This is a genomic window from Kastovskya adunca, assembly GCF_059505785.1.
The window spans coordinates 1-57671 of the sequence record NZ_JCACLG010000004.1; the positions used below are offsets into that span (position 1 = coordinate 1).

At 48.0% G+C, this 57671-nt stretch carries 46 protein-coding genes; 20 read left to right on the top strand and 26 right to left on the bottom strand.

Annotated elements, in window-relative coordinates:
* Positions 1-204 precede the first annotated feature (204 nt).
* On the bottom strand, positions 205-573 hold the full coding sequence (locus tag AC5JR3_RS01085) for a four-helix bundle copper-binding protein (protein ID WP_495842178.1): 369 nt from the start codon (positions 571-573) through the stop codon (positions 205-207).
* Positions 574-880: 307 nt separating this feature from the next.
* Between AC5JR3_RS01085 and AC5JR3_RS01090 the strand changes: the two genes are divergently transcribed.
* The 5 genes from AC5JR3_RS01090 (at position 881) to AC5JR3_RS01110 (ending at position 6521) form a co-directional block, all read left to right on the top strand.
* A complete protein-coding gene (locus AC5JR3_RS01090; RefSeq protein ID WP_495842180.1) occupies positions 881-1567 on the top strand; it encodes a DUF305 domain-containing protein in 687 nt (228 codons plus the stop codon).
* Between the two features lie 193 nt (positions 1568-1760).
* Positions 1761-2453 carry a two-component system response regulator RppA gene (rppA, locus tag AC5JR3_RS01095; RefSeq protein WP_495842182.1) on the top strand — a complete coding sequence of 231 codons (693 nt, stop codon included), beginning with the start codon at positions 1761-1763 and terminating at the stop codon, positions 2451-2453.
* Between the two features lie 134 nt (positions 2454-2587).
* Positions 2588-3940, top strand: coding sequence for a two-component system sensor histidine kinase RppB (gene rppB, locus AC5JR3_RS01100; protein WP_495842184.1), 1353 nt, complete (start codon positions 2588-2590; stop codon positions 3938-3940).
* 24 nt (positions 3941-3964) lie between these two features.
* Positions 3965-5716, top strand: coding sequence for an efflux RND transporter periplasmic adaptor subunit (locus tag AC5JR3_RS01105; protein WP_495842186.1), 1752 nt, complete (start codon positions 3965-3967; stop codon positions 5714-5716).
* A 106-nt stretch (positions 5717-5822) separates the two neighbouring features.
* Positions 5823-6521: a Uma2 family endonuclease gene (locus tag AC5JR3_RS01110; protein ID WP_495842188.1), complete on the top strand. Its 699-nt coding sequence runs from the start codon at positions 5823-5825 to the stop codon at positions 6519-6521.
* A 557-nt stretch (positions 6522-7078) separates the two neighbouring features.
* On the opposite strand, the gene AC5JR3_RS01115 is transcribed toward AC5JR3_RS01110, so the two are convergent.
* Complete coding sequence (locus AC5JR3_RS01115; RefSeq protein ID WP_495842190.1) at positions 7079-7243, bottom strand: hypothetical protein; 165 nt, start codon at positions 7241-7243, stop codon at positions 7079-7081.
* Positions 7244-8037: 794 nt separating this feature from the next.
* On the opposite strand from AC5JR3_RS01115, the gene AC5JR3_RS01120 reads away from it, so the two are divergent.
* Both AC5JR3_RS01120 and AC5JR3_RS01125 read left to right on the top strand, forming a co-directional pair.
* The gene (locus AC5JR3_RS01120) at positions 8038-11208 is read left to right on the top strand and encodes an efflux RND transporter permease subunit (RefSeq protein WP_495842192.1); all 3171 of its coding nucleotides are present in this window, start codon (positions 8038-8040) and stop codon (positions 11206-11208) included.
* 117 nt (positions 11209-11325) lie between these two features.
* On the top strand, positions 11326-11814 hold the full coding sequence (locus tag AC5JR3_RS01125; protein WP_495842194.1) for a hypothetical protein: 489 nt from the start codon (positions 11326-11328) through the stop codon (positions 11812-11814).
* Positions 11815-11840: 26 nt separating this feature from the next.
* Here AC5JR3_RS01125 and AC5JR3_RS01130 read toward each other — a convergent pair whose 3' ends face one another.
* Positions 11841-13685 carry a hypothetical protein gene (locus tag AC5JR3_RS01130; RefSeq protein ID WP_495842196.1) on the bottom strand — a complete coding sequence of 615 codons (1845 nt, stop codon included), beginning with the start codon at positions 13683-13685 and terminating at the stop codon, positions 11841-11843.
* A 192-nt stretch (positions 13686-13877) separates the two neighbouring features.
* On the opposite strand from AC5JR3_RS01130, the gene AC5JR3_RS01135 reads away from it, so the two are divergent.
* Complete coding sequence (locus tag AC5JR3_RS01135; protein ID WP_495842198.1) at positions 13878-17060, top strand: pentapeptide repeat-containing protein; 3183 nt, start codon at positions 13878-13880, stop codon at positions 17058-17060.
* Between the two features lie 52 nt (positions 17061-17112).
* On the opposite strand, the gene AC5JR3_RS01140 is transcribed toward AC5JR3_RS01135, so the two are convergent.
* From AC5JR3_RS01140 to AC5JR3_RS01155, 4 genes are all read right to left on the bottom strand, one after another.
* A complete protein-coding gene (locus tag AC5JR3_RS01140; protein ID WP_495842200.1) occupies positions 17113-17559 on the bottom strand; it encodes a Fur family transcriptional regulator in 447 nt (148 codons plus the stop codon).
* 670 nt (positions 17560-18229) lie between these two features.
* Positions 18230-19213, bottom strand: coding sequence for an alpha/beta hydrolase family protein (locus AC5JR3_RS01145; RefSeq protein ID WP_495842202.1), 984 nt, complete (start codon positions 19211-19213; stop codon positions 18230-18232).
* A gap of 7 nt (positions 19214-19220) precedes the next feature.
* A complete protein-coding gene (locus AC5JR3_RS01150; protein WP_495842204.1) occupies positions 19221-19949 on the bottom strand; it encodes a phosphatase PAP2 family protein in 729 nt (242 codons plus the stop codon).
* A 20-nt stretch (positions 19950-19969) separates the two neighbouring features.
* Positions 19970-20203, bottom strand: coding sequence for a hypothetical protein (locus tag AC5JR3_RS01155; protein WP_495842206.1), 234 nt, complete (start codon positions 20201-20203; stop codon positions 19970-19972).
* A 159-nt stretch (positions 20204-20362) separates the two neighbouring features.
* On the opposite strand from AC5JR3_RS01155, the gene AC5JR3_RS01160 reads away from it, so the two are divergent.
* Positions 20363-22504, top strand: coding sequence for an NAD(P)/FAD-dependent oxidoreductase (locus AC5JR3_RS01160; RefSeq protein ID WP_495842208.1), 2142 nt, complete (start codon positions 20363-20365; stop codon positions 22502-22504).
* A 171-nt stretch (positions 22505-22675) separates the two neighbouring features.
* On the opposite strand, the gene AC5JR3_RS01165 is transcribed toward AC5JR3_RS01160, so the two are convergent.
* The 6 genes from AC5JR3_RS01165 to sufB form a co-directional block, all read right to left on the bottom strand.
* Entirely contained in the window at positions 22676-23320 is a 645-nt protein-coding gene (locus AC5JR3_RS01165; RefSeq protein ID WP_495842210.1) for a Uma2 family endonuclease, read from the bottom strand.
* Positions 23321-23555: 235 nt separating this feature from the next.
* Complete coding sequence (locus tag AC5JR3_RS01170; protein WP_495842212.1) at positions 23556-24161, bottom strand: class I SAM-dependent methyltransferase; 606 nt, start codon at positions 24159-24161, stop codon at positions 23556-23558.
* Positions 24162-24167: 6 nt separating this feature from the next.
* Positions 24168-25430: a cysteine desulfurase gene (locus AC5JR3_RS01175; protein ID WP_495842214.1), complete on the bottom strand. Its 1263-nt coding sequence runs from the start codon at positions 25428-25430 to the stop codon at positions 24168-24170.
* Between the two features lie 92 nt (positions 25431-25522).
* Positions 25523-26893 (bottom strand): Fe-S cluster assembly protein SufD, encoded by a 1371-nt coding sequence (gene sufD, locus AC5JR3_RS01180; RefSeq protein ID WP_495842216.1) that lies wholly within the window; start codon positions 26891-26893, stop codon positions 25523-25525.
* On the bottom strand, positions 26890-27681 hold the full coding sequence (gene sufC / locus AC5JR3_RS01185; protein WP_495842218.1) for a Fe-S cluster assembly ATPase SufC: 792 nt from the start codon (positions 27679-27681) through the stop codon (positions 26890-26892). Before sufC ends, sufD begins: the two co-directional genes overlap by 4 nt.
* Positions 27682-27789: 108 nt before the next feature.
* A complete protein-coding gene (gene sufB, locus AC5JR3_RS01190) occupies positions 27790-29229 on the bottom strand; it encodes a Fe-S cluster assembly protein SufB (RefSeq protein ID WP_495842219.1) in 1440 nt (479 codons plus the stop codon).
* A gap of 211 nt (positions 29230-29440) precedes the next feature.
* Here sufB and sufR point away from each other — a divergent pair, with 211 nt between their 5' ends.
* From sufR to AC5JR3_RS01210, 4 genes are all read left to right on the top strand, one after another.
* Positions 29441-30121 carry an iron-sulfur cluster biosynthesis transcriptional regulator SufR gene (gene sufR / locus AC5JR3_RS01195; RefSeq protein WP_495842339.1) on the top strand — a complete coding sequence of 227 codons (681 nt, stop codon included), beginning with the start codon at positions 29441-29443 and terminating at the stop codon, positions 30119-30121.
* 49 nt (positions 30122-30170) lie between these two features.
* Positions 30171-30428, top strand: coding sequence for an NDH complex assembly factor CRR9 (locus tag AC5JR3_RS01200; RefSeq protein ID WP_495842221.1), 258 nt, complete (start codon positions 30171-30173; stop codon positions 30426-30428).
* 204 nt (positions 30429-30632) lie between these two features.
* The gene (locus AC5JR3_RS01205; RefSeq protein ID WP_495842223.1) at positions 30633-30902 is read left to right on the top strand and encodes a hypothetical protein; all 270 of its coding nucleotides are present in this window, start codon (positions 30633-30635) and stop codon (positions 30900-30902) included.
* Positions 30880-31320: a PIN domain-containing protein gene (locus AC5JR3_RS01210; protein ID WP_495842225.1), complete on the top strand. Its 441-nt coding sequence runs from the start codon at positions 30880-30882 to the stop codon at positions 31318-31320. The genes AC5JR3_RS01205 and AC5JR3_RS01210 overlap by 23 nt, the downstream gene beginning before the upstream one ends.
* On the opposite strand, the gene AC5JR3_RS01215 is transcribed toward AC5JR3_RS01210, so the two are convergent.
* Positions 31317-32831, bottom strand: coding sequence for a tetratricopeptide repeat protein (locus tag AC5JR3_RS01215; protein WP_495842226.1), 1515 nt, complete (start codon positions 32829-32831; stop codon positions 31317-31319). The two genes, AC5JR3_RS01210 and AC5JR3_RS01215, sit on opposite strands and share 4 nt — an antisense overlap.
* 226 nt (positions 32832-33057) lie before the next feature.
* On the opposite strand from AC5JR3_RS01215, the gene AC5JR3_RS01220 reads away from it, so the two are divergent.
* Together AC5JR3_RS01220 and AC5JR3_RS01225 are read left to right on the top strand one after the other, a co-directional pair.
* The gene (locus AC5JR3_RS01220; RefSeq protein WP_495842228.1) at positions 33058-33696 is read left to right on the top strand and encodes a histidine phosphatase family protein; all 639 of its coding nucleotides are present in this window, start codon (positions 33058-33060) and stop codon (positions 33694-33696) included.
* Positions 33697-33926: 230 nt separating this feature from the next.
* Positions 33927-35054: a M14 family metallopeptidase gene (locus tag AC5JR3_RS01225; RefSeq protein WP_495842230.1), complete on the top strand. Its 1128-nt coding sequence runs from the start codon at positions 33927-33929 to the stop codon at positions 35052-35054.
* A gap of 51 nt (positions 35055-35105) precedes the next feature.
* Here the strand turns inward: AC5JR3_RS01225 and AC5JR3_RS01230 are convergent, their stop codons facing one another.
* From AC5JR3_RS01230 to AC5JR3_RS01240, 3 genes are all read right to left on the bottom strand, one after another.
* Positions 35106-36269 (bottom strand): tetratricopeptide repeat protein, encoded by a 1164-nt coding sequence (locus tag AC5JR3_RS01230; protein ID WP_495842231.1) that lies wholly within the window; start codon positions 36267-36269, stop codon positions 35106-35108.
* An 87-nt stretch (positions 36270-36356) separates the two neighbouring features.
* Positions 36357-37304, bottom strand: coding sequence for a tetratricopeptide repeat protein (locus AC5JR3_RS01235; protein ID WP_495842341.1), 948 nt, complete (start codon positions 37302-37304; stop codon positions 36357-36359).
* 451 nt (positions 37305-37755) lie between these two features.
* Complete coding sequence (locus AC5JR3_RS01240) at positions 37756-37893, bottom strand: hypothetical protein (protein WP_495842233.1); 138 nt, start codon at positions 37891-37893, stop codon at positions 37756-37758.
* Between the two features lie 46 nt (positions 37894-37939).
* Between AC5JR3_RS01240 and AC5JR3_RS01245 the strand changes: the two genes are divergently transcribed.
* Complete coding sequence (locus AC5JR3_RS01245; protein ID WP_495842234.1) at positions 37940-39154, top strand: DUF790 family protein; 1215 nt, start codon at positions 37940-37942, stop codon at positions 39152-39154.
* Positions 39155-39373: 219 nt separating this feature from the next.
* Here the strand turns inward: AC5JR3_RS01245 and AC5JR3_RS01250 are convergent, their stop codons facing one another.
* Positions 39374-40273: a glycosyltransferase family 2 protein gene (locus tag AC5JR3_RS01250; protein ID WP_495842236.1), complete on the bottom strand. Its 900-nt coding sequence runs from the start codon at positions 40271-40273 to the stop codon at positions 39374-39376.
* Between the two features lie 134 nt (positions 40274-40407).
* On the opposite strand from AC5JR3_RS01250, the gene AC5JR3_RS01255 reads away from it, so the two are divergent.
* Positions 40408-42129: a DUF8201 family protein gene (locus tag AC5JR3_RS01255; RefSeq protein WP_495842237.1), complete on the top strand. Its 1722-nt coding sequence runs from the start codon at positions 40408-40410 to the stop codon at positions 42127-42129.
* A 38-nt stretch (positions 42130-42167) separates the two neighbouring features.
* Here the strand turns inward: AC5JR3_RS01255 and AC5JR3_RS01260 are convergent, their stop codons facing one another.
* The 5 genes from AC5JR3_RS01260 to AC5JR3_RS01280 form a co-directional block, all read right to left on the bottom strand.
* A complete protein-coding gene (locus AC5JR3_RS01260) occupies positions 42168-43757 on the bottom strand; it encodes a glycosyltransferase family 39 protein (RefSeq protein WP_495842239.1) in 1590 nt (529 codons plus the stop codon).
* A gap of 51 nt (positions 43758-43808) precedes the next feature.
* The gene (locus AC5JR3_RS01265; RefSeq protein WP_495842241.1) at positions 43809-45104 is read right to left on the bottom strand and encodes an ABC transporter ATP-binding protein; all 1296 of its coding nucleotides are present in this window, start codon (positions 45102-45104) and stop codon (positions 43809-43811) included.
* Positions 45105-45905 carry an ABC transporter permease gene (locus tag AC5JR3_RS01270; RefSeq protein WP_495842243.1) on the bottom strand — a complete coding sequence of 267 codons (801 nt, stop codon included), beginning with the start codon at positions 45903-45905 and terminating at the stop codon, positions 45105-45107.
* 6 nt (positions 45906-45911) lie between these two features.
* Entirely contained in the window at positions 45912-48617 is a 2706-nt protein-coding gene (locus tag AC5JR3_RS01275) for a glycosyltransferase (protein ID WP_495842245.1), read from the bottom strand.
* A gap of 178 nt (positions 48618-48795) precedes the next feature.
* Positions 48796-49956, bottom strand: a complete 1161-nt coding sequence (locus tag AC5JR3_RS01280) for a glycosyltransferase family 2 protein (protein ID WP_495842247.1) — start codon at positions 49954-49956, stop codon at positions 48796-48798.
* Between the two features lie 352 nt (positions 49957-50308).
* Here AC5JR3_RS01280 and AC5JR3_RS01285 point away from each other — a divergent pair, with 352 nt between their 5' ends.
* A complete protein-coding gene (locus tag AC5JR3_RS01285; protein ID WP_495842249.1) occupies positions 50309-51370 on the top strand; it encodes a glycosyltransferase family 2 protein in 1062 nt (353 codons plus the stop codon).
* The gene (locus AC5JR3_RS01290) at positions 51371-52813 is read left to right on the top strand and encodes an NAD(P)/FAD-dependent oxidoreductase (RefSeq protein WP_495842251.1); all 1443 of its coding nucleotides are present in this window, start codon (positions 51371-51373) and stop codon (positions 52811-52813) included.
* Positions 52814-53219: 406 nt separating this feature from the next.
* On the opposite strand, the gene AC5JR3_RS01295 is transcribed toward AC5JR3_RS01290, so the two are convergent.
* Positions 53220-53513 (bottom strand): hypothetical protein, encoded by a 294-nt coding sequence (locus tag AC5JR3_RS01295; protein WP_495842253.1) that lies wholly within the window; start codon positions 53511-53513, stop codon positions 53220-53222.
* A gap of 154 nt (positions 53514-53667) precedes the next feature.
* Here AC5JR3_RS01295 and AC5JR3_RS01300 point away from each other — a divergent pair, with 154 nt between their 5' ends.
* Positions 53668-54678 (top strand): aromatic ring-hydroxylating dioxygenase subunit alpha, encoded by a 1011-nt coding sequence (locus AC5JR3_RS01300; protein WP_495842255.1) that lies wholly within the window; start codon positions 53668-53670, stop codon positions 54676-54678.
* A 181-nt stretch (positions 54679-54859) separates the two neighbouring features.
* On the opposite strand, the gene AC5JR3_RS01305 is transcribed toward AC5JR3_RS01300, so the two are convergent.
* Both AC5JR3_RS01305 and AC5JR3_RS01310 read right to left on the bottom strand, forming a co-directional pair.
* The gene (locus AC5JR3_RS01305) at positions 54860-56131 is read right to left on the bottom strand and encodes an ATP-grasp domain-containing protein (protein WP_495842257.1); all 1272 of its coding nucleotides are present in this window, start codon (positions 56129-56131) and stop codon (positions 54860-54862) included.
* Positions 56132-56553: 422 nt separating this feature from the next.
* Positions 56554-57477: an isoaspartyl peptidase/L-asparaginase family protein gene (locus AC5JR3_RS01310; RefSeq protein WP_495842259.1), complete on the bottom strand. Its 924-nt coding sequence runs from the start codon at positions 57475-57477 to the stop codon at positions 56554-56556.
* Positions 57478-57671: the final 194 nt, after the last annotated feature.

Consider the following 57671-nt stretch of genomic DNA (forward strand, 5'->3'; position numbering starts at 1 on the left):
AGTGAATAACACTTAGGTTACACCGGAAACCCGGAAAATACTCATAGGCTGTAGGCGGTTAAAACCGTGGTCGTTGAGCGTTCGACTGCCCTTCGGCAGGCTCAGGAACCGCGCTCACGCCGAAGTCCTAGCCGAAACGCGCACTCGCGTTCCTCCCTGCTCTCTCATAGACAAGGCTTCCCGCTTCGGAGGTGCCCTCGTGAATTATGACATTGCTGCCGCCATTTGTCGGCAAGACTCGGCGCAGCGACGGCACATTTCGGCACAGGCTTTCATTTGCTGATCATCGCCCATGCGATCGCAGTCAGCCGCACACCGCTCGCACACCTCAGAACAAGCGCCACAGGTACGTGCGTGGAGTTCGGAGCCACGGAGCATAAAGTTGGCACTTGTCTGACAAATTTCAGCGCAGTCGAGCATCAGCCGAATATGAGCAAGCTCCGCATGTTGTCCGCCTTTCTGGAGGCAATAGGTAGTTGTATTCAAGCAGATACTGTGGCAGTCTAAACAATTCTGAATACACTGCTGAAGCTCTTGATTAACTTGGTTCAGGGTGAGTTGTTGTATTGCCATTGTTTGAACCTCTTTGATTGCTTTGAATTCGTTGGAAGCCGTGAAGGTTTTGCCTCTTCAACTTCGCCTTAACCTTAAAAAGATAAAAGAGCGATCGCGTCTATCAGAAGAAGTAACAGATATTCCTTGCTATTGGAGTATAAGCATTTCATTCTGATTTCATCTTTGTGTGTAATGCTGAATCATTCATTGCAACTCTGCTGCTGTTAGAAATATGTTGAGAATTTTGCTTGACATTCCAGTAGGGTGGAGAGTTTATCATAGGTAAAAGAAAGAGTTAGGTAAGTATTAGATAGAGCTAAAGTTTATGCAACCAATTTCTTTCAAAAATAGCTTATTTGCAATTATTTTTGCGATCGCCTCCCTAGGGGGTGTAGCAGCCTGTTCTCCTCATGGACAGCACCAAGCAGAATCTCAAACTTCCCCAGCTACGGATACAGGTGCCATACCAGGTATGGATCATGGCAACATGGATCACAGCATGGCGATGGATTTAGGGCCAGCTGATGCCAATTACGATTTGCGGTTCGTTGATGCCATGATTCCTCACCATCAAGGAGCTATAGAAATGGCAAAAGAAGCGCAGCAAAAATCTCAACGTCCTGAAATTAAACAACTTGCTGAGGCGATTATTAAAGAGCAGGAAAGGGAAATTGGGCAACTTAGACAGTGGCGTCAAGCCTGGTATCCTCAAGCCGGAGATAGACCTATGGCGTATCACCCGCAAATGGGTCACATGATGGAGATGTCGCCAGAGCAAACAGAAAGTATGAAGATGAGCCAGGATTTAGGTGCGGCTGACGGCGAATTTGACCTGCGCCTGATCGATGCAATGACTCCTCATCATGAGGGTGCAGTTGTGATGGCTGAAGATGCCCTCTCAAAGTCCCAGCGCCCTGAAATTAAGGAACTGGCTCGAAATATTATCGCCTCACAACAGCGAGAAATTGAGCAAATGAAGCAGTGGCGGCAATCGTGGAAAATCACATCTTAAAAGGTTTTAATTGTCAAGTCTTATTGGCGAAAAGCACGTTTGGAAAGTTAAATTGTGTTACAGCTTTGCTTTCATTTTGATTGCATTTACTGACAAGCTAGAAAGGCGATAGGTAATAGTTGAGTGTATTTCTTACTCTTCTATTACGATATGTATGAGTTCTCAAAAAAAGGCGTGAAGACTCTCTAATTCTATGCGAGTACTGTTAGTTGAAGATGAGCCAGATTTAGGGGCGGCAATCAAGCGGACTTTGAATCAATCAGGTTATATTGTTGACTGGGTTCTAGATGGTGTCGATGCTTGGAACTACTTAGAAAATCAGTGGGCGCAATATACCTTGGGCATCTTCGATTGGCTTTTACCGGGGTTGTCAGGAATAGAGTTGCTGCGTCGTTTGCGGAGTCAAAATCGAACTCTACCCGTGTTGATGCTGACCGCAAAAGATACTCAAGCCGATAAAGTAACAGGTTTGGATGCGGGGGCGGATGATTATTTGGTCAAGCCGTTTGGGATGGCGGAACTGCTGGCGCGACTGAGGGCATTGCAAAGGCGATCGCCACAGCTACAACCCCAACAACTACAACTGGGCAATTTGTCTTTAGACTACAGCAGCAACACTGTTTGTACTAATACAGCCGGAGAAAAACAGGTCGTTCACCTAACAGCTAAAGAATTTCAATTGCTGGAATACTTCATGAGACATCCCCACCAAATTATCACCCGCGACCAAATTTTGGATCAGTTGTGGGAGTTAGGAACAGAACCAATGAGTAATGTAGTGGCGGCACAAATTCGGTTACTGCGACGCAAATTGGCAACCTATGGGTTTGAAGATTTAATTGAAACCGTCTACGGATTGGGTTATCGTTTCAATCCTGCTAAGTAGAAGTAAATAATTAAAGGTTTTTATTCATGTCTTTAGCCCTCAAAATATGGTCTAAGACCTGACTACAAGCCCATTAAAAAAATATATTGCAACGCAAAGTTTGATTTATTCTCACGTACTTAACTTATGTAGATGTGAATCAAAATAAACTATTTCAACTCACTCGCTGGCGTTTAGCTACTTGGTACGCCGGAGTGATGGGGGTAATTCTGGGTTTGTGTGGGTTAGGGGTTTACGAAGCGATCGCCCACGCCCATCGCATTACCATCGACAGAGAACTGGAATCCGTTGCCGGGACGCTGCATGACAGTCTCGAACCCGTTCTCAAACAGCCCGCAAGACTTGAACCCGAAGCAATACGCCTGCTACCTGATGTCTGTCAGGTGGGAACTGACTGTTCTAAGATCCCTAACTCCCAACGTCATGCAGCCGGAGCAATTCACCAAGGCAACTATTATATGCGCTTATTAGATCGTTCCGGACGATTGGTAGCCGTGGCAGGAGTGCAACCCGGTAATTTGCCCCTCACCCCCATCGAACAACAGTGGCAAAACCTAAGAAATGATGTCGGCATTAATTACCGTCAAATTACTTTCACACTGCATACCCAGGATTATCAAGATTGGGGTTATATCCAGGTAGGGCGAAGTCTGCAAGATGTTGAAAATTATGTTGCCACGGTGAGATGGTTTTTAATTTTGGGATTGCCAGGGATGATGCTGCTAGTTGCGGGTTCTAGCTGGTGGCTAGCAGGTTTGGCAATGCAGCCAATCTACAAGTCTTATCACCAAATTCAACAATTTACTGCTGATGCTGCCCATGAGTTGCGAACCCCTTTAGCGGCAATTCGCGCCACTGTGGAATCAACATTAATGATGCCAACCCTCAGTGAAGTAGAGGCAAGAGATACCCTACAAACGACTAGACGGCAAAATCAACGACTCTCTCAGCTTGTTGAGGATTTATTGATGTTGTGCCGTATGGATCAATTGACAGCAAGTAGCCCACCGAAACTGAAGGGGGAACGCGTTTGTCTTAATGATTTGGTGAGTGATGTGGCTGAGGAATTGGCGGCTTTAGCATTAACTGCCGATGTGATGTTGACTTCTCAGATGCAAGTGTCCTCTCCCCTTGAGGTGACAGGCGATGTCGAGCAACTGTATCGCTTACTTTCTAATTTAGTAAGCAACGCCATTCATTACACCCCAGCCGGGGGTAAGGTGATATTGGTTTTGGAACGTAGCCCCCATGACGCTTTAATTCACATTCAAGACACAGGTATTGGCATTTCAGTGCCGGAGCAAAAACGGATTTTTGACCGCTTCTATCGCGTTAATAGCGATCGCTCTCGTCATACCGGGGGTTCAGGATTGGGATTATCGATTGCCAATGCGATCGCTCTAGCGCACTACGGTAGCATTAGTGTAGAAAGCGAACCCGGTAAAGGTAGTCGGTTTACAGTTCGCTTGCCCCTCAAAGAGGTTTAGCTTCACTCGCCTTTTGGTTTCATTGTGATTTCATCTTTGTATGTCAATGTGCAAAGTGCGATCGCATCGCTTATAAAGACACAGCCGACGGTGTCTCTACAAGCCTGTCATTGGTATCACTCCCTCCCCTCAATCGGAAAAGGCACTCGCGAACTTATGAAAAACGCAAAAAAGCTCCTATTTTCTGCTTTTACCGTTTTACTTCTCACCACAGCCTTACCCGCCGCTGTTTTTGCTCACGCGGGACATGGGGATGAGTTCCATAGCGATACCGAAGCGACAACGAATCCTGAGGGAATCAACGTTGATGCTGGCACAGCCGAAACAATGGGCATTCAATCCCAACCTGCTCATCGGCAGTTTTTGGATGTGGGGATTAAAACCACCGGGCAAATTGAAACCCAAGCCAATAAACAGGTAGAAGTCACTGCCCCCATTGCCGGAACCGTTGTTGAATTATTAGTCCAACCGGGCGACAGCGTCAAAACAGGTCAAGCCGTCGCTGTTATTTCCAGTCCAGAACTCGTGCAACTGCGAGTTGAATCCCAAGGGAAGCGCACCGATGCCGACGCTGCACTGCGGGAAGCCGAAGCTAACCTAAATCTTGCCAGGGAAAACTCACAACGCTACTCGCAAATCGCCGCCGCTGAAATTGCCCAAGCCCGCACCCAGCTAGGCGTTGCCCAGGAACGGTACGACCGAGATAAAGATTTAGTCACCCAAGGTGCCTTACCCCGTCGCCAAATGCTGGAGTCAGAAGCCCAGCTAGCTGAAGTCAAAACCGCCTTGCAAAGGGCAACCAGTCGCCGGGAAGTCCTCGAAGCCGAAGCCGAACTCAAACGCGCCCAAGCGGCGGTTAATGCCGCGAAATCCCGCTTGCAACTGAGTGACGCTACCTACAAAACCCGGCTGCAACAACTCAGCAGTGTTGATAACACGAAAGGATTAGTCACAATACAGTCTCCCATTTCCGGTGTTGTTGCAGAGCGAGAAATTACCTCCGGCGAATCAATTGATGCTGCTGGTCAACCTTTAATGTCGATTGTTAATAGCACTCAAGTCTGGGCAACTGCCAATATTTATGAAAAAGACTTGGCGCAGGTGAAAACAGGTCAAAACGTCCGGGTTAAAGTCTCTGGCTTACCCAATCGCACCTTTACGGGTGTCATTGCTCAGATTGCCCCTGTAGTGGAAGGAGAGACGCGAGTAGTACCTGTAAAAGCGAGATTGGATAATGCTGATGGGCAACTAAAACCAGGGATGTTTGCCGAATTAGAAGTTTTAACCGATAAGACAGCCGTAGCGACTTTAGCGATTCCCAGTAGTGCTGTCGTCGAAGCCAATAGTCAGCCGCTGGTTTATGTGCAAAATGGTCAGAATAGCTATCAACCTGTAGAAGTAACCCTGGGTCAGACTTTTGGAGATTTGGTAGAGGTTAAAAGCGGTTTGTTTGAGGGGGATGAGATTGTTACATCTGGGGCAACGATGTTGTATGCCCAATCGCTACGGGGTGGTGGGAAAGCTAAGGTGGAGGAGAAGCCGAGTCAGGTGGAATCAACGCCATTGGCTAATTTGAGCGTGAATGATTTGCCTTGGTGGGTATTTTTACCTGTTGGAGGAGCGATCGGGATTGGTGCTTTCTGGATCGGTCGTCGCTCAACTGCTACCAGCCGTCAGTCCTCAGTTCCGCCCTCGGTCATCAACTTGGCTGAGTTTTCAGTTCCTCTTCAGGACGCTACAGAGTCTAATTCCCACCAACCGACATCAAAGCGGTAAGAGGGGATATTCTTCTGGATGATGGGTGAAGAAGGCGATCGCTTATCTCAACGCTTGAAAGCTGGAGCAAGCTAAAATCCAGACAGGAAGCTGCTGGAGAGTCATCATGGTAAATTACAATCCGCTGCAAAATCTGCCCTCTAGTGACGAACTACCAGATTCTGACGACACTCCAGTGGATCATGAATTGCAAATCCTCATCCCCACCTTGCTGAGGATAATTTTAAATGGGCTGTGGGCTAGTCGTAACGATTGGTTTTTCGGCGTCAATATGGGCATTTACCATACAACCGGGAGAAATCCTAGAATTGCCATAGTTCCCGATAGTTTCCTGAGTTTGGGAGTACCGCGCCTCAAAGATGGCAAGTTACGACCAAGTTACATAGTTTGGGAAGAAAATAACATTGTCCCAATTTGGGTGTTAGAAGTCGTTTCCAAAACCTACGGGGAAGAATACGGCGAGAAAATGACTGATTATGCCCGATTAGGGGTGTTGTACTATTGCGTTTACAACCCCGATTATTGGCGACGCCACAAACATGATCCATTGGAGGTTTATCGCTTGGTGGACGGGAAATATGTACGTCAACCGGGGGAACCTGTCTGGATGCCGGAGATTGGCTTAGGAATTGGAAGTGAAATCGGTACTCACGATCGCTGTCAGCGGGAATGGCTGTACTGGTATGGCGAGGAAGGTAACAGATTCCCGACGCCAGATGAACGGGAACAGAAAGAGCGGCAACGAGCGGATCGGTTGCTAGAGTTACTACGGGAAAGAGGGATTGACCCGGAAACTCTCAGTTAGAGAATTTAGCAAAAACTCGCAACCTACGATTTGGAAGGTCGGACGCTTATTTGCTACCCATCACAAATGTTTAATATAAAACCGCAGTGTCACAGAGCTAGTGAAGTATTCTCGAGTGCCTATGTATTCTGAGATGACCCGCGTACGCTCACCACAGCAAGTCGAAATATTTCCTGTAGACACTGATGTATGAGGATGACATGAGTATCAGACCTGCCAGTATAGGTATCAGACCTACCAGTACCATGTTTGCAGCGCTGTATGGCGAACTGACGTTGCACCCGTGGCGTGACCCTGTCACTGCTGAATCGGATGCCTACAGTCTCTTCTACGCGAGGTCGGCGGCACTTGGGTGGCTTGCTGATTCTAGGGAGAACGGAGTCGGCGGCACTTGGGGGATGAACGATGCTGGGCAAGACCTAGTCTCCGGGTCGCAGCCACCACGTGCGGCGTGGTTTCAGGTGTCAATTGACTCAATCCCCGTGGGTCGACCGTTGCCAGTGCAGGCATTCCTCGCCTGTGCGGACGATGTTGTGGAACGTATCGGTACGCTGCGCCTACAGGCAGTTCAGGTCTTGCTGCCTGTGGAGAGCCTCAATGCGTCGGCAGGCGCGCCATTGCACCCTGATGCTGTAGGAACCCTTGTCGGAGAGATCGGTTGGTTTGTTGACTGTAATCCGCACCTCAGCACTTCGGTGCGGGTAACGTTGGACAGCGGACAAGATTCGTCCATTCGTTCGGTAGCACCTGCAATGTTCCAGCGAATGCAAGAGATCAGACAGGATGTCTTCGTGTGCGACTCGTTTTCCTTGAAGGACGACGACGCTGTGGTACTGCAACCCGCCATCACTGACTCACCACTGTGGCTCGGATCTGCGCAACACCATGCCACTTTCCACGGCACCCTTGTCGAGTGGTCATTGGATGCTCTGGGTTGGCTGGCCGCGTTCCTGTCCAGTGTGAGTTCGGAGCACGGAGTCAGCACCCCGTTGGTGCTCTCAGTCAACCGCTCCGAGGGGTCAGTTTCGAGTGGGAACTGATCGGGGTATATTTTAATGAATATTTGTTTAGGGTAGTTTACTGGGAGAGGTATTGTGCGATCGCTACCACTTGTTAGTAACTCGCCTCTTTATAGTGTTTGTATAGCAACGGAGAAATTTTGGTCGGTAAGGTCAGGAATTAGGATGGAGTAAGTCTCTCAAGGGGTGTTTTTTCCTCAATCGTTTTTTATCAAAATGATACTGCCCGTAAACATGATATGTGCGTGACGAGTTGACCAGATATGCTTTAAATCTTCATCATCGACAGAATAACGTAGCTATTTCTAGCTGAGGTCTAATCAACAAGGGCGTTTATCACGCCCCGCTTCTATCCGTTAAGGATGAAGCATGGGTTGTTGACTGGGCATAAATCGTCAGAGAAGGATGGATCGGTAGAAAATTCATTTCATCCTCATTTCATTTTCTCGTGTCAATCTCTACTGAGAACGGGATTCTCAGCAGTGACATCCGAATAAATGCTCAATACCATCCTGAAGTGGTCAATTGCCCAACGCTGGCTAGTCGTCATCGGTGCCATCATCGTCACCGTTTGGGGATTCATTACCGTCTCCCGAATGCCCTTGGATGTCTTTCCCGAATTTGCCCCACCCCAAGTTGAGATTCAAACGGAAGCCCCTGGACTAGCCCCGGAAGAAGTCGAATCCTTAGTTACCTTACCCATCGAAAGCGCCATCAACGGCACCCCAGGATTAACAACGGTGCGCTCTGCTTCAGCGGTGGGATTGTCGGTAGTGAAAGTTGTCTTCGGATGGGATACCGATATTTATCAAGCGCGTCAGCTAGTCACTGAACGCTTACAGCAAGCAACATCCAGGTTGCCTGAAGGTGTGGAAACGCCGCAAATTTCTCCTATCTCTTCTCCCATCGGTACGATTATTCAGTACGCCTTCACGATTGAAGAACAAGGGAATAGGGGAAATTCAGGACTCAGCACTACCCTAATGGATGTGCGGCGCTTGGTTGACCGCGACATCACCAATCGCTTGCTAGCTGTACCCGGCGTGACGCAGGTAATTGCTTATGGGGGTGATGTTCGCCAGTACCAGGTACTCGTTGACCCTGCCCAGTTGAAAGCCTTTGATGTCTCTTTGGCAGAGGTTACAGAAGCCGCAGAAGGTGCCAATACCAACGCCGCCGGAGGCTTTTTGACGACGCCAGACAAAGAATTGTTAATTCGCGGTATTGGCAGAGTTGAGTCGATTGAGGAGTTAGAGCAATCAGTGGTGACGGCACGCCACGGCACGCCCGTGCTGTTGCGAGATGTGGCGGATGTGCGTATTGGTGCGGCGTTGAAGCGGGGAGATGCAAGTCTCGATGGTCAAAGAGCGATCGCGCTCATGGTCAATAAGCAGCCAATGGCGGATACTCCGACTGTTACTAAAGCCGTAGAAGCGGCGATGGAGGAACTACAAGCGGGTTTGCCTGCTGATGTAAAAGTGACCGTCAGCTTCCGCCAATCCGATTTTATCGATGCCTCGATTAAAAATGTCAGAGATTCTTTACGAGATGGCATCATCATCGTCTCGATTATTCTGCTGCTATTTTTGATGAACTGGCGCACCGCCGTTATCACCCTCAGTGCGATTCCCCTGTCGCTACTGATTGGCTTGATGTTGATGAATCTGTTTGGTCTGGGGATTAATACGATGACCTTGGGAGGGTTAGCCGTTGCCATTGGTTCGGTAGTGGATGACTCCATCGTAGATATGGAGAACTGTTACCGGGGTTTGCGGAAAAACCAGCTAGCCGGAAATCCGATATCGCCCTTGCAGGTTGTCTATGACACCTCGGTGGAAGTGCGGGTAAGTGTGTTGTTTTCCACCGTGATTATTGCTGTCATTTTCGCCCCAATTTTCACCCTAACTGGCGTAGAAGGGCGAATTTTTGCCCCCATGGGGGTAGCCTATCTGCTTTCAATTTTTGCTTCTACCTTTGTTGCCCTCACCCTCAGTCCAGCGTTATGTGCCTTTTTGTTAGCGTCTAGGCAGCTACCAGAGGAGGAAACTTGGGTGGCGCGGTTTTCTCAGAAGTTGTATCGACCGTTTATTCGGTTTTCTCTTCATGCTCCCAAGATGGTTTTAGTTATAGCGGTTGCGGCTTTTGTGGCGTCGCTGATTGTGTTTAGCTCATTGGGACGGGTGTTTTTACCAGAGTTTCAAGAGCGATCGCTTGTTAATGCCATCAACCTCTACCCTGGTGTTTCTCTGGAAATGACAAACCGCGCCGGGGCAGCTATTCAAGAAGCCCTCAAAGACGATCCCCGCTTTGAAACGGTGCAGTTACGTTCAGGACGTGCGCCAGGAGATGCGGATGCGGGGGATGTGACCTTGGGACACTTGGATATAGAGCTGAGTCAGGAGGGGATGGAAGACCGCAGCGGCAGTATTGAGAAGTTACGGGAAGAATTTGACAAATTACCAGGGGTAGCGCCGAATATTGGCGGATTCATCTCGCACCGGATGGATGAAGTGCTATCGGGAGTCAGAAGTGCGATCGCGGTTAAAATTTTTGGTTCCGACCTCTCAGAACTCCGCACCATCGGCGCTCAAGTCCGCGATGCCATGCAATCAATTCCCGGTGTCGTAGACTTGCAACTCGAACCGCAAGTCCCCGTCCAACAAGTCCAAATTCAACTAGATAGGGCGGCGGCGGCTCGTTACGGACTAACGGTTGGTCAACTTTCCACCCTAATCGAAACTGCCCTCAATGGTCGTGTTGTCTCGCAAGTGCTGGAGGAACAACAGCTATTTGACTTGGTGGTGTGGCTACCGGAAGCCTCTCGCAGCAACCTTGACACCATCCGCAATCTGTTAGTTGACACTCCCACAGGCACGAAAATCCCCCTAGCTCAAGTCGCTAGCATCAACTACGGTACGGGGCCCAATACGATCAACCGCGAGAACGTCTCCCGCTTGATTGTTGTCTCTGCTAACGTCGCGGAGCGAGATTTAGGCTCGGTTGTGAGGGATATTCAAACCACCGTTAAGCAACAGGTACAGTTACCGACTGGCTACTTTATCCAATACGGCGGTCAGTTTGAGTCGGAAGAACGAGCTTCCCAAAATTTGCTGCTCTACGGCACCCTGGCACTAATTGTCATTGCCGTCTTGATGTACTTTGCCGTCAAGTCTTTCTCCGCCACGCTGATGATTATGCTGAATCTTCCCTTAGCGATCGCGGGTGGCATCTTTTCGGTTGCCCTTGGCGGTGGCGTTCTCTCTGTCGCCTCAATGGTGGGATTTATCACCCTGTTCGGTGTCGCGACGCGCAATGGCTTACTACTGGTGGATAACTACAACCACAAAATGGCGCAGGGGATACCCTTAAAACAAGTGCTGTTTCAGGGTTCGATGGAGCGACTCAACGCCATTCTGATGACGGCGTTAACTTCCGCCCTCGGTATGGTGCCCTTGGCGCTGGGTACGGGGGCGGGCAAAGAAATCCTACAGCCACTAGCGGTGGTGGTACTAGGAGGGTTATTTAGTTCTACAGCCTTGACTCTGCTGGTATTACCCGCTTTATATGCTCAGTTTGGGCGGTTCCTGGTGCCACAGGCGATCGCTCCTGAACCTATCTCCACCGTCGCTCCTCATTCCCCAAATACAGCAATGCAAAAAGGAGGATAAATTTACGCTAAAAATTAAAGTCTTTCCTGCCTTAAATAGGGAGATCAAAAGTAAGACGTTTTAGAGTTTTCAATGTCTACCTACTTATCAATCTTATCAATTTGTGGAGTAAATTCAATGAAGTTGTTGACAACAAACTTAGTTCTTTTTAGTAGCCTGGGATTACTATTTTTAGCTGCCTGTGGGCAAACAACACCAGAGACAAATACAGCAGAAAATCCTGCCCCTGCCATACAATCAAGCCCAAGTGTTGCCTCTGATACAGCACCCCAGGCTAATAACGATTCCCACCCCTCTCAAGGAGGGCAAGTCATTGAGACGGGTTCCTATCATTTGGAATTTGTCCCCTTAGTAGAATCAGGGGGAACTCACCTAGATTTTTATCTCCAAACTGGAGACAGCCACGAGGCAATTCCTGATGCCAAGGTAACGAGTCAAATTCAACTGCCCAATGGCGAACAAAAGAACCTTGACTTTACCTATGACGCTCAGGGCAAGCACTACACGGCTTTTTTGCCTGAGCAAGCGGCGGGGGAATATAAAGTTGTGATGCAGACAGATATTAAGGGAGAGAAGGTGAACGGTCGTTTTGCATTTGATAAATAATTGTTAAGAATTTGTCAAAAATGCTGCTACTGTGCTTCGGGTAATACTGGTTGTATGGCTTGGAGTTGCGATCGCCACTGAGCGATCGCGGTTTGGGCTTGTCCGTACAAGGGGCGACCGTTGGCGATTTGCGAGGCGGTAATAATTGCCGCTTCTAGGCGTCCTTGGGCAGCTAGGGCAAGGGCAGCTTCCAGAACGGGACGGTCTTCAGCAGCTTGGACTTGGGCAATCCAATCTTCCACTATCGTTTGGGCTTCGCTATAGAGCGGTCGTCCGGGACGAATTTGTTGCGCCGCTTGAATGGCAGCAATCAGATCCTGTTGCTGGGCAAAGGTGCGGGCTAAATCCAGAATCGGTTGGTCTTCAAAAACTTGAATTTGCTTATTCCATTGGGCGATCGCTGTTTGGGCTTCTATACGTAAAGGCTGACCGAGTTGAATCTGACTAGCCAGCTCAATGGCGGCTTTCAGTTGCTCCATCGTCCCCTGATTAGCAATCTGTCGCGCTCCGATCAAGGTAGCGCGGTCGTTGATTCGTCCAATCTTCTGACGCCACTCGGCAATCAAGGTTTGGGCTTGCTGGCGTTGGGGGCGTTCTGGGGTAACTAGAAGCGCTTGGTCAATCGCTAGTTGGAGGGCGTTTTTTTGGTCAACCCCAGCGATCGCTTCGGCAAATTGCAACTGCACTCGGTCTTGCAACTGTTTCTGCCAATTGGACTGGGCTGTTTGGGCTTGTTGATGCAGAGGGCTACTTTCTGGAATCTGGCGGGTGACAGCCATGGCGTCAATAAAGCCTAAAAGATTATCCTTCGTCGTCGCCTTGGCTGCCTGACCTAAGCGCATCAACGCCTGAGCTTCGCTGAAGGCGGCTGTATTGACTGGCACTTTCTCGGCAATTGTCACTACGCCGTTATAGTCTTGCCTTTGCCAGTGCTGTTGGGCAATTTGCACTAAGGTGCGGCTCCAGCGATTCTGCTCGGCTTGTGCTTGGGCTTTGACAAAGCTATCTGACTGTACTTTCCCCGCTAGGGCGATCGCTTCAACAATATTATTCAAGCTATTGGACTTAGCCAACTCCCGCGCTGATTCTAATTGCCCCCAAGCTTCTTTTTCCACGGCTAACTGTCGCAGCAGCAGATCTTGTCGAGCGGGGGAACTCCAGTATTCTTGATCGATCTGGGCAAGTGCCAGAACTTGCTGATTTGCTAGTGGCCAGTTCTGGACTTTCAGCGCCTCTCTAAAATTGGCAGTAATCGTTTCACCCCGTTGCCAAGACTCTTTCCAAGAAGCGATCGCACTTTGAGCCTTGGGATACAAAGGACTACTGACAGGAATCTGGCTCCCAATTGCCAAAGCCCCCGATAGATCCCCTTGGTTAATTTTTTGCTGTGCCCTGTCCAAAATTGCCTGAGACCATTGCTCCATCAGCCGCTGGGCTTCGGGGTAGAGGGCATGATTTTCCGGCCAGCGCCCGACCGAGTTCATCGCCGCAACGAGCTGCTCTAGCTTTCCCGATTGAGCCGCCACTTGGGCACAGTAGAGGCGATCGCCATCCGCTGCCAAGGGCGGAAGGTTCTGGCAGTTGGGCAAGGGAGGCAACCGGGTCAGCAGTAAGATCCCCGCTGTTCCCGTCATTCCCAAAAAGAACATGACACTCAGCCATAATAAAGACAACTGCCAGCGTCGGCTCCGTTTACCTCGCGGCGATCGGGAACCAGCAGGGATCTGCTCTAGTTGCCAACCTACCCTCTTAGCTTCAGGCGTTGAGGCATGGGGATCGACAACGACTCTGACAATTCGCTTACGTCCTCGTCCGAGGCGAGACGAGGTTAGCCCTTTCAAACGAAATTGATGCAACTCTTTTTTTGTCACGGATACAGGCTCGCTCCCTGATTTCTGAGGTAGAAAGCTGAATGAACGAATGGGTTCGACTACGCTGATACAAGTCTTATTGCCGCGCGGGCAGATTACCAGGGTATAAAGATGCGATGATTCGCACTCATTGTATAGGTTTAAAAAAGAAAAATAAGACGGCTTGAAAAATTTTGCAGTATTTGAGGTGGCATGAGCCTAAGTCTCCGACATTGGTTGGCAGAGCGCCAGATTGAACTTACCCAACTCAAACCTCCAAGCGCCTTGGCGGCTGGTGTCGCCTTTCGCATTACCCAGGACATGGAAGTCAAGAGCCTGAATTGCTTTGCAATTAGTTCTCTGGCGGATGTCCTAGAACTCCCCCTTGATAGCGCTTGGCAAGTTGTAGAACCGATTGTCGAGCTAACCGTTGCTCTAATCCGCATCCTCAACCGGAAAAAGCCCCTCCGACGCAACGAAGGAACCTGGCTTGCCTTGCAAGCCGCCTACCTAAGAGCCTTGCAAGTCATTCTAGAGCAAGAGTCGCAACTCAGCCGCCCTTGGCTCAATCGCGCCCATGTCCCCTTTGGCTCCCAAACTGACCAACCCCTCAGTGATCCCCAACTCCAGGCACTGCTCAAAACCTTACGCCCTGGACGGCTGAGTGATAGCCAAGCCGAACAAGCCCTCTCGGCGGTGGCAGAGTCATTTTTTGTTCAGCAGATGAACAATGCCTGTGTCGCCTGGTTTGTTGCCAATGGCGCAGAGGAAACCGAAGCCAGACTGCTGACGCAACGCCTCAGCCACGGATTGCCCGGTCATCTGCTGGCGGTGATTGCTGAAAACGCGATGCCGCTTGTCCAACTGCAAAAGTTTGTCCGCTTAGGAAATGTCACTGACGTTAGAGAAGACTCTAGCCCTCCAAAAAACCAGCTAGAAGACACCGAATCGTTTCCGGCAACACTCTCTTTAAATTTGAGCCGAGAGCATTACCGAGCCAGCCTCTTAATCAGTCTCAGCGAGCCTTTATTTGCCGAACCCTTTGCCTTAAAAGATATTCATGTTCCCCTCAAAGGTAATCCTCTGACGTTTGGGAATCAAAATGGAGGATTGGGAGGCGGAATGTCATTAGGACGGGGAAATGATATTGCCTCATCCCCTGTACTCCAACCCCCCATTGATTTAATGGACTGGGCGATCGCGCAACTAGCAGACAAAAGCACTATTGCCATCATCGAAGGGGAGCCAGGTTCTGGGAAGACCAGTTTTTGCCAGCTCTGGGCATCTCACGCCGCGACGGAGTTTTATCCCAACTGGATGCCGATCTTAATTCAACTGCGCCATGCCACTTTAGGGCAAACTTTAGAGCAGACGCTAGACAGTGCCTTTTCTTTAGGCAGCTTTACCCATGCCGATGGCTGGCTCTCCTCAACTCATCCCCCTGCACTGTTGATTATTGATGGTTTGGATGAACTGTCTGATTCTCCCCAAACCGAGCGTCAACTGTGGACGTTTATGGATCAACTGACGCGGTTTCATGAGGCAGATAAAGATGTCGATGATCTACCGCGTCACAAAATTTTTCTAACTAGCCGCTCCTCAACCTTAGATAGTTTGATGAGCAAGTACCGCCAAGGTATCCCTTTACCACTTTCTGCTCTGGGAACCCGCCATGCTTTCCCCCTCAAACGCTTGGCGATCGCTCCCATGCATCAACAGGAGTTCCGGCAATGGTTTCAGCAGTGGGCAAAACTGCAATCAAAATCTATCGCCCAAACCTACTTTTCCTTTCTCAAAGACGCAGGAGTATTTCATCGTCGTCCCGAAGTCAAGGAACTGGCAACCCTGGTCAGTCAACCTTTGATGCTTTATCTCTTGGGCATCTTACATCGGGATGCTCTGCTTGATGACAGCGTCTTTCGGCTGGAATTACCCCAAATGAAGTTTGAAATTTACGACCGGATCTGCCATTGGCTGTTGGGAGAACCTGTGGCGGCAAATAGTCTTTTGCCAGAGTTAGCCCGTGAAGGACTCGCTCACGCCTGCCGTAGCACTGAGGCAGTGGCAAACCTCCTCCAAGGTCACCACTCCCAACAAGTGCGATCTCAGATGCAAGCCGCAGCACTGACCATTATTCAAACGGGTCAACACCAAGCCCCATTAAACCCACCCACTTCCCCCGACAGGCTGCCAGCGTTCTTTTTTCGTACTTCTTCACCGACCCAATCCCCACCTCTGAGCCTGGAATTTTCCCACCCCAACTTAGGAGAATATCTCGGTGCAGAAGCACTGGCTGCCCAACTCAAAACCTTAACCCAACAAGTTCAAGACCGCTACGGTGAAGTCAGCTTTATCCTGGAATCTCCCCTGAGTGTTGCTCAAAATCTTTACCAAGTATTGGGATACGGTTTGTTATCACCACAGATGAAAGCCCTCGTTGTTGAGCGTCTCCGGCGGGAAGAACGGCGCAATGCTGATGAGTTTTCCTTTCGAGTCCTCTTTGGACGCCTCTATCGCTTCTACCGCGCCTACTGTCGAGGACGGTGGGTAGATGAGGGTGTTGCTCATGACGCCTATGCTCAGTTGCAGTCTCGTTCCAACTCCTTGAACGTTCTGCAAATAGATGCCGCCGTCGGACTGAATGTGTTTTTGTTGCTCTGTGCAGGCGCACGCGCCGCTCAAGTGCCTTTTTGGCCTTGTGGCGATCCCAAGATTCCCCATAAGTTTGAGGCTGACCAGTTGCTGACGTTTATTGGACGCACGAGTGCGCTCTCACCCACTGCTTTTTGGCAACGGGCAAGGGCAAGCTTGAGCGGCGTACAACTAGCAGAAGCTTGTCTAAACCGGGCGATGCTGGCTGAAGCAAATTTATCTCAAGCGGATTTTTCGGCGGCGGAACTTATTGGCACTAACCTTGTCGCCGCCAATCTACAAAAAGCCGATTTTTCCTGGGCAAATTTGACCGGAGCTAACTTGTCGGGTGCCAACCTCACTGGAGCTAAGTTGGAAGGGGCTGACTTGTCCGGCGCTAACCTCACAGGTGCTAATCTCACGGCGGTAAATCTTCGCAATGCTTGCTTGTTTCAAGCCCAGCTTGATGAGGATAGCAACCTGATGGCAACAAGAAATGGGGCGATATTTTCCCTGGATGCTTATCAGGCTTATAGCGAATCCCTCACCTCCCAGAAAGAGACAGAGATTCTGGAGGAAGACGAGGTGGAAGAAGATACGGTGTACCTAATCGAGAGTGCTGAGGGGGAACCTGACTTTCCGGAGGACAACTGGGAAAGTGACCAGTATGAGGGGGATACAGCGGTTCTCGAAACCTATGCAAAACCAGACACCGATTTGCAGCCAGGGTCAGACGGCAAAGATGATGGCGATGAGACGTGGTGATTGATTAGGGGATTAGTTAGTAGAATCCTCTCCCGGAACAACTGGCTACCGACTACTCTGGTTGAGAGTTGCGGTAACCAAAAAAGTTAACTTGATAGTCTGTAATCCTGACTCCAGTTTGCTGTTCTACTTGCTTGAGGACTTCTTCTGGTAGTTCGATATAGACATCCATAATCTGGTTTGTATCTAGACAGTTGACATGGCTATGAGAATCGCTGATGTTGCCATACAAACGTCCATCACAATGCTCGATACACTCAATGATGCCTTGGCTAGATAGGGCTTCTAAGTTTTGATAGACGGACGTATGCCCGATTTCTTTACCCTGATGGTTTAAGCGATCGTAGATTTCTCTGGCTGAAAGATGTTCTTGAGCTTGCCAAAGCAGTTCCAAGATGAAGCGACGTTGACGGCTTAGTCGCATCCCTAATGCCTGACACTGGTTAAGCGCATCCTCTAAAGAGCGGATTGGTTTGGCGGCTATTACTTCGTTACGCATAAAATTCAATCCCTTAAATTGCTTAATTAATTCCCCACCCCTGGTTCTCAATTTTACCAAGGGCATCAGATTAGACGAGTCTGCCTATACTTTAGTCGTTGCTTAGAATACCAGGAACTTCAATCGACTAGAGGATTAAGCGGCTCTGATTCTTAGAATTTGCTGAAAAGTAGCTATTGACTGTTGCTAGGGAGCAAGCTGACAGAAAGCGGCAGATCTGATGCCTTGAGGGTTCGTTTTTACACAACACGAACTCATTACAACTTTATCCTATGCAGCCGGAGAATGTCTACTTGAGTCAAACTGAGCGGGATGCTGGAGTATCGAGTTGATGCGTGTTGCAACTCAGTAATTCAACCTGCTTTGAGATTAACCAGCAAATATCTGCCTGGATTTACGTAAAGAATTGTTGCATAATCAGGGTTTTGTTGTTACATTTAGTTACAGAAAGGCAATCTAATCAGCCCAGAACCGCAAAGCTTTACGGCTCGCAACAGCAGCACAGTACCTAGCGTTTCGGTCTTAGGTTTTCTTCCTCCAACACAGCAAGCTCTATAAACCAGTCCCACAATGGCTGGTTTTTTTTGCGGCGTTTCTACGCTCTTGTCTAATACGGATTTTCCTTGTACTCAGCTCCCCGACTTCTTCAAGAAGTCGGGGAGCTAGAATTTTACTTGCGATCGCATAACTGAATTAGCGGATTGTTTGTATCTAGCAGTTGCTCAAGTGCGCGTACTGCCTCCGGCTGCTGGCGAACATGAGCATCGATAAATAAACCAACTGTTTGAGCCAGCAACGAGCGAATGTCTTCTTCAGGCTGGGTGGTGGGTTCGTCGAGGAAAGCCCTCGCTGTAGTGGGGTCTTGCGGGTAAGCGATAGAGAAGTGATTTGCGCCTTCCACTAGCATGAGATAGCAGTCGTTTCTGCCCCCAGAAATTGCCTCTTGAAACGTGCGTACAACTGAGGTAGTGGCATCACCATTGGAGATGCCGTAGCGATCGCTACTATTGGCAATCACCCCATCCCTTGTTCCTCCCATCAGCAACATGGGTAAGGAGTCGGGTAAAGGCAAAATTGTGCTTGGTTCGTACCCCATGATTACCGGGGCGGCTGTATGCGCTCCGTAGGCAAAGGACGCTGCTACTTGCGGAAAAAAGCGAGGAGCGGCATTTTCAATTGCTACCCTACCTCCTGCTGAGTGTCCGCCTAAAATAACTTTTTCCAGATCCAACAAACCGGCTAATAACCCTTCTGACTGTAGGCGCTCCAACTCTCCTAGCAAGGCGGGTAATGCTGACGCCGTTGGGCCAGTACCGTAGGTATTTGGTGCCCACATCCCAATATCAACGCCAGGAGTCAGCCCCACGATTCCTGGCAAGTTTTCGGCTATCCAGGTAAAGGTAACCACTACCAATCCGCGCTCAACTAGCTTCACCGCTAACCATTGATAGAGTTCCGAGCCGCAGTTGATGCCGTTGAAGAAGATTGCCACAGGAAAAGGAGCCTGTGCTGGGTCGGCGGGTACAATCCCTTGGTCGCGTTGGGCTTCTCCCCCAGACATTTGCGCTGGATACAAGACTTTAAGGTGAATGGTGTCGTACGGGGGTTGAGCGCTCTCGACTTTAGCCGCTCGGAAGAAGGCGCGGATAGTCATTTGGGGATTATTCCTCAATTCCTGGAGGTTTAGAAGCAACAGCAGGGCGAAGTTCTTGCCAAATTTGCGAACTGAAGATACAGGCAACCAGCCAAACGATTCCGGCTGCATAACCTGCGGCTACATCCGTTGGCCAGTGAACGCCAAGATAGAGCCGACTCAAGCCGATACCACTAATCAAGGCGATCGTTATGCCGATTGTCCAGCCTCGCCACTGAGGTAACTCTGAAACTAGTAAGTATCCAATAATGCCCAGGACGACTAGGGAAATCATCGCATGACCACTTGGGAAGCTGTATTGATTTACATCCACCACTCGCTCCCAAAGCAGGGGTCTGTCACGACCAAACAGCGTTTTTAGCCAGTAGTTTAATGCCGTTGCCCCAAGGGCTGCAATGACCAAAGTTGTAGCTTGCGAGAATTTTTTCTGTACCAATAGCAAAATTCCCAAAACCAAACACACAATCAATAAGACCATTGGCTCACCCATGAAGGTAAAGCCGAGCATGACTTTGTCTAGGAACGGTGTATGTAAATCCCTGAGAATGAGTAAAATTTCTTTATCAAAAGCAAATGTTTCTTTGTCTAATATTTCTTCGGCAATTTCTGAAAACAACCAGATCGACAATGCTGCGGCGATGAGTCCTACGGCTCGAATCGTCACAATCAGGGGTAACAAGTTTTGTCGCCACCATTTGGGCAAAGCGAAGAGAAATTGCCGAATTAGCTGCTGCATCGTTTAGTTGCTTTTTGCTTCTACGGTAAACTTTCCCATGCTTGAGCGACAATGTCACTAAGCCAGCTTCTTTGCATTTGATCGAGTAAACCGTCTTCTGCTAAGACTTCAGCGGTCAGCTCATCCAGAGACTGCCCTTGAGAACGAGCGATTTGAATAACACCCGCGATCACCGCCGCGACTAATTCTTCATCGACGGGCTTTTGGCGTAAAGCAACAATTTCTTGAGGGTTAGCTGGAATGGGATAATTCATGGCGAGTTTATAATGGCACCCGTTACGTTATCAAAAATGAGAAAAGTGTAAAGTTTTTTGATTAATCTTAAATAATTCAGTATCCGGAAGCATAGCGCAATTTGGCGTTTTTTCAACTCCGTCTTCATTTGTAGTTACACGCTCATAAAAATCATCACAATGAAAGAGATTCTCTACGTAGAAGTTCCTACCCCGGATACAGAGGCGGTTCGCACATGGTTGCAACAAACCTGGCGACCAGAGCAGGGGGAAAAAATCCTTACTCCTGATGGCGTGCGCCTACAGTTTGCCGATGTTAGTGCTAGTCGTCACACCACTACAACAGCGATCGCCACGGTTCCTGAACTGTCCATCTTTGTTTGGTCAGTGCAGCGCACAACCTACTTAAAAGCTTTTCATCTTGGCAAAAGCGCGATCGCTACAGAAACCCAAATCCTCCAACACCTCGAAACCAGCTTGCGGCAGCAGTTTCCTCCGCAATACCCGGAACTACCGACGATTGATTTGTCGCAGCAATCTATCTTTGAGGCACTGTCGCCTTATTATCCCAAAACTGTACATTTCTTTAAAAAGATGCCGAATGGGGAATATGACCTCAATCGCGTCTACTGGTGGGAAAAACGCTGGCGTGAGGGCGTTCGCCATCCGCAGCAACCCCAGTCAGTTATTTTCTCAACTCCCGACTCAGAACTCAACCCGCAAACCCCTCCTACTTATGACTTGATTTATATCGGTGGGGCATTAGGGGTCATCCATGCGGCGGTGATGGCGCAGCTAGGCTATCGGGTGCTGCTGGTCGAGCGGCTTCCGTTTGGGCAGATGAACCGGGAGTGGAATATTTCCCGCGACGAGTTTCAAAGCTTGATTGATTTGGGTTTATTTACCCCAGCCGAGTTTGAGAACCTGATTGCTAAAGAGTATATCGACGGATTTAACAAATTCTTTGATGGTAATAATCCTCAGAAACTGAGATCTAAGGTGTTGCACACCCCAACGGTGCTGAACGTGGCGTTAGACTCCGAAAAACTGCTGCGGCTTTGTGGTGAGAAGCTAAAAGATGCAGGCGGAGAAATCTGGGATGAGATGGAGTTTGTCCGTGCTGATATTGGGAAAAATCAGGCGATCGTGCAACTGCGACACTTACCGAGTCAAGCAGAACAGCAAGTGACGGGACGGCTTTTAGTAGATGCAATGGGTAGCGCGTCTCCGATTGGTTGGCAGTTAAATAATGGTCGTGCCTTTGATAGCGTTTGTCCTACGGTAGGAGCGGTGGTTGAGCGGGGCTTTGAGCCGGAAGTCTGGGATGCCAAGTATGGGGATGTGCTCAACAGTCACGGGGATATCTCGCGGGGGCGTCAGTTGATTTGGGAGTTATTTCCCGGCGCTGATCAGGAACTGACCATTTATTTATTTCATTATCATGAGGTGAATTCTCAGAATCCCGGCTCTTTGTTGGAGATGTATGAAGATTTCTTTACAATTCTCCCAGAATACCGCCGCTGCGATTTGGAAAAATTGGTTTGGAAGAAGCCGACATTCGGTTACATTCCGGGACATTTTAGTATCAGTAGTAGCGATCGCAAAGTTGCCATTGACCGACTGATTTCGATTGGTGATGCCGCTTCTTTGCAATCTCCCCTGGTCTTTACTGGCTTTGGCTCCCTCGTCCGTAATTTGTCGCGCTTAACAGACTTGCTTAATACGGCTTTAAACCATGACTTGCTGACTGCTAAGGATTTAAACCAAATCCGCGCCTACCAAAGTAATGTTTCCGTAACGTGGCTTTTTTCAAAAGGGATGATGGTTCCCACCGGACGCACCCTACCTCCCCAACGCATCAATTCAATGCTGAACACCTTCTTTGGGCTTTTGGCAAATGAACCCCCTGTTGTGGCAGATACCTTCATCAAAGACCGTACTGAGTGGCTCACCTTCAATCGCCTCGCCCTGAAAGCCGCGAGAATCAACCCCGCCTTAGTGCTGTGGATTTGGGAACTCGCAGGTTCCAAAGACCTTGTGCGTTGGGTGGGTAGCTACCTCAGCTTTACAGGTAGCGCCTTTAAGAGCTGGCTGTTAGGAGGATGGTTTCCTCCCCTGACACGACGCTTCCAGCCTTGGATAGAAGCCCGCTATCCGGCGCTTTGGCTGCGGCTTCTGGCGCAGAGTTACGACCTCACAACGGGAATGGGGCGTCCGGAGAGAATCAGACTTGATGACAATAGAGGTGGGATTAATCTCGCCTCTACAAACTTGATGCGAAACTCAACTCAGGGTGATAGCAAAGCGGTAGCGGAGCAGTAGGAGTGGGGAGGGTGAGGCGCATCCACCGTTAGCGCTAAGCCCTAATCCTGTAGGGCGATCGCCAGGATCTTAAAATTGGTAACGCGATCGCCTAATTTATCGCCAGGTTAGGAAATCTCTGAATTTCCTAGGAATGTTCCGGCAGAACGTCTCTACTACTATAAAAGCGAATCATTGCCCAAGTATCGTTATTTTATCCCTCACCCAAGCTCGAAAAGACTTCAGTAAAGCAATCTCCCCAGTTTTTTGACTCTGCTCAATGAAGCCGTTCATTTGTGTAACTGATACAAGGGGGAAAACACAACTAAATTCGCCTTCAACGTACTTTTCTCTTGTTAGCTGATAGAACTTCAGCACCTGCCCGTCATATATCCAAAGTTCAGAAACTCCCAGTGCTGCGTAAATTCCTAACTTATTAATAGAACTACTAGTAATATCAATTTCAATTGCTAAATCAGGTGGCGGATCAGTTTCTAAATTAAATTCTTTCTTATTTCTGACGGCGGGTTCATTTTGGATGTAATAACAATTATCGGGTTCTATTCCTCGATTGACTATTTCTCGTTTCAAGGTCATCGAACCAGCACTTTTTATTCCTACATCTAATTCTTCAGCTAAAGTAAAAATTAAACGATCGAACTGAATTTTATAACTTTCATGTTCGTAAAGCGGAGTCATAATTTCTAAGGTGCCGCAGTCATAAGCAAATCGCGAATTTCTATCCTCGCCTGTTTCTTTCAGCAAGGATTCAAAGGTTTCCCAGCTAATGTTTTGTAGTAGGGTTCTTTGTTCGGCGTTCGTTGAAGTGGTAATCATCACCAATAGCTTATAAAGCTGGTTATTTTAAAATTTACCTGTCCTTTTATCATAAAGGCAATCGCTACAGTAAACTCTTTATCTTAACCGTTGGGGTAGCAATCGCGTTTCACTGATGTTCTGGTTGATGGGGATGCGATCGCACTTACAAAGCTTTTCTGCCTTGCTATACGAGCAAAATTCCTGTCTTTGACTTAAAGTTTATGTTTAATGATTTACGCAATAGGAGTTCTATTTAATGTTTTTCCAAAACAGAGAATAAAGCTTGTGGAAGTGGGTCTAATGTGCCTTGATAAACTGTTTCTTTTATCGAGTGAATATTGAAATGAGGGGTAAAAATATCTCTAATTTCTTCGGGGGTAAATCGATAGGGCCCTTCTTCGCCGGGTTGTAGGTGGCTAAAGCATTTTAGGAAGAAATAGCCCTTGGGTTTAACTAAGTTGTTGAGTGTGCGAAGGTAGTTTTGTCTTTGTTCGGGGGAGAAGACGTGGAAACAGCCGCGATCGAAAACAAAGTCAAACTGCTGATTAAGAGTGCTGTTGAGAATATCGTCTTGTTTCCAAGTAACATCTAATCCCTGTTCTTTCCCTATCCCTTCAGCACGAGCGATCGCTGCTTCTGAAATATCGCTAGCCGTGACGCTGAAGCCTCGCTCTGCCAACGCTATAGCCTGGGTACCAGGGCCCGTGCCGAGGTCTAATACCGTTCCGGCGTTGAGGTTTAGATCGGTTAATGCTCGCTCTAAATCCGCATCGAGATCGGGATTAAACCAGGGCATGGTTTCTACTTCCCTGTCTTGATAGATCTGTTTCCAATCAGGAAACTGGCGTGGTTTATTCATAACGGCTTAGTCCATAAATCCGCTGAAAAAATTGATCGTTTCTGTCAACGCCACAATGAAGGCGTCGATTTCTTCTTTGGTGTTGTAGAAGTAGAGACTTGCCCGTGCGGTACCCGGTACGTTGAGGATGCGGTGCAACGGTTGCGTGCAGTGATGCCCGGAACGGATAGCGACGCCTTCGTGATCGAGGAGGGTGGAAACGTCACTAGAAGCGAGTCCTTCAACATTAAAGGAGGCTAAGGCGGCTCTACCTTTGCCGTCGGTGCTGGGTTGGGGCCCGTAGAGGGTGAGATTGGGAATGGTGCGGAGTTGCTCAAAGAGGTAGGCGGTGAGTTCTTCTTCGTAGGCGTGGATTTTGTCCATGCCGATGCTAGTAAGATAGTCTACTGCTGCACCAAGGGCGATCGCTTCCCCAATGGCTGGCGTCCCCGCTTCAAACTTGTGGGGCAAGTCGGCATAGGTGAAATGGTCGAGATAAACTTCGGAAATCATCTCACCACCCCCCATAAAGGGCGGCATCGCTTTCAATAGCTCAAGCTTGCCGTAGAGGAAACCAATCCCAGTCGGGGCGCACATCTTATGTCCCGAAGCCACGAGCCAATCGCAGTCAATTGCCTGCACATCAATGGGCATGTGGGGAATACTTTGGCAGGCATCGATCAGTACCTTTGCGCCGTGTTGGTGGGCGATCTGAGTAATTGCTTCTACTGGATTAATACAGCCGAGGGTGTTCGAGACGTGAACAACACTCACCAGCTTTGTTTTCTCAGAAATTAGCCCTTTGAATTGTTCTAAATCGAATTCCTGGGTTTGTGTCAGCCCGACGTGCTTCAATACCGCCCCGGTTTTTTGAGCAATAATTTGCCAGGGAACGAAGTTGCTGTGGTGTTCCATCACCGTCAGGAGAATCTCGTCTCCTGGCTGCAAGGTATTGAGCGCCCAACTGTAGGCAACCAAGTTAATCGCTTCACTAGCATTACGGGTAAAGACAATCTCTTGCCGGGAGGCGGCATTGATAAAGCTAGCGACTTTGTCCCTTGTCTTCTCATACGCCTCTGTTGCTCTAGCACTTAGGGTATGAGCGCCCCGGTGGACATTGGCATTATCCTTTTCGTAGTAGTTCTGTAGAGCATCAAGTACCGCCAAGGGTTTTTGGGAGGTGGCGGCGTTATCTAGGTAAACTAAGGGTTTGCCTTGTACTTCCTGATGGAGAATTGGGAAGTCAGCGCGGATGCGATCGGCGAGGCTTCTTTCTTTGGTGAAAGTCATAACTCGATTGGGAAACGGGGATTAAGGGAACTACAGATGGACGCAGATATTTTGGCGCTGTGTCTCGTAGCTAATTGAAGATAAGTTGTTGATTATTTACTCATCTTGGCAACGTACTTAGTCAGTGTCTCTCGCAGAGAAGATACGGGTATTTGCTGGATAATTTCCGCCGCAAAGGCATCAATCAAAAGATTACGCGCATCTGCTTGACTCAAGCCACGGCTTTGCAGATAAAAGACTTCTTCGGGTTCTAACTGGCTAACTGTGGCACCGTGAGAACATTTGACATTATCAGCCGTGATTTCGAGCTGGGGTTTGGTATCTACCCGCGCTTTGGGAGAGAGGAGTAAATTGCGGTTCAACTGCTGAGCGTTGGTTTGTTGCGCCGCTTGGGGGACAAAAATCTTACCATTGAAGATTGCCTGAGCCTTGCCATCCACAATGCACTTATGCAACTGATGACTAGTGCCATAAGGCTTTGTATAAGCGATCGCACTATGAGTATCTGCCAGTTGTTCCCGCGCGATCGCCGTTAAACCATTCAGGGTTGTTTCCGTCTGTTCACCTGTTTGTAACGTCTCCAAGTTATGCCGCGACAACCTTGCACCCACGGTTATAGCATTACAGCTATAGCGACTATCTCGCCCTTGCACCACCGCCGTCTTCCCAATATGAACCGCCGCGCCACTCTCCCGTTGAATCCGGTGGTGGCGAACCTGCGCGTTCTCCTCCAGCACAATTTCCGTAACACTATTAGCGAAATATACCTCTTTTTCCTCTTCCTTTGCGCCCTCTGCGCCTCTGTGGTTCGTATACTCCTCCACCACCGTCACACTACTTCCCGACTCCGCCACCACCAAACAACGCGGCTGAGAAAGTGTATGCTCTCCAGCAGAGATAAACAACAGATGAATAGGCGTCTCGATGCTAACGTTACGGGCTACCCAAACCACTGCTGCATCCGTCAACCCCGACGTATTCAACACCGTGAAGACATCTTCAACACCTTCAGATTTAGCCAGATAGTTGCCCACCTGCGAGCGATGGGTAACGGGTAACTGTGCCAAATTTGTCACTACCACCCCTTCCGGTAACTCATCGGTGGCTGACAATTGCGGTGCATAGGTGCCGTTGACAAACACCAGTCTGAGCGCGGCTTCCGGTATTGTTTCTATCGCAGATGCTGCCAACTTTATTGGTGTTGGCGCTTGAAAATCAACTTGCAACAGAGGCGACAAATCTGTAAACCGCCACTCTTCATCCTTGCGGGTGGGAATGTGTAGTTGATCAATCCCGGAAGAAGCGCGATCGCGTAACGTTTGCACCAAGACGGCTAGCTCTGGTTCTAAAACTTGCAGCTGTAGTTTCTGGCATTGCTGCAACAATTTAGCCAGATAAGCATCGCGGGTACTATCAGCTTTAGAGACAATCGCCTCGGTACTAGGAGAAGCTTGAATGCTCATCGCGTCGCCACCTCCGCCGTCATCTCCTGATCGATCCAGTCATACCCGGTTTTTTCTAGCTCTAGGGCTAATTCCTTACCACCAGACTTGATAATGCGTCCGGCGTGCATTACATGAACAAAATCCGGTTCAATGTAAGTCAGCATCCGCTGGTAGTGGGTAATCAAAATCATCGCATTGTCAGGACTTGCCAACTGATTGACGCCATCAGCAACAATCTTCAACGCATCAATATCCAAGCCAGAATCCGTCTCATCAAGAATCGCTAGCATTGGCTCTAACAAAGCCATTTGCAAAATCTCGTTGCGCTTCTTCTCACCACCAGAGAAGCCCTCATTAAGACTGCGTTCTAAGAAGCTAGGATTCATCTTCACAATGTCCAACTTCTCATGAACTAAGTCTTCAAAATCGAAGACATCTATTTCCTCTTTCCCCTGATTTTTCAGGCGAGAATTGTAGGCGACGCGTAGGAAGTCTAAATTGCTGACACCGGGAATTTCCAACGGGTACTGGAAGGCGAGAAAGATTCCCGCGATCGCTCGTTCTTCCGGTTCTGTCTCCAAAATATTTTCGCCTTTGAAAATAATCTCGCCACCCGTGACTTTATACTCCGGGTGTCCAGCGAGAACCTTGGAGAACGTACTCTTCCCAGAACCGTTGCGCCCCATTACTGCATGAATTTCCCCGGCTTTTACTTCCAGGTTCACGCCCTGCAAAATCTCTGTGCCATCGACTTCTGCCGTCAGACCGCGCACTGATAAAATTACTTTGCTATTTTCCTTAATCATCGCTAACCTCTAAACTCCTCTCTTGCCCCTCTGCACTTCCCTTTGCGACCTAGGGCGTTGAACACACCAAGCCGCAAAGGATAATGCCCACTATAGGTAGCAAAGTTATTAACCCACACTGCCTTCCAACTTCAGGCTGAGTAGTTTGTCTGCTTCAGCCGCAAACTCCATTGGCAACTCGTTGAAGACATCCTTACAGAAGCCGCTCACCATCATTGAGATCGCATCTTCTTCAGAAATACCTCGTTGAGAGAAGTAGAATAACTGGTCTTCCCCAATCTTTGAGGTAGAGGCTTCGTGTTCTACTTTCGAGGTGTTGTTCTCCACCTGGATGTAAGGGAAGGTGTTTGCTTGGGCGGTGTCGCCAATCAGCATCGAGTCGCACTGAGAGTAGTTCCGTGCGCCTTCCGCCTTGGGACTAATCTTCACCAAACCTCGGTAGCTATTTTGAGAACGACCCGCAGAAATTCCCTTGGAAATAATGGTGCTACGGGTATTTTTGCCGATATGCACCATCTTGCTTCCGGTATCTGCCTGTTGCTTGTTGTTGGTGAGGGCAACGGAGTAAAACTCACCGACGGAGTTGTCACCCACCAAGACGCAACTAGGGTACTTCCAAGTAATGGCGGAACCTGTTTCTACCTGCGTCCAAGAAATTTTGGAGTTGACGCCTTTACAGAGTCCCCGCTTGGTCACGAAGTTGTAGATACCACCTTTGCCGTTTTCGTCGCCAGCGTACCAGTTCTGCACGGTGGAGTATTTGATTTCGGCATTGTCCAACGCCACCAACTCTACAACAGCCGCGTGTAATTGGTTGGTGTCATACATCGGTGCGGTACAGCCTTCCAGGTAGCTGACGGAAGCGCCTTCTTCGGCAACAATCAAGGTACGCTCAAACTGCCCAGTATCTCCGGAGTTGATGCGGAAGTAGGTAGACAGTTCCATCGGGCATTTGACGCCTTTGGGGATAAACACGAAGGAACCGTCACTAAATACGGCAGCATTGAGGGCTGCATAGTAGTTATCCGCAACGGGGACAACGCTACCCAGGTATTTCTTAATTAACTCGGGATGTTCTTGTAGGGCTTCGGAGATCGAGCAAAAGATCACGCCGGATTCTGCTAGTTTGTCTTTGAATGTCGTCGCGATGGAAACACTATCAAAGATGGCGTCTACGGCAACATTTGCTAGACGCTTTTGCTCAGAGAGGGAAATCCCTAACTTCTCGAAGGTTTCTAAAAGGGCAGGATCGACTTCATCGAGACTATCAAGCTTTTGGGCTTTCTTTTTGGGAGCCGAGTAATAAATAATATCTTGGTAATTAATGGGAGGATACTCGACATGCGCCCATTGGGGTGCCTTCATCTTCTGCCATTGCCGATACGCTTTGAGGCGGAACTCCAGCATGAACTCCGGTTCGTTCTTTTTGGCAGAGATGAGGCGAACTACATCCTCGCTCAAACCACGAGGAAGGGTATCTACTTCAATATCGGTGACGAAACCGTATTTATAAGGCTGGTTAACAAGTGTCTTTACGGTGGCAGTCATTATTAAATGTTCTTAGTGCTTTCTACAGGAGGCTTTAAGGATCAGCGGTGGGTGCGGGTTGGCGTCAAGCAGCAACTATCTTGAGCTGAAGACTAAAACAACAACCCTGTTGTTTAACTCCATTGTAAAATACAATAACAATAAAGATGTTGTCAAAGTCCGAATTGGGATTTTTCCCTTGCCTTTCAATGCTGCTCTTACACCAAAGACGATGACGATCGCGCACCAACCTTCCACAAAACAAGACATTCTGCAACATTTACTAAAACACGCTTCAGCAACGGCACAAGATTTAGCAGAAGCCTTGGCGGTGAGTCCGCAAGCCATTCGGCGTCATCTAAAGGATTTAGAAGCAGAAGCGCTCATTGAGTATCAGTCGGTGCAAACGGGTATGGGGCGTCCTCAGCACGTCTATCAGTTAAGTCAAAAGGGACGCGATAGCGTAGCGGCGCTTTCAGCGCATCGCTTCCCCAACCGCTACGGTGAATTTGCCGTCTCGCTTTTGGATACCTTGGCAGAAACTGTAGGCAAGGAGCAGGTTAGCACGATTCTCCGCAAACAATGGGAACGCAAGGCGATCGAATATCGGCAGCGTCTGGGGAAGGGTTCTGTACAAGAACGGGTTGCCAATTTGGTAGAGCTACGGAAAGCAGAAGGTTATATGGCAGAGTGGCACAAGATAGAACATCCTGAGCAAAATCCTCAAACTCAGTTCATCTTGACGGAACATAACTGCGCCATTTCCAATGTGGCTGAGTCTTTCCCCAGCGTATGCGGACATGAGTTAGAAATGTTTGCCGCCGCACTACCAGATTGTCAGGTGGAACGGACGCACTGGATTAATGACGGCGAGCACCGCTGCGGCTATTTGATTCGATGCAAAGACGATTAACGAATAACAAGGCTTGTTATCCTAAAAGTTAGAAATATTGCTTATAACTATGGTTAATTCTCAGCAACCCACCACACAATTTTTAACTACCGAAGAGTCAGCAGATGTTGATTTCGCGTTGCTGTCTTCCCCTGAGAAGTTTTTAACGCGATTAACGATTTCGTCCTTACGCTTGTTAAAGCACATTGGGGAAGATACGGGCATTCCGGTTGAGGAGTTGACACATCAGCAGGTGATTGACTGGTTTGAGAAGGATGGAAAGATTCGGCGGGAGCAGGGTGTTGAGGCGGCGTATTTGAAGTGGTGAGCATAGGTGTTGTAAAGACGTAGTTCCTACCTCTGTTGAGGTTTCAGCAAATCCAAGTGCAAGAAGCCAGAATTTTATGATTCCAGCAATTTGTATTTGCTGTTACAAAGGGCTTAGACGCGATCGCGCCCAACCTAGTCTTCAAAGCTAGAACTTACCTAAAATGTAGCTACCAGATGAGCTGAATCGATGAAGAGGTAAGCCATGAAGCATGTGGAAGTAGAAAAATTTAAGACGCGATCGCTCGATTATCTAACTGGGAACGAACCACTAGCGATCGTGCAAGATGGCGAGGTAGTAGGGCATTACTACCCAAAGAAGCGGACAAAGCAGGAAGAAGTCAAACGTGCCGTGGAGCGTTTAGATCGAGCTGTTAAGCAAGCATTAGCGGAAACGGGTATGACAGAAGATGAATTTGCCGATCTTTTTGATTTAAGCAAGCCGTTTCCCTATGACAATGAGACTAGTGATTGATACTAATATACTGGTCGGGGAACTGCTGCGGGAACGAGGCAGGGAACTGATCCAACATTCTGATTTAGCTCTCTCTATCACTGAGCGAATTTTGGATGAAACTCAGTATGAGTTAAGACGCCGACTGAGAGCAAGAGTACGTCGAGGTGGACTCACTGAGGCAACTGCACAGGAAATTTTAGCATCGGCAATGCGCCTCATTGAAACTAAGATTACCTTGGTTGCAGAAGCGGAGTACAGCCACTTAGAGACAGAAGCGAGAAACCGGATTCCCAGAGATCCAGATGATTGGTTTACCGTCGCTTTAGCCTTGGAGATGGAGGCGGCGATTTGGACTCAAGATTGCGATTTTTTGGGATGTGGTTGCCCAACTTGGACAACCCAAACGTTGCTGATTCAGCTCAGAAACGCTGATTAAGGTTCCCTCATAGGGCAGGGAGTTGCTTTGGCGGCGGTTAGGGCTGAGGATAAAAGCGCGATCGCATTTTCTTTTTGATCATCTTTCACATATAGTTGAGCAATTTTCGCTAAAGCTGAGGCTTTTGGTAAGCCGCCCTGAATCGGATCAATCCTTTGGGCGATCGCGATCGCTTGTTGGTAGTCTCCAAATCTGGCAAGTTGCACCGCAATTATTCCTAATTGGCGCGCTTTTTCCTGAGGATTATTTAAAGTTTGAATCGTCTGAAGTGCCTGGGTTAACGCCGAAGTTGACTGCTCTTTTTGTCCAGCTTTTTGATATTTTTCGACAATTTCAGTCAGAGCAGACGCCTGAATCTCAGGATAGGCAATAGTTTGAATCAGGTCAATAACTTGGTTGTAGGAATAGATTGTTGTAGAGGCGATCGCCAATTTTGCCAATGTCTCAGCTTTTTTCTGCTCGTTGTCGATAGTTTGAGCAACTGCCAGGGCTGGTGCTAAAACAGCAGCTACTTGCTCTTTTTGTTCTGCTTTTGCCGAATCTGAAACGATATTAACCAAGGCTTCCGCTTGCCGATCAGCCGAGTCAATATTACTTACCAGCTGAAGTGCTTCAGCCAAAGTCTTTGCGGCTAACTCTGGTTTGTCTATGTCTGCATAGGCGAGGGATATGTGACTCAATTGTTCTACTTGCCCAGGCGTCTCTTCTATCGCCTGGGACGCTTGCAACGCCTGAGACAATACATTCGCCGCTTGTTCGGGTTGCTTGGCTGAATACAGAGCGGCAATTTTGGTTAAAATCTGGCTTTTGAGCGTCGGGTCTTCTATTTCTTGAGCAATTGCTAGGGTTTGCTCATATTTCCCCGTATCTGCGACTATTTGCATCAACGCATTGGCTTTAGACGATGCCGTCTCAATGTTGGCAGCGATTTGCAAAGCTCGATTTTTGTCACCAGCGGCGAAATACATTAAGGCGATACGAGATTTTGCTCTGGCTTTGGGGTAGTCTCCCCAGATGGAGTCCAGCACTTGAAAGGCTTGCTCAGGTTTGCCAATTTCTGCGTAGCGAACAGCAATTCTTTCTAATACAGTGTCCTTGATAAATTCTGCTCCCCAGATGGAATTGGAGACTTGTAGGGCTTGAGATAGAGTTGCAGCCGCGTGGTTATTGAGTCCCGCTTCTTTATAGTTCAAGGCGATCGCCTCTAGTAGCATCGCTTTGTCAGGGGGGGAGTCGATTTTGTCGGCAATCTTTAAGGATTGGGTAAAGAGTGCAGTTGCCTTGTCCTCCTGTCCCGCTTTAACATAGCTAGCGGCGATTTCACTGAGTACCCGTGCTTGAAGAGCGGATTTCCTCATGGCTTGAGCCGCTTCCAAAGCGCGATCGCTTTCTCCAGCAGCGACGTAGCCAGTCGCGACATCAGCAAAGACACCACTGGCACAACGCCCTCCTCCAGAACATCCAGTACTCACAAGAGTAATCGCGACGATTAGTAGGAGGTTGAGTTTCATGTTTAGTCAGGCTACCGGATGAATAAAACTTACGCCAGTAATTTGCTTGTCCGCTATAGGTAGCAAGCCGCCGTACCATACCCCTACAGATATTGCTTCTTCAGCAAGAAAAGGCGTAAGTCAGAGATGAATACGGCTTTATTATTCCCGATTCCGGCTTACAGATCACAATCTGCTGGAGTAATGCCGTTGTAACCTAGTCTCAGTTCTTTACTAGGTCACTACTTTGAGCCTCAAGCTTTTTTTCCTGCGTCATGGGCAAACAACTTGCAGCCGGGAGAATGTCTACTGCGGTTCCATCGATCCAGAACTCACACCAGAGGGTATTGAGATGGCGCAAGCGTTTGCGGCTACCTATCAAGCAATGCCCTGGGCAGCAATTTTTTGTAGCCCAATGAAGCGAACAATCGCCACGGCTAAACCGTTATGTGAGGCAGTTGGCTTACAACCAGAACAGCGGGAGGAGTTGAAGGAAATTAACTATGGGAAGTGGGAAGGGAAATCAGTGGAAACGGTTTCCCATGACTACCACGATGACTATATCCGTTGGTTAGCTGATCCGGCTTGGTATCCACCAACTGAAGGGGAATTAGCAGTGGCGATCGCCTCCCGTGCCTTACAGGTGATCGAAGAAATTAAGCAAAGCTACAGCACGGGTAATGTACTCATCGTCTCTCACAAAGCGACAATTCGGATTACTTTGTGTAGCTTGTTGGGCATTGATGTGGGGCGCTTTCGTTATCGCTTAGGCTGTCCCGTGGGATCAGTGAGCGTTGTAGAGTTTGGCGCTCATGGCCCTTTGCTGCATGCGTTGGCAGAACGTATTCACCTCGATGAGCGTCTGCGTTCTTTGCCAGGTACTTAAGGAGCTAGTAAGTCGGCGAATCAATCAAACTTTGCGTTGCCATGTAAATTTTTAAAGGTTCGTAGTCAGGGCTTTAGCCCCATTTTGAGGAATTTAGCCCTCACTACAAACCAATAATTTTTACATGTCCTCCTGAGATAGATCCTGCTACTGAATTGTTTCTAACTCATAGAGGCTAAGACAACTTAATAATTTTTTTAACCGCCTTAACTTCTTACTAATATTTATCCATGATTCCTACTGTTGATACAATTCCACTGCTGCAATTAGCGTCTGGCGATCGCCTCGAAATTCAAGTCTACAAATTCTTTGGGACTCAACCCGGCAAAAAAGCGTATTTACAATCCAATCTGCATGGAGCAGAAATTGTTGGTAATGCCGTTATCTATCAGCTCATTGAATTTTTGATGACTTTAGATGAAAGCCAACTCAACGGTGAAATCTGGCTGGTGCCTGTTTGTAATCCTTTAAGTACTAGTCAGCGGACTCATTTCTTTTCCACCGGACGTTTTAATGTTTACGACGGCAAAGATTGGAACCGGATTTTTTGGGATTATGAGAAAGAGTGCCAGGATCTATCTGAGTTTGCATCTACTCAAATCAATCTTGAAATTGCTGAAATACGAAAAAATTATTTACAACGAATTATTTTAAATTTAGATAAACAACTCGATAAAATCAAGGCTCCTAGTAGTGTTCCTCACAATGAGCGCTATCGCTATCAGCTCCAATCCTTATGTTTAGACGCTAATTATGTCATTGATATTCATAGTTCTAGCAATCAAGCTCTAGATTATTTGTATTGCTTTCAGGGAAGAGAAGAAAGTGCGAATTTTTTCTTGCTTGATTACGGAATTGTCATGAATGAATATGACGGCGATGCGTTTGATGAAGCCTTTATGAAACCCTGGCTGGCTTTGGAAAGGGAGTTATCAGGCTTGGGTAAAATTATAAATTTTGATGTAGAGTCTTGGACGTTGGAACTAGGTTCTGGAATGCAAATGAATCCAGAATCAGTGAAAAAAGGAGTCGCTGGAATTAAAAACTACCTTGTACAACAAGGACTTTTACAAATTCCTGGCTTTCCTCTGAGAGATGCAGAGGCTAAGGAAATGAGTTTTATCCAAAAAAATCAAATTAAAAAATACTACGCTCCAGCTGGTGGAATGATTCAAGAAAGGGTGCCATTAGGCAGTGAGGTTAAAGCCGGAGAGCATTTGTATCAAATTATCAGTTTTAAGCAAGTCGGAAATTTACCTGCTGTGATTGATATTTGTGCAGAAACAGCAGGGTTAGTATTTGATGTTTCTACTAACTATGCTGTTAATGAAGGCGAGTATGTTTTGTCAGTGATGTAGCCCACTCGAAGACGTTTCACCGTAACGTCTCCTTGATTTCCTTCTTGAGGTTCACTCTTCAATCAGGCTGAGGAACTTGCGATCGCGACGTAGGGATTCGATACTAGGATCGCTTTGTGCTAAGGGACGATAGCGATCGCGGTTGAGCTGGAGGGCGTGTTGTAGGCTTTCTAGTCCCTGTTCGGTATTCCCAAGTTGGGCATCACAACAGGCTTTGCTATACCAGGTGTCGGCGTTATTGGGTTTAATTTCCAAGGCTTTTTCGAGGCTGGCACTTGCGTCTTGATAGTGTCCTAATTGCTGTAACACGGTGCCTCGGTCGTGCCAAATCCAGCTCCCAAGCTGATGATACTGCTCCCCCCAGATGCTCCAATCGGGCATGACTTCTAGGGCGCGGTTGTAGCTATTGAGAGCGTCTTGATAACGATTTAGGTGCTCAAGTACCTGCGCTTGTTGATACCATGCCCAGTAGTGCAAGGGGTAAAGCGCGATCGCCTCTTGGTAGCAACTCAAGGCTTCTTCGTAACGTTCCAACTCATCGTAGGCAATGCCTTTGTCGTACCAAACGATAGCTACATAAGGATTAATTTCTAAAGCTCTTTGGTAACACTCAATTGCTTCGTTCCAAGAATTTAGACCATCGAGGGCTTTGCCTTTGTGGTACCAAGTGATGCTGACATTGGATTTGATATCTAAGGCTCTGTCGTAGCACTCCAGGGCTTCTTCATTGCGACTCAATTGGCGGAGTGCTTCCCCCCGACGATCCCATATCCAGTAAGCAGAGGAACGTATGTCCAAGGCTTTGTCAAAGGAAGCGATCGCCGCTTCATAGTCATTGAGGTTATACAAGGCAATGTAACCCCGGTTGTACCACGCCCAGTAATCCTGCGGTCGTTCTGCTAGGGCGTTATCCAAAGCCGCGATCGCCTCTGGGAAACGTCCCAACCGCTGCAAGGTACGGCTACGCTGATACCATGCCCAGTAATCCTGCGGTCGTTCTGCTAGGGCGTTGTCAAAACTGTAGAGGGCGTCTTCATGGCGAGCCAGTTCATCTAAGGCAATACCGCGTTGGTACCACGCCCAGTAATCAGCTGGGCAGATGGCGATCGCGTTGTCGTAGCAAGCCACCGCCTCTTCATACTGCGATCGCGATCGTAATGTTTCTCCTTGCTGGTACCAGTACCTGTAGGTGTCAGCCATTGGTGCATTACTCATAAATACTTAAGACGAACCTGCGAACGTGCTATTAGCAAGTCTGCAATGGCACATTATGCCACTGTTAATTAGGCAGAGGGGAAAACTTTATCTTAAATGGATCAAGGCTTGATAGCGCTCATCCTGATGCAGATTGGTAAAGTCAGGGTTTGTAGCCACACTGTCTTGGTAGCGCCTAGGGTTGAGGTCAATCGCTCGTTGCAAGTTGGCGATCGCGGCTGCTTTTTTCCCCAGTAGAGCCTGACAGCAAGCTCGGTTATACCAGGTTAAAGCCCCTTCCGGTTCCGCGTCTAGGGCGTGGTTGTAACACTCAATTGCCTCCTGATAGCGGTGCAGTTGCTGCAAAACCTTACCTAGCTGATACCACGCCCAGTAGTCAGAGGGCTTGACGCTCAAAGCTTTTTCATAGCAGTTGAGGGAATCTTCCAGGCGTTCCCAATTTCGCAGGGCATCTCCCTGGCGATACCACGCCCAGTAATCATTTTTTCTCAATTCCAGAGCAATATCAAACGCCGCGATCGCATCTTCATAACTTCCCAACCGCCGCAGGGCTTCCCCACTGCGGTACCACCCCCAGTAATCCGTTGGTTGCACATCTAAGGCTTTGTCAAACGCCGCCAGTGCAACTTTGTAATCCTGCAAATCTACCAAGGCAACACAGCCGCGATTGTACCAAGCCCAATAGTCAGAGGGACGCTCAGCTAAAGCTTGGTCATAAGATGCGATCGCGGTGTCGTATCTACCTAATCGCCGCAAAACATTCCCTTTGCGATACCACGCCCAGTAATCTCTGGGTTTTACGGCTAATGCCTGGTCATAGCTCTCAATTGCGGCTCGATACCAACCCAGCGCATCCAAAACCCCCGCTCGACGATACCATCCCCAATAGTCAGAGGGATAATATTCTAAGGCTTTGTCATAGCTAAGGAGTGCTTCCTGGTAACGTTTCTGATTCCGCAGGGCATTACCTTGTTGATACCAGCCCCAGTAACTATCAGGTCGGCACTCTAAGGGTTTAAATATCGTATAAGACATAGGCACGGATTTTCTCCCCTTGACCAACTCATCAAAACTCCTAGGTCTGAAACCCCGCCCTTCACTTCGACAAGCTACTTCGACAAGCTCAGCACAAGTCAGTGACCACTAGGACAGCTTTACACTATACGGTACAATAGTTGTGGTCACTGACCCACCCGCGACGATGGAGACATAAACCCTAACACCAAAGTTTGCAAGCACCTTGCAACGGGGAAGAAAAATCGGTAGACCGGGAAAAGAGGACGGGGCAATGGACGATCCAACCCTTGAATCACAAACAACATAAATACTTGTTGTGAGTATCGACACATGAGAACCGCAGGGCTTGCGGGGTTAGTCTGTGGAGCGAACATAAGACCAATACTCTTTGTGAGTGGAGGCAGTTGCAATGAAACAGAAACCGTTCGGCTGAGCTCACGGCCGAAGCCTAAATCGTGAGGTTTAGGAATCACCGTGGCTTTAGCCCGGTGAGGATGTCAAGGTTCATAGCGCGATCGCCAGCCGGAGCAGGGGTGCAGGGGTGCAGGGGTGCAGGGGTGCAGAGGTGCAGAGGTGCAGCAAAGAAGCAATAACCAACCCTATTCATACTTCATACTTCACCCTTCATACTTCATACTTCACCCTTCATTCACATGCTCCCAACTGATCTGCTGATTTATCGACAAAATGGGGAAACCATGATTCCCAAGCGAGTGCCGATTGACGACAACGCCATCGGTATTGCTATGGAATTGATTAATCGCTTTCAGGCGGCTGTTGGGGGGACGCAGGGGGAACTTGATAGCGAAATGCGATCGCTAGAAGGCGACAGCCCCGACTACCGTTTTAAACGGGGACTTGCCCACCTGCTCAAGAATCACTTCTGCACCTTCGAGATCGTCAGTCCTCTAGAACCGCAATTATTACGACAGCGAGTCTTTTCCCTGTCGGCAAAATCTACCCCCAGCCCTCAAGCAACCGTCAGAACCCTGGAAACGCTGTCAGCTACCCTCAGCCAGGAATTAAACCAAGACATCCACATCGAACACATTCGCAAAGGACTCTACGCCGACTTACAGGAAAATCGCATCCTGACTCAATTTGATCCCCCCGTCCCGGAAGCCTTATTGCATCGCTACAACTTATCCCAAGTGCAGGGCATCTTTTATAAAGCCAGCGAAATTAAAATCAACGCTCACCGCAACGATCCCGGAGAGTACAAATTGCTATTTCGCTACCTAAAACTGTTTCAATTGATGACCTACATTGAGGGCGATGCCGATCATGGTTTTACAATCACCGTAGATGGGCCAGTGAGTTTGTTTAAGCCGAGTACGAGATATGGGTTAGCGATCGCTAAACTCCTCCCTGCCCTGCTCCACGTCACAAAATGGACGCTCAAAGCCACCTTACAGACTCGCGATCCCTACAATGACACCTGGAAAACCGGGCAATTTACCCTCAGCGACGACTGCGGCTTAGTCACCCACTACCTACCAGGGAAAACCTACGACAGCATGATCGAAGCCTCCTTCGCCAACCGTTGGGACTCCCTAAAAACCGACTGGCGACTAGAACGAGAGGTAGATCTGATCCCCCTCCCCGGTAGTGTGATGATTCCCGACTTTCGCCTCATTCATCCCGATGGACGCGACTTTTTGCTAGAAATTGTCGGTTATTGGCGTCCCGATTACTTACAAAAAAAGTTTTCTCAAGTCCGCCGTTCGGAATGCGACAACCTGATTTTGGCAGTTTCCGAGCGACTAAATTTAGAAAAAGCCGGAGTTAAAGTAGAAAACGTTCCTGCGAAGATCATTTGGTTCAAAGACAAACTTTCACCCAAAGCTGTCTTAGCCGTTTTAGATTGATTCAAGCGTCTTGGAAGAAAGTTAAGTAGGCGCAAATCAATCAAACTATGTGAAGCAATGTAAATTTTTAAAATTGTCTCGTAGTAAGGGCTGAAGTTCTACGTGCGAGGGCTAAAGCCCTCACTACAAACCTTTAATCATTTACGCCGTCCTACTTAAGCGATCGCTCCTCTTTCTCTTCTTCTTCCTCTGTGTTCTGGTGTGCCTGGTGTGGTTAATTTATAGCTGTGGCACATCCCTAGAGAACTTCTCCCAAGCCAACCCGGCGGCATTTGCCACCTGTGAAACAAAAAACAACCCTCCTATCAACAGCACAGAATGAGACGTTGCTAGTGACAACGGATAACCGAGCAAATTTAGATAAAACGATAACTTTTCCCGCTTTGGATGTTCGAGATGGCGTTGAGCGCAGATTTCGTGAAAACGAAACGCACCCCGACCGTAGTTGAAGTGTTGAGACCAAAATTTGCGGAGAGTCAGTTTATGGGCATGATAAACGCAACTTTCTGGCAGGTAAATCATCAGATAACCACGTTGTAGCCAGCGATCGCAAAATTCCCGGTCTTCTCCTGCTGCTAAGGGAAAACTTGTATCAAAGCCACCAATTGCTTCAAAAGACTCTTTTGGCAAAGCAAAGTTGTTCGAGGCAAAAAAACGAGCTTGCTTAGGGTTCGCGTTGTAATAACTGTAAAGGTAATCAATTAATACCTGGCTAGCCGTGGAATAGAGGTTATCGGGAAGCGCATTCAGCGTCCGACCTCCAATCAGACAATCCGGCGTCAGGGCAAATTGAGCCGCCAAGGTTTTTAGCCAATCCGGTGATGGAACACAATCATCATCTGTGAAAACTAGGAACTTCCCTTTCGCTGCCAATGTCCCAGTATTCCGTGCTGTTGCTGGGCCTGCATGGGGTTGAGTCAGCAGAGTAACATCTAGTGCCTCACAAAAGGGAGTCACGATCGCTTCGAGGGACATTTCGCTACCATCATCTACCACGATGATCTCAAAGCGATCGCGAGGATAGTCAATCTTTGCGAGGGACTGAAGGCAGGTAGCCAGCCTCTCTGGACGGCAATAAGTGGGGATAATAATTGAGAATAAAGGCAAAGTTTGTTCCATCGCCAATTAACAAATTCAAATAGTTTTTTTATAAGTTAAACCTTAAAAAGGCTGACATCTCTAAATTACTTTGGTTAGTATTTAGCAGAACAAATGATTAGGCTAATTTTATCTAGTCAACAAAAAAATACCTGATGCTTTATTTTACCGTTGCCTGGAATTTTCTTCTTATTGCTTGCGGCTTAATTGGAACAGCGCTACTGAATCTCGTGCCAGCTAATCGCTTTAAACGAGTAGGCGATCGCCTCATAGCTGCCTTGTGGTTAGGAGTCGTCGTTCTTTCCATCTCCCTCCTGGCAACCTCCCTGATTCTGCCTCTATCTCCTGTCGTTGGTGCCGTTATTGCGATCGCTTTTTGCGCCTTATCTCTACTCTCTCAGGATACTCGTAAGGAAATAGTGGCGCTCTGGTTGATGGTTTCTCCCCCCTTAGTTCTAGGATTCTTCAGCCTAGAACTTGGGGTAGCGGCATTAACAACTCAACAAGTGCGATGGATTGATACAGGACTTTATCACTATGGGGCAATCCGTTGGTTAGCAGACTTTGGCGCAGTTCCAGGGTTAGCATTGCTCAATAGTCAGTTTGGTTTTACTTCGTCTTGGTTTGCCTTCGCTGCACCTTTAAATGCGGAAGTTTTGGGCGATCGCGTCAGTGCAATAACAAATGGTTTTGCCTTGCTCCTTGCCCTACTACATTTCTTAATTTGTCTAATTCACAGTTTCACCAATAAGGCACAACTCAGCGACAGCTTAGTAATAGTTGCCTCAATTTTTATCTTGCCCTTCCTGATTACCTCAGAGCTAATGTCGGTAGTTTTGGTATCGGCGTCTCCCGATATTGTCGTCATATTTCTAACTGTAGTCGTTTCTTGGTCAATTCTAATTGCATCTGACAAGAATGTAGCGCCTTTACAAGAATTAAAAACTTCTGTAGATACCAAAATCATTCCGCTAATTTTATCAGTTGGAGCAGTGACCATAAAGCTTACTGCTCTGCCGATTTTACTTATATCTAGTCTGTTCTATATTTGGGGAAAATTTAGCCTAAAACGAATTTTAGTAGGTAGCACTATCATCGTTTTGCTACTCTTGCCAATGTTTATTTTTGGCATTGTTTCCTCTGGATGTCCGTTTTTTCCGGCATCTTTTTTGTGTGTGGATTTACCCTGGTCGCTTACTGTACAAGAAGCTCAACAGAAAGCAGAAGTCACTCGTGGTTGGGGAGTTTGGTACGGTTCGCCTCCGCCTAGTGTCATTCCAGCAGTGTGGCTTTTCTGGCAATGGTTTAACTCGATTAACTCCAACAAACTGATTACATTGCTAATTTTGGTTTCTATTTTCTGTGCAGTTTACGTTGTGAGAAAATCACTAATTACTCAAAGTTACGACCAGCTTTGGATGCTAGCCCTGGCAGTTGTGGGAACAGCATTCATGATGCTGCAAGCTCCCCTGCTCAGATTTGGGTTTGGTTATATAGTGCTTCTGCCTGCCTTAACAACTGCGATGTACTGCCAAAATCAGAATAGTTTGCCAAAGCTTGCTCATCGATTAACGGCTTACTATCAACTCCGGCAATTACGTCAAGCCTCTGCGATCGCTTCGCTTTTTCTGATTGCCATAATTATCGTTATTTCTAGCAGTGATGCTAGCCAAGCCCAATTAATATTGCCGCCCAAGTTGCCGAGTGCTGAAGTCTTACCCAAACAAATCAATAATGTGAGTTATTTCTCTCCCCAAGATCGCATGGGTATTTGTTGGGGTGCTGAATTGCCTTGTGCCGCTCAACCAGACGAAATTCAGCTTCGCAATCCACAACTGGGGATTAAGGCAGGATTTGTTAGGCAGAAGACCAGATGAAGTTGGTTAACTACGTTCGTTTAATTAGATCCTGTTACTTACGGCAACTTTGCCATCTCCTCTGGGCTAAAGATGCGATAAATAACCCACTCTGGGGTTTTGGCTTTGAACTCACAGGTGCGTTTGATGTGCTCAACTAAGGTTAGGTGGTCTGTCCAGAAATCTTTTTTGCGCTCCTCAACAATGCCTAACCAATCTGCACCCTTAGCCCGCATTTCCTCAAACATTTGAATCGCCTCATTGTCGTCTTCAGGGAATTGGGGCAAGACTCCATCCTCAATTACTGGCGGAAAAACCCACCCGCGCCGTTGGCTGTAATAAATGGGAATCGGATCGCCAAGGGTATTCGCTAGGGTGACTACGAGGTCGCCAGGTTGGCTAAATTGACGCAGAGCCAGCCCCAACTTATAACTTTCGTAGGCGTAGGGTTTATACACCCATTGCAAACCAGCCTGCCCGAAGCTGGCAATGAAGAATAGGAAGGCGGCAATGATTGATAGCGAAATAGGCGATCGCCAAACTGGATTCCATAATGATGCTGTCACCAAGATCGCATGACCTGCGATCGCAGCAGCGGCGGGGTTGATCAGATGAAAGTTCCAGGGGTTATTAACTAGTTCCTTGGCTCCGATTAGGTAGTAAATGACACCACCGAGGAACCACCAGTGAAACAGCCAAGGTGCTTTACCGGAAAAGTTAACTGGAGAGTTTTGAGTCGGTTTCTCTCTGGGAGGGGGGAAAATCAGACCAAAAAATACAAGGGCAATGACGGGAGCAGTCCAAAGCCAGGTATTAAAAATATGGCTTAGACCGGGAAGGAAATAGGTTTTGCTTAACCAGTTCGTCAGCCCATCATCCCAAAGCCAGTTTCCCTCACCTGCAAAGTGATAGGGCGGGTAAGAAAGGGAAAGATGTCTTGCCCATAGGTAGTAAGCCACAACTGGGATCAGTCCAAGGACGGCAACAACCCCCAGTAGCCCCAGCTTTTTCGGATGCAGCATCTTCTTACGACCCAGAATCGTAACAATGGCATACATCATCGGCAGCCCAACGATTAACCCCGTAATTTTTGACAAAAAACCCCAACTGCCAATGACTCCAGCCAGTATGAGATAGTGCCGACGCCCAGTTTGCAGATAGGCAACTAGCATCCACAGGCTGGTTGTTACCAAGGCAACCATGGCGGGATCGGGAAGAAAAGAGCGCTCAATAAAGATGCTTCCTGGTAATAATGCCATCACCGCCGCACTCATCAGTGCGTGTTCTTCATCCCAGACACGACGGACGAGTTGATAGAGGGCAAAGATCCCCCATAAACCAAACATTACGGCGATCGAGCGACCAACCCAATCCTGTTGACCAACAATGGGATACAGTAACGCTGCCAGGTAACTGACTGTCTGGAACTCGCGCCCTTGATAGCCAGGCCCAGCCCCACCCCAATTGACTTCGGGGTAGAAGATATTGCGGTTGGTGCGGTAAAAGTTATCCGCCATCATTGCGGTGCTAGACTGTCGCCAGCTAAAGGCATCAATAAACGGCTGGTCGATTTGATAAAACCGTAAGATTGCCGCAACAACTAGAATGAACAGAATATAAAAGTTGAGGCGGAAAAAACGTAATTTCATTTCGCATCCTGACGTTTACTTAATTGTGGCGTAAACGAAAGGCTCAACCTTTTAGAGTTGATGGGTTTGAGAGCGTTTAAGGCTGGATAGCTGTACGCTACCCATCTCCCAGCGATAGGGTGGAGCAAGGACACCTTTGGCTCCCATTTTTGAACGCACTAATAATGGATAAACGTGCCAGTGGTAGTCGTAGGCATACGCCCAGTTCTGCTCGTAGATTCCAATATCGACGTAGTAGCGCCCACCATTGAGATCGAGGCGATCGCAATGTAATTTAATCTGTCCTTTGCCCTGAATTTGCTGTAGCGAGGTGGTTAGGGGCAGGCTGACTTCGCTGGTGCGCCCAAGGGTTGCCGTGCTGGTATCGAAGCAAATTTGACCCTCTTCATCGCTAATGGTGACGCTGAAAATGGGAGCCATAATGAGCTGCGTTGCCAGATACTCAATCTCCACCGTCAGGGCTTCTCCACTCTCGATTTCTGATGCTGGTAGCAAGCGCACGTCGGTAATTTCGACATCCAAAGAGCCAAAGCGGTTTTCATGGAGTCGCAGCTCAGTACCTGCCGAGGTCAGTTTGGGAGGGCGTACGGGGGTGCGTTGCTGCGTTTGCGATCGCATCTCGACCTTGTACTGCCCCGCCACAACGTCTGGTTCCCCATACGCCACAATTTGCCCCTGACGCAACCACAACGCTTGGTCGCAGAGTTCCTGAATTTGTTGCGCGCTGTGAGAAATAAGGACTATTGCACAGCCGGAAGTTTTCAACTGGGCAATTCGTTCTAAGCACTTTGCCTGAAACGAAAGGTCGCCCACCGAAAGAAACTCATCCACTAAAAGCACATTGGGGTCAGTGTGGACAGCCACCGCAAATGCCAAGCGCATCTGCATCCCCGTGCTGTAGGTACGTACTGGGTTGTCAATAAACTGCTCTAACTCGGCAAACTCTACAATGGCATCAAAGCGCCGCGCTACTTCCCGACGAGTCAGACCCGCCACCACGCCGCTGACACCAACATTTTCTCTCCCAGTCAAATCGGCGTGGAAGCCAGCACCCAAATCCAGTAGCGCCCCAATTCGTCCATTGACTTTTACTCTTCCCTCATCCGGACGTCCGACGCCACCAATAAGCTGTAACAGCGTGGATTTACCTGCGCCGTTCTTACCGATAATCCCTAACATCTGACCTGGAGAGACAGTGAAGCTGACATCGCGCAATGCCCAGAAACACTCTAGGGGTTTCATGCGCCGCAAACCCGACAGTGCTGCTTCCATGATGGTGACAGGTCGTTCAGCATGGTAGCGGTTGAATCGCTTACCCAGTCTTTTGACGATAATGGCTTCAGGCATTTAGAGTTCCTCCACAAAGCGATCGCTCTGCCGCCGAAAAAACTGCAAACCAATGGGTAAACAAACTGCCATTAAGACGGCGATAATTACTAATGGTTGCCAATTGGGTAACGTTCCTTGTATTAGTACATCCCGATAAGCGTTGACAATATGTACTATCGGGTTGAGGTTGTAGAGGTACTGATAAGCGGCGGGCACGTTATTGATATCGTAAAAAATGGGCGTCAGATAGAACAATAGCTGTAGCAAGACACCGAGCGTGTGCTGGGTGTCCCGAAACGTGACGTTCAAAGCAGCTAGTAAGTAGGCGATGCTAACGGTTAGGGCAAACTGAAGCGCCTGCAAAAGTGGCAGAAATAGGATGACAGGCTGTAGCTGAACTCCATCGATCAGCAGAAAGACGATCAAGACGGGAAGCCCTAGCACGAAGTGAATCAAGCCCGTTGTCGTAATTACTACGGGCAAGATGGCTATTGGGAAACCGGGTTGTCGGATTAGGGGACGATTGGCGATGATCGCCCCAGTGGCTTGGAACAGGGAGTTTTGAAACCAAGTCCAGACGAGCAAACCAGTAAACACAAACGAAGCGTAGTTGGGTATGGAAACGGGTAGCACAATCTGGAAGACAAAGACAAAAACTGCCAGTTGTAGCAATGGGTTAATCAGCGTCCAAGCGATTCCTAAGGCTGACCGCTTGTAGAGCAACTTCATATCGCGAGCAACTAACTCTCGCAATAGGTCGTATAGATAGGCTAACCGCCACTTATAGAGAGGATCTGGGAATTTCCGCTTAGATAGCATGAGCGTTCAATTTTTTGATACGGGGTAAAACTCACCAACGTTTGCATAGTTAGGTGTCTCCGCTAAAATAAGCTTTGATGTTGTGGTATCCACTCGTTGGGAAACGGGAATATAAGGGGCGCTACGACCTTCGCCCTTGACTCGTTGGCGAGACTGCCATAGCGACCAAGGTCCCGCTAGATTCCCAGCTATATCCAATAAGATCATCGGGATAGGATGAGCGCAACGACGTTGAAACCGTTCTCTAATTCGCTGCATTTGCCACATCGGCAGACCAATTGCTACAGCCAGTAATCCCCGCAGATCGCGATCGCACAAGAAAGTTGTTAGATGATAGGAGATGATTCCCTTGCTGTAGTTGTAGAGTTGACGGCGTAGAGCCGACATATCGCGGCGGTGCTTGTGCCAAACCAGTGCCGCAGGTTCATAAACGATCGTATAACCAGCTTTGAGTACCTTGTAGAAGATATAGATATCTTCTCCAACGCCTGAAGGCATACCTGGGCCGAGTGCTTCATCCATCAAACCAATCTCAGGATGGCTAAAGATAGTCGCACGGAAGGCAGCATTGGCAGTTCCACCAAGTTCCCAAGTTGGTACAGAGTGCATCCAAGAGTGTTCAAACCAATCTCCGTCAACCTCAAAGCGATTAAAACCACGTCCTAGACCGCCACTACCATATTGCTCAAATATTTGCTGTGACTCGGTTTGTAATTCTCTAGGCAAGATATTTCCACTTACCGTCATCACGTCAGCGCGAGCGAAGGGTGCGATTAATTTTTCCAGCCAATCAGGGAATATTGTCACATCATCATCTACTGTGACTACGATGTCCCCTTTACTGACGATAATACCTGCATTGCGAGCATAAGCTACCCCTTGTCGTGGCTCGCTCACCAAGATTACCTCTGGGAACTCAGCTACTACAGGTGGAGTTAAACCCGAAGTAGGATGGTTGTCCACAACAATAACTTCTACCTGACGGAGTGACTCCTGATCGACTAAGCTGCGGAGGCATTTACGTAGATCGTCAGGTCTGTCGTATGTTCCTACCACGATAGAAGCTGAGACATTAACAGGCAGCTTAATAGATTCTGCCTCCTTAGGTTCAGTTGGCGTGTATTGCTGCTTCAGTAGGGCGATCGCTTCCCTGGCGCACTCATCTACATTCACTCGTGGGTCGGCTTGGAGTAGTTTGATACCCAGAGAGTCAACAATTGCCTCGCACAAGCGAGTTACGCTAATGGGCTGGTGTTGATCTTCAATATCGAAGCTCCCAATTGCTGAATGATTCCAGGTAACATAGACGCGCACATTTGCATAGTCGGTCGTGTTAACTATCGGCTGTAGAGGTTGAGTTAACTCAACGGTACGCACGGCGATCGCGTCTGGAAGTTTTGGAGGCTCTGTAGAGGGTACAGGCTTTTTTGGTACTTTAATGGGTGGAAGAGAGCCATAATCTTGGGCGATCTGGGCGGCAACCTTACTAGATTTCTGATAGGTTCCCAAACCCGTAAAGCACCCCATCAGTTCTGCCCAAATCAAATCGCGAGGGAAGCGGGTTGGATACATGAAGGACATAAACAAGCGACGGATATGCCAAGACCACAGCCAGGTTAAACCGAGCCGCAGGAAAGAAAAGGCTTCTTCAGGATGCAATCGGATACTGCACATGAAATAGGCAAACACGGCACCGTTTGCATGTAGTTGCTTTCGCAATTTCTCATAATCTCGTCGATGGCGGTGACGGACGATCGCATTAGGCTCATAAACCAGCGTATGTCCTCCCTTTACAACCCGGAAGAACATCTCCAAATCGCCAGCACCATTGGTGAGAGTCCCAACATCCAAAGCCGGATCAAAGTAACCCACTTCCGCAAACACGCTGCGACGGTAAGCCATATTTGCCCCTGTACCGTAATTACCTGTGGCAAAAAACCACCACGGCGTCTTCGTATTCGGTTTGACTTCATACCACTTACGCTTAAATCCCTTGCCAAAGCCGCCTTGCATCTCAAACAAAACTTGTGCTTCTGTTTCCAGTTCGTAAGGCACAACTAAGCCGGTGATTGCCATTACCTCTGGATTTTCGATGAATACCTTGGCTAAAGCTTTTACCCACCCTGCATCGACTACGACATCATCATCGGTATAAGCAATAATTTCGCCTCTCGCCTCAATGATGGCTCGGTTGCGTGCCCAATCTAGACCAGGACGAGGTTCTGTCACATAACGGACATGGGGATATTTTGTCTGCACCAGACATTTAGTCGCATCACTGCTAGGGGCATTATCCACAACCAGAATATCGAGGGCTGGATAATCTAGAAGGCTGAGAGCATCTAGACACAGGGCAAGATCGGTAGGGCGATCGCGCGTACAAACCGCTACCGTCACTAACGGCAACGTCCCGCTATACTGTGGCGGTGGCACGTCAAACAAATCTTCAAGCCGCAACTTTTCTGGTCGTGGGGGTGCTGCTAATCCATTCTGCAAAAGGTGGTGGATGATAGACCAGCTATGCTGTTCCAGAATCAGTGTGCTTAAAGTTTTTGCACTCACACAACCCGCCGTCACAGGTGCTTTGATATACCCAATGGGGGCACCATGTAGGCGAACTAGTCCTTGCAGCCCCATATAGCCATCTAAACCTTCAAACTTAACGAGCGGGCGGCTCAATTCGATATCCACCACTTTGATTGGATTAAGCATAAGCAAAAGCTCTTGGAGTAGAGACAACTAAAGGTTTAAGCAGCAAGCAGAAATAGAATTATATTGAACCGCTTCAATCCCCACCGTTAAGGTTGAGGAGAGCAAAGGAAGCCGAGAAATAGGGACAGCAGGGGGAGAAGGTCGCTTCATTTTCCCGCAAAAAGCTAGGGAGTATTAATCAAAGGGATTTGATATTACTAAAAGCTTTGACTTTGGGTATTTGAGAATACAGAAATTCAGTTTTTTCTGAAGGGCGAACTAATTTACTTAATCGCCACCTCTCATATAATTGTGCAGGAAGAAATCGATGAATGTTCGTTCGTCTAATAATATTCACTGTTGTCATTTCTCGTTCCGGGGCTCTCAACGGCAACGGAGGACAAGAATCGGAAGCAATGGTCGAGGTGACGGCTTGAACAATAAGCTGAAAGATGCTGATGATAGTCAAGGCGTAAAGATGGTGGCGCAAAAGCATCATCACTGTATCTAGCTTTAACGCTTCGTACAGCCAGAATAAGGTTCTGCTGACGTTACCGCTTCGACTATTTTTTGCCGCTAGATACACATAGAAACTACTGCTAGACCATCGATAAGTTTTGGGCAGAATCTCAGGTGATTGTTGGCGGACGCTTGCCATAACCAGAGAATGAGACTTTGCCATTAGTTCATCGTTGCAAGACATGCTGCTGGTTATCTGTCGGTAGCCGACAAGAAACTCTGGTACTACTCGAAATTGATAATGTTTAGCTATACGTAGGTAAATCTCCCAATCCTCGCATCCCTGAGCATTTTGTTCTTTTAAGTGGCGATTGTAACCGCCAACTTTCTCAAAGCAAGCCCGACGGATTAGAGAAGAACTAGCATTACCGATGAAATACTTGTAGACAAGGGCGGCGCGAATTTTCCCCTGTAGGTTGGAGTTATAAAATCCTCCCGTGAGTCGATCTTCTTCATCAATATCCACTGACCAGGAATAAACGACTCCCACCGAGGAGTCTGCTTGTAGCATACATTGCACTTGTTTTTCCAGATTTTGAGGATACCAAATATCGTCAGCATCAATCGGTGCAATGTACTCGCCTCGCGATTTTTCTATGGCTAAATTCCGAGCAGCGGCAACTCCGGCATTTTCTTGCTGCAAAAGAATAATTCGGGAGTCTTTTTGGGCGATCGCCTTGACAACTTCCGCTGTCCGATCTTGGGAGCCGTCGTCAACGACTAAGACTTCAATATTTAAGTAGGTCTGAGAAATTACTGAATTTAAGGTTCTTTCTATAAACTTTTCAGCATTATAGGTAGGTATAATTACTGAAACTAAGGAAGAATGATAATTATTCACACAAAAGCAAGACAGACTTATGGCGCTGATAATGGCAGAAAATTACCGGAGTTAGACATTTCTTCACTGAAACTTTATTTCTTCTTTATAAAAATGCGGCTAAATTATAAAGATTGTGTGAAGCAATCACCGTATAAACATTGATTACGGAAAGTCATCTACGATCAAAGAAATTAACAAAACTACAGACCTTTGAGCGCAATAAGCTGCATTTAGTCAGTATGCAGAAGAAAAGGCAAGTGTTACCAGGGGCTACGCCTGACCAGCAGAGAAAATTTTCTAGTAGATACTACTTAGTCTCAAGCGGATTTGAGAGAACCAAGAAAACTGTTGTATTAAGTAAGTCTAAGTAATGCTCTTCCCTAAAAAGCCAACAATTTCGGTGATTATCCCGGTGTACAACGGAGGCACAGCCTTTCGGGAGTGTCTGTCAAAGTTGATGGAAGCACAACCTCAACCGGATGAAGTGATTGTCGTAGCCGATGGCGATACGGATGATTCCTGGCAACTTGCCAAAGAGTTTGGGGTAAAGGTGCTAAGACTTTCTGTTTGTTCCGGCCCAGCTAGGGCAAGGAATGTGGGGGCGCAGGCGGCAAGGGGTGACATCCTTTTTTTTGTGGATGCGGATGTGGCGATTTGTCCGGAGGCAATAGAGCAGGTGGCGATCGCGTTTTCCCAGCAACCCGACTTAGACGCGTTGATCGGTTCCTACGATGACGCACCTGGGGCAAAGAATTTTCTATCGCAGTATAGAAACCTGTTCCACCACTACACGCACCAAATTGCCTCCACGAAAGCCTCTACTTTCTGGGGCGCTTGCGGGGCAATTCGCCGCGACGTTTTCCTCAGGATGGGTGGCTTTGACGAACGTTATCGCCAACCCTCCGTCGAAGATATCGAACTCGGCTATCGCCTGTGCCGTGCAGGCTACAAAATTCAGCTCCACAAAGGGTTGCAGGTAAAGCATTTAAAGCGTTGGGAAGCAATCTCCCTGATCAAAACAGACTTTTTTAAGCGAGCGCTACCGTGGACAGAACTCATCTGGCGCGATCGCCTCTTAAACAACGACCTTAACCTCCGCACGGAAAACCGCATCAGCACAGTCTTGGTTTACGGGCTAATGATGTGCTTAATTGCCGCCGGATGGTCTGTTGCTTTTCTCGCTGTCGCCACTGGACTTGCCCTCTTACTCCTGGCACTCAATGCCCCCCTTTACCGCTTCTTTCAAAGTTGTCGCGGTAAGCGTTTCGCCCTACGCACTATTCCCTGGCATTGGCTTTATTATCTCTACAGCGGGCTTGCCTTTGCCACTGGCACAGTACGCCACTTCCAAAAACGCCGCGTCTTAGCAGTGCAATTTTCGGAAGTTTTAGAAGTTCGCTCTGATATAACAACCGCCCTGGAGCTTCGTTAATTGGAACGCCATTCTGCCGTGATTATTGGTGCTGGCCCTGCTGGTTTGACGGCGGCTTACGAACTGGTCAAACAAGGTATTCAGCCAATTGTATTAGAGCAAGGTGATAAGGTGGGTGGCATTGCTCGGACTGAAACTTACAAAGGCTATCGCTTCGATATTGGCGGACATCGTTTCTACACCAAAGTTGAAGCCGTGCAGCAGCTTTGGCAAGAGGTGCTAGGAGAAGAATTTCTGAAAGTTCCTCGGCTGTCGCGGATCTACTATCAGGGTCGATTTTTCAACTATCCTCTTGATGCCTTTAATACCTTATCCAACCTGGGCATCGTTGAAAGTGGGCGGATTCTCCTCAGCTACTTCAAAGCACAATTGTTGCCGCTACCTACTGAAGAGACTTTGCAAGATTGGGTAACAAATCGCTTCGGCAAACGTCTTTTCCAAACCTTCTTCAAAACCTACACAGAAAAAGTGTGGGGAATTCCCTGCGACAAAATTCAAGCGGATTGGGCAGCACAGCGCATCAAAGGACTGTCCCTGACGACAGCTATCCTCAACGCTTTGTTTGGTAGCAACAACACAAAAACCTTAATTAAAGAATTTGACTATCCTGCCTTGGGGCCAGGAATGATGTGGGAGCGGTTCACAGAAGCGGTGGAAAGCCGAGGCGGAAGCGTAGAGCTAGAGAGCAGCGTCATTCGTTTTGAGCGTCAAGGCGATCGCATCAAAAGCATTACAGTTCGACAAAATGGAGAAACTCGCCAAATCGAAGGCGACCACTTCATCTCCAGTATGCCCGTAACCGCACTCATCAATCGCCTCGATCCCCCCCCACCAGCAGAAGTCGTGCAGGCGGCAAATAGCCTCAGTTATCGGGCGTTCATGATTGTGTCGTTGATTGTCAACAAAGCAGACTTGTTTCCCGACAACTGGATCTACATTCATAGCCCAGAGGTGAAAGTCGGGCGCATCCAAAACTTCAAAAATTGGAGTCCGGCGATGGTTCCCGACCCCAATAAGACTTGTTTGGGAATGGAATACTTCTGTAGTGAAGGCGACGAACTTTGGAAGCTGTCTGATGTTGAGTTGCTTGATTTAGCCGCCCGTGAGATGGCGAAGCTGGGTCTAGCAGAGGTGAGTGACGTAGAAGATGGTGTGGTACTGCGTCAGCCCAAAGCTTACCCCGTATACGACCGTGATTATCGCCAGCATCTACAAGTAATTCAAGACTATTTAGTAACGATTGAAAACCTGCAAACTGTCGGTCGCAACGGGATGCATCGCTACAACAATCAAGACCACTCAATGCTGACTGCGATGTTGGCAGCCAGAAATATTCTGGGAGAAAAGCACGATTTGTGGAATGTGAATACCGAACGCTCCTACTACGAGGAGTTTACGAAAGAGCGTGCAGCAAAAAATGACTCCTCTCTCATCCCCAATTAATACCGAGTTGCGTTCAAAGATAGTAGATCGGTTAGATGGGGAGCAGGGGAGCAGGGGAGATGAGGGGATGGGGAGAAGCTCTTACCTCTTACCCTTCATACTTCATCCTTCATACTTCATACTTACCCTTACCACTCAGGATTCAGCACTCTCTCAACCACTGAGTCCTGAGTGCGAATAACCTTGTATCACCGCGACTTTCAACAATATTATATTTTTTATAAAAGCTCTTTTGGCTCTTAGCGGCGCTTTCTGCTTCTACCGTTAAGAGCCTTTAAACTTAAGTTATGGCAGCTATCTATATATTTAAGTAGTCGATTATCTTTACTTCCAAGGGAGCGGAGGCACAGGAGCGGTAGGTTCCGTTCTTTAAGGAGGAACTCTTCGCTATTGCCGTGCAGTCCTGTTAGTTGTTGTATAGGTACTGGTCGCGGTAGAACGCGTAGGTATCAAACAATGCGCCCGCGAAGCTACAGGTAGAGCCAATAACCAAGACACCTTGGAGAGGACAACCGCTTCCAAAAACAGCGAGAAACTTGAGCATTTGCTCAACACCCACCTGACTAAAGCTTTCGAGCGGGGGCAGGTAGCCTACAACGGATAAACTTGCCAAAATCACAGCAATCAGTACAACTGGAGCCAGAAAGCTCAGAAGCAAACTCAAAGATAGGGAACGGAGATAGTTGGGCAAGATGCTCATAAATTCAAGTGTCCGGATCTACAAAGCGATAATAGGGAACAAGGTTCAACATCTCCACAATAGGGGCGATCGCCAATTTCAGACGGAGATTTTAGAAATCTTAAATCTTCATTAACAAACTTGGTGAAAGTCTTTGAAACTTACTTAAAAGGTAATGCAGTCTTATTGGTATATAGCCTGTCAGTCAACCGAACTGAGGGAAAAACCTCTCAGCGTAACGATTTTAGCTCATCCTCTAGTGGTGTTTCGTAGTGTAAACAACACCATTGCCGCCCTAGAAGACCGTTGTGCCCACCGCAATGCCCCACTGTCTAAAGGAACCGTTTGTCAAGGGCAGTTAGAGTGCCCCTATCACGGCTGGGGCTACGGCTCGAATGGTGGCGTTACTAAAATTCCCGCTCTCTCAGAAACGGCTCCAATTTCTGAGAATTTGTGTGTCAAAAGTTATCTCTGTGTAGAACAAGACGGTTATGTGTGGGTGTGTCTTGCGCCGACTGCGGCAAGAGAACGTCCCTTAGAGTTTCCTCACCTAGGACAACCAGGCTGGACAAGTTTTCGGATGAAAACCCGCTTTCATGCCCCCGTTGACGCCTGTCTGGAAAATTTTCTCGATTGCCCTCACGCTACCTACGTCCATCGTCTTTGGTTTCGCACTCCCACCGCTAAACCTGTTAAGGCAGTGGTGCGAAGTTTGGAGGATGGTGCTGTTGCTGAATACTTTGAAGAACCGCGCGAAGGTAGTCTCGTCTGGTGGTTGCTTTCTCGCAAGCGCAGCCAGATGCAACATAGCGATCGCTTTATCGCCCCAGCAACTAGCCGCGTTGACTATATATTTAACGACCAACGGCACTATATCATCACCTCGTCCTGCACTCCAATTCACGATACCTTAACGGAGGTTTACACGGTGATTACGTTTCGCTTTGGTCGCATTGGGTGGTTAGTGCGGTTATTTTTTGAACCCCTGTCTCGCCTAATTATTCAGCAGGATGTGAAGATGCTGGCGATGCAGCAGGCAAATATCGAACGCTTTGGTGGCGCTTCCTACAAATTTATCGCGGCGGATTTACTGGCACCCTACATTGCCAAATGGCGCACCAGCCTCAAAACTGGTTCTCTCCCACCTCCGGCGGGAATGGAGCATCAAGTAGACATGCGCTTGTGATGCATTGATTACCTGTTCCAGGAGGGCTGGTAGTTGAGCGATCGCATCAAGAAAACCGAGCCACAGAAGCGATCGCCTTTTCCGTTCTGTTCAAATCAGCGATTTAGGCGTTGGGGATTATAGGGACACAAGGGAGATTTCTATATTCGCCAATCCCAACCGAGGGAGTCCTGGTGTTTAGCTAAATCATTAACCCCTTATCCCGTAACTTATGCTCAATTTGCTGCATTTCCTCGCTCGTCTCGCCAGTAACGATACCGTAAATTTCGCTATAGATTTTTCCGTACTTAACCTTCTCCTGAGCCGACAAGATCATAAAGTCCTTGCGAGCTAGTTCTGGTTTCAGGGTTTCTAAAATCGAGTCTAATGTCCCATCCATGCGGTAGCCACTGAAATATTTAGCCACCTCCTTTCCCAGCCCCAGCAGGGTATAGCGCTGCAAGCAAAGAGCAGTAGAGCCATTAACTCGAAAATTAGCATCGATCGCATAAAGCTCTCCCTGGGAGTTTTCCAGCACATCGAAGCCAATAACGCCGAAATAACCCTGCTGATGAGCATACTGACCAATGGCAGCAATCATCTCGTAGAATTTGCTCATGTCGCTTTGGCGGTAGTCAATTAGCCCTCCTAAAAAGCTACCTTCTGGGGTGACAAGTTGGATTGTCGTCCCGATGAGGCTAATATCTCCCGCCTTGTTGACATAGAATTGCACGCAGTAATTCTGCACGACATTCTTGATAAACTCCGAGACAACAATCGTATCTACCAACTTAATATGAAGGTATTGCCTGATTTCCTTCAAGCAGTAGTTCAGATCGCTAGTGTTTTCGATAATATAAGTGCCTTCCCCTGACAGTCCGTGGGACGTTTTGATCAAGTAGGGAAATTGCTCTGGTAGCTGAATGTCTTCCAGCTTCTGGGCGTGCAGATCATAGCTGGAGTATTTTGGACATGGCACTCCCAACTCGGCTAGGGTTACTTTGCTCAGTAAGCGGTAATGGGTGTCTGGATCGACGGCGTGTTTTTCAGGCTTGAGACCATCAAAGGGAAACAAAACGATAAGTTGGTCAAAGCGATCGCTCTGGCTGAGTTCATCCAGATAAGTCGAGCAATCTATCATCTCTATATTGTTTGTGTAGCTAAAGCCCAAATGCTCCCGCCAGTAGTCAACCAGCGAGTTGGGCGGCGGAATGATCACAATCCCTGGAAGCACATCACCTAGCACAGCAATATTCTTCCAAGGTTCCTTTTGACAAATTTTGTCGAAGGAGGCTTTAGTGGCTTCACTACTGCCATCTTGAAGAAAGTATTTTTTATTATTAGGGTAAGCTGCCCAACTTGCAGTTGCAGGGTAATTTAGGATGAACCCATATCGTGCATCTGTGATGTCTTGAGCAAATAGATCGGAAAAGGAATTTCCCTGAAAGTAATCAAATTCGTATGTTGAGTTCATAGAAAACTACCCAAATAAGCCAGAAAAAGAAGTTGTACAACAAAGAATATACTGATGGGCAAAAGTTCATTGTTTCCTCTGCGACCTTTTGCATTCTCTGAGTTTAACTTCTCAAAATTAACTCAATAATTAGTAAAAATAAATTAATCTTTATTGGTGTAATATAAAATTTTACATAAGTTTGTAAACAGGGATTTAGTCCTCAAAATCGAACCTAATCCCTGAATACGAACCTTTAATTATTCACTTCATCCTACTTGTTTTTGTTAGAAGTCTTATTAAATAAAATAAAAAGATTTCTGACAAAAATAAGCCTTAATCATTAACTCAAACTTGACACTACTAGGCAGAAGAAGACATAAATACGCCTTAAGTAATCAGACGCGATTATGTCGATAGTGAGTTAGTAGTCAACAGATATTTTATGCCTTACTGAAGACAAGGGCTTCTGCTTGTAAGTTACTTTCTGCTTCTTTGTTGGTAAACACAGCCGGGCTGTCCATTTCTGTAGTCATGTAAGCCACTGCCATGTCCTGGGAATTATACGCCCACCCAATACGTCCCTGATGGTCTATGAGGATGCACCCAGCCTCTCCTGAAACCTTAGATATCAAGGTGTCAATGGCTTTTTGCGCTGCTTTTTCTGGATGGGTGTTTCCAGCCATAGAATCAGTCGCTGTTTTGGCAAGAACCACCGGGATAATTGACTCGCCATCACCCGTTGTTGAGCAAGCGCCCAGGTTATTGTCGGCGTACAAGCCGCAGCCAACGAGGGCGCTGTCACCAACGCGACCAGAGGGCTGATTCGCGAGTCCTCCCGTTGAGGTTCCGGCGACCAAGTTACCGTCAGCATCTAGGGCGACACAACCAACTGTAGCGGGGCGATCCAAAACCGCCTCCTGTTCCTCCCACTCCCGCCGCTGCTCATCGCTAATCAAGTCCCTGGGGGCACACATCTCATCTCCATGCTCTCTGGCGAAGCGTTCTGCACCCCGTGAGACTAACAGCATGGACTTGTCTTCCATAATCTTCCGCGCTACCGAGATCGGATGAGGTATCCCCTGAACGGCTGCTACTCCCCCCCAACCCAGGGTGCTACCCTCCATCATTGCTGCGTCTAAGGACACCTCCCCGTCGCTGTCAAGAGTTGCACCAATGCTGGCGTTAAAAGTTGGGTTATCTTCAAGAACGCGAATGGCTGCCTCAACGGCGTCTTTTGCACTACCCCCACCAGTTAGTATGCTCCAACCTGCCTCTACTGCTGCCAAGCAACCAGCGGTGTTAGCCTTAGCCTTGTCATCTGAGATGGTTTTCGCTCCACCATGAACAATAATGCTTAGGGTCATATCTGCTATTCCTAAATTTTTGTTAGCTGTGTGTACTACCGCTGAAAGGGCAATAGTCAAATTCACATTTTTTACATTTAAAGGCAGCTTGAAAATTACAGCTTCATCCCTACAGCGTGTCTTAGCCTGTACTTAAGGAAGGTTTGTGTATTAAGCCGTTTGGTAATTTTCGATACAAAAGGATGAAGGATTAC

What these genes read in the sequence shown, in the direction of transcription:
- AC5JR3_RS01135 (WP_495842198.1), top strand. Translation starts at nt 13,878, where the DNA reads ATGAGCCTAAGTCTCCGACATTGGTTGGCAGAGCGCCAGATTGAACTT.
- AC5JR3_RS01285 (WP_495842249.1), top strand. Translation starts at nt 50,309, where the DNA reads ATGCTCTTCCCTAAAAAGCCAACAATTTCGGTGATTATCCCGGTGTAC.
- sufD (WP_495842216.1), bottom strand. Translation starts at nt 26,893, where the DNA reads ATGAGCATTCAAGCTTCTCCTAGTACCGAGGCGATTGTCTCTAAAGCT.
- sufB (WP_495842219.1), bottom strand. Translation starts at nt 29,229, where the DNA reads ATGACTGCCACCGTAAAGACACTTGTTAACCAGCCTTATAAATACGGT.
- AC5JR3_RS01120 (WP_495842192.1), top strand. Translation starts at nt 8,038, where the DNA reads ATGCTCAATACCATCCTGAAGTGGTCAATTGCCCAACGCTGGCTAGTC.
- AC5JR3_RS01110 (WP_495842188.1), top strand. Translation starts at nt 5,823, where the DNA reads ATGGTAAATTACAATCCGCTGCAAAATCTGCCCTCTAGTGACGAACTA.
- AC5JR3_RS01155 (WP_495842206.1), bottom strand. Translation starts at nt 20,203, where the DNA reads ATGAATTATCCCATTCCAGCTAACCCTCAAGAAATTGTTGCTTTACGC.
- AC5JR3_RS01240 (WP_495842233.1), bottom strand. Translation starts at nt 37,893, where the DNA reads ATGAATAGGGTTGGTTATTGCTTCTTTGCTGCACCTCTGCACCTCTGC.
- AC5JR3_RS01150 (WP_495842204.1), bottom strand. Translation starts at nt 19,949, where the DNA reads ATGCAGCAGCTAATTCGGCAATTTCTCTTCGCTTTGCCCAAATGGTGG.
- AC5JR3_RS01210 (WP_495842225.1), top strand. Translation starts at nt 30,880, where the DNA reads ATGACAATGAGACTAGTGATTGATACTAATATACTGGTCGGGGAACTG.
- AC5JR3_RS01295 (WP_495842253.1), bottom strand. Translation starts at nt 53,513, where the DNA reads ATGAGCATCTTGCCCAACTATCTCCGTTCCCTATCTTTGAGTTTGCTT.
- sufC (WP_495842218.1), bottom strand. Translation starts at nt 27,681, where the DNA reads ATGATTAAGGAAAATAGCAAAGTAATTTTATCAGTGCGCGGTCTGACG.
- AC5JR3_RS01245 (WP_495842234.1), top strand. Translation starts at nt 37,940, where the DNA reads ATGCTCCCAACTGATCTGCTGATTTATCGACAAAATGGGGAAACCATG.
- AC5JR3_RS01260 (WP_495842239.1), bottom strand. Translation starts at nt 43,757, where the DNA reads ATGAAATTACGTTTTTTCCGCCTCAACTTTTATATTCTGTTCATTCTA.
- AC5JR3_RS01230 (WP_495842231.1), bottom strand. Translation starts at nt 36,269, where the DNA reads ATGAGTAATGCACCAATGGCTGACACCTACAGGTACTGGTACCAGCAA.
- AC5JR3_RS01215 (WP_495842226.1), bottom strand. Translation starts at nt 32,831, where the DNA reads ATGAAACTCAACCTCCTACTAATCGTCGCGATTACTCTTGTGAGTACT.
- AC5JR3_RS01275 (WP_495842245.1), bottom strand. Translation starts at nt 48,617, where the DNA reads ATGCTTAATCCAATCAAAGTGGTGGATATCGAATTGAGCCGCCCGCTC.
- AC5JR3_RS01305 (WP_495842257.1), bottom strand. Translation starts at nt 56,131, where the DNA reads ATGAACTCAACATACGAATTTGATTACTTTCAGGGAAATTCCTTTTCC.
- AC5JR3_RS01300 (WP_495842255.1), top strand. Translation starts at nt 53,668, where the DNA reads ATGCAGTCTTATTGGTATATAGCCTGTCAGTCAACCGAACTGAGGGAA.
- AC5JR3_RS01140 (WP_495842200.1), bottom strand. Translation starts at nt 17,559, where the DNA reads ATGCGTAACGAAGTAATAGCCGCCAAACCAATCCGCTCTTTAGAGGAT.
- AC5JR3_RS01125 (WP_495842194.1), top strand. Translation starts at nt 11,326, where the DNA reads ATGAAGTTGTTGACAACAAACTTAGTTCTTTTTAGTAGCCTGGGATTA.
- AC5JR3_RS01085 (WP_495842178.1), bottom strand. Translation starts at nt 573, where the DNA reads ATGGCAATACAACAACTCACCCTGAACCAAGTTAATCAAGAGCTTCAG.
- AC5JR3_RS01165 (WP_495842210.1), bottom strand. Translation starts at nt 23,320, where the DNA reads ATGATTACCACTTCAACGAACGCCGAACAAAGAACCCTACTACAAAAC.
- AC5JR3_RS01225 (WP_495842230.1), top strand. Translation starts at nt 33,927, where the DNA reads ATGATTCCTACTGTTGATACAATTCCACTGCTGCAATTAGCGTCTGGC.
- AC5JR3_RS01265 (WP_495842241.1), bottom strand. Translation starts at nt 45,104, where the DNA reads ATGCCTGAAGCCATTATCGTCAAAAGACTGGGTAAGCGATTCAACCGC.
- AC5JR3_RS01270 (WP_495842243.1), bottom strand. Translation starts at nt 45,905, where the DNA reads ATGCTATCTAAGCGGAAATTCCCAGATCCTCTCTATAAGTGGCGGTTA.
- AC5JR3_RS01170 (WP_495842212.1), bottom strand. Translation starts at nt 24,161, where the DNA reads ATGAATAAACCACGCCAGTTTCCTGATTGGAAACAGATCTATCAAGAC.
- sufR (WP_495842339.1), top strand. Translation starts at nt 29,441, where the DNA reads ATGACGATCGCGCACCAACCTTCCACAAAACAAGACATTCTGCAACAT.
- AC5JR3_RS01235 (WP_495842341.1), bottom strand. Translation starts at nt 37,304, where the DNA reads ATGTCTTATACGATATTTAAACCCTTAGAGTGCCGACCTGATAGTTAC.
- AC5JR3_RS01250 (WP_495842236.1), bottom strand. Translation starts at nt 40,273, where the DNA reads ATGGAACAAACTTTGCCTTTATTCTCAATTATTATCCCCACTTATTGC.
- AC5JR3_RS01205 (WP_495842223.1), top strand. Translation starts at nt 30,633, where the DNA reads ATGAAGCATGTGGAAGTAGAAAAATTTAAGACGCGATCGCTCGATTAT.
- AC5JR3_RS01175 (WP_495842214.1), bottom strand. Translation starts at nt 25,430, where the DNA reads ATGACTTTCACCAAAGAAAGAAGCCTCGCCGATCGCATCCGCGCTGAC.
- AC5JR3_RS01090 (WP_495842180.1), top strand. Translation starts at nt 881, where the DNA reads ATGCAACCAATTTCTTTCAAAAATAGCTTATTTGCAATTATTTTTGCG.
- rppA (WP_495842182.1), top strand. Translation starts at nt 1,761, where the DNA reads ATGCGAGTACTGTTAGTTGAAGATGAGCCAGATTTAGGGGCGGCAATC.
- AC5JR3_RS01145 (WP_495842202.1), bottom strand. Translation starts at nt 19,213, where the DNA reads ATGACTATCCGCGCCTTCTTCCGAGCGGCTAAAGTCGAGAGCGCTCAA.
- AC5JR3_RS01160 (WP_495842208.1), top strand. Translation starts at nt 20,363, where the DNA reads ATGAAAGAGATTCTCTACGTAGAAGTTCCTACCCCGGATACAGAGGCG.
- AC5JR3_RS01310 (WP_495842259.1), bottom strand. Translation starts at nt 57,477, where the DNA reads ATGACCCTAAGCATTATTGTTCATGGTGGAGCGAAAACCATCTCAGAT.
- AC5JR3_RS01200 (WP_495842221.1), top strand. Translation starts at nt 30,171, where the DNA reads ATGGTTAATTCTCAGCAACCCACCACACAATTTTTAACTACCGAAGAG.
- AC5JR3_RS01255 (WP_495842237.1), top strand. Translation starts at nt 40,408, where the DNA reads ATGCTTTATTTTACCGTTGCCTGGAATTTTCTTCTTATTGCTTGCGGC.